Source organism: Glutamicibacter sp. AOP5-A2-18 (genome assembly GCF_052446055.1).
In the GTDB taxonomy this organism is placed as follows: Bacteria; Actinomycetota; Actinomycetes; order Actinomycetales; family Micrococcaceae; genus Glutamicibacter.
In genome coordinates, this window is the sequence record NZ_JBQSVW010000001.1 from 798,854 (window position 1) to 856,524 (window position 57,671).

General features: G+C 55.7%; 51 protein-coding genes and 1 tRNA gene (2 of these 52 running past the window's edge). 26 read left to right on the forward strand and 26 right to left on the reverse strand.

The genetic code is table 11. The annotated features are described in order from the left end of the window. Positions 1–449, forward strand: partial view of an NAD-dependent succinate-semialdehyde dehydrogenase gene (locus ACT3RW_RS03805; protein WP_262198204.1) — the end only. The gene continues 1,039 nt to the left of window position 1, outside the view; 449 of the gene's 1,488 nt are visible here — the last part of the coding sequence; its start codon lies off the left edge, out of view; its stop codon occupies positions 447–449. A gap of 86 nt (positions 450–535) precedes the next feature. Here ACT3RW_RS03805 and ACT3RW_RS03810 read toward each other — a convergent pair whose 3' ends face one another. The 3 genes from ACT3RW_RS03810 to ACT3RW_RS03820 form a co-directional block, all read right to left on the reverse strand. Continuing rightward, positions 536–2,923 (reverse strand): transglutaminase TgpA family protein, encoded by a 2,388-nt coding sequence (locus tag ACT3RW_RS03810; protein WP_444612864.1) that lies wholly within the window; start codon positions 2,921–2,923, stop codon positions 536–538. Between the two features lie 26 nt (positions 2,924–2,949). Further along, on the reverse strand, positions 2,950–4,131 hold the full coding sequence (locus ACT3RW_RS03815; RefSeq protein ID WP_444612865.1) for a DUF58 domain-containing protein: 1,182 nt from the start codon (positions 4,129–4,131) through the stop codon (positions 2,950–2,952). A gap of 151 nt (positions 4,132–4,282) precedes the next feature. Continuing rightward, entirely contained in the window at positions 4,283–5,245 is a 963-nt protein-coding gene (locus ACT3RW_RS03820; protein ID WP_444612866.1) for an AAA family ATPase, read from the reverse strand. Positions 5,246–5,453: 208 nt separating this feature from the next. Here ACT3RW_RS03820 and ACT3RW_RS03825 point away from each other — a divergent pair, with 208 nt between their 5' ends. The 5 genes from ACT3RW_RS03825 to ACT3RW_RS03845 all read left to right on the forward strand — a co-directional run bounded on the left by ACT3RW_RS03825 (position 5,454) and on the right by ACT3RW_RS03845 (position 11,396). Then, on the forward strand, positions 5,454–6,410 hold the full coding sequence (locus ACT3RW_RS03825) for a TatD family hydrolase (RefSeq protein ID WP_444612867.1): 957 nt from the start codon (positions 5,454–5,456) through the stop codon (positions 6,408–6,410). A gap of 257 nt (positions 6,411–6,667) precedes the next feature. Continuing rightward, positions 6,668–7,957 (forward strand): transglycosylase family protein, encoded by a 1,290-nt coding sequence (locus ACT3RW_RS03830; protein ID WP_444612868.1) that lies wholly within the window; start codon positions 6,668–6,670, stop codon positions 7,955–7,957. A 99-nt stretch (positions 7,958–8,056) separates the two neighbouring features. After that, a complete protein-coding gene (gene rsmA / locus ACT3RW_RS03835; RefSeq protein ID WP_262198200.1) occupies positions 8,057–8,941 on the forward strand; it encodes a 16S rRNA (adenine(1518)-N(6)/adenine(1519)-N(6))-dimethyltransferase RsmA in 885 nt (294 codons plus the stop codon). A gap of 2 nt (positions 8,942–8,943) precedes the next feature. Continuing rightward, complete coding sequence (locus tag ACT3RW_RS03840; RefSeq protein WP_131090152.1) at positions 8,944–9,876, forward strand: 4-(cytidine 5'-diphospho)-2-C-methyl-D-erythritol kinase; 933 nt, start codon at positions 8,944–8,946, stop codon at positions 9,874–9,876. A 149-nt stretch (positions 9,877–10,025) separates the two neighbouring features. Beyond that, positions 10,026–11,396, forward strand: a complete 1,371-nt coding sequence (locus tag ACT3RW_RS03845; protein ID WP_262198199.1) for an NAD(P)/FAD-dependent oxidoreductase — start codon at positions 10,026–10,028, stop codon at positions 11,394–11,396. Positions 11,397–11,423: 27 nt separating this feature from the next. On the opposite strand, the gene ACT3RW_RS03850 is transcribed toward ACT3RW_RS03845, so the two are convergent. Both ACT3RW_RS03850 and ACT3RW_RS03855 read right to left on the reverse strand, forming a co-directional pair. Then, entirely contained in the window at positions 11,424–11,702 is a 279-nt protein-coding gene (locus tag ACT3RW_RS03850) for a putative quinol monooxygenase (RefSeq protein WP_131090150.1), read from the reverse strand. 119 nt (positions 11,703–11,821) lie between these two features. After that, positions 11,822–13,615: an ABC-F family ATP-binding cassette domain-containing protein gene (locus tag ACT3RW_RS03855; RefSeq protein ID WP_444614613.1), complete on the reverse strand. Its 1,794-nt coding sequence runs from the start codon at positions 13,613–13,615 to the stop codon at positions 11,822–11,824. Between the two features lie 163 nt (positions 13,616–13,778). Between ACT3RW_RS03855 and ACT3RW_RS03860 the strand changes: the two genes are divergently transcribed. The 3 genes from ACT3RW_RS03860 to ACT3RW_RS03870 all read left to right on the forward strand — a co-directional run bounded on the left by ACT3RW_RS03860 (position 13,779) and on the right by ACT3RW_RS03870 (position 16,490). Next, positions 13,779–13,853 (forward strand) — tRNA-Gln (locus ACT3RW_RS03860). Positions 13,854–13,985: 132 nt separating this feature from the next. Next, positions 13,986–15,437, forward strand: coding sequence for a bifunctional UDP-N-acetylglucosamine diphosphorylase/glucosamine-1-phosphate N-acetyltransferase GlmU (gene glmU / locus ACT3RW_RS03865; RefSeq protein ID WP_444612869.1), 1,452 nt, complete (start codon positions 13,986–13,988; stop codon positions 15,435–15,437). Between the two features lie 72 nt (positions 15,438–15,509). Then, positions 15,510–16,490 (forward strand): ribose-phosphate diphosphokinase, encoded by a 981-nt coding sequence (locus ACT3RW_RS03870; protein ID WP_131090147.1) that lies wholly within the window; start codon positions 15,510–15,512, stop codon positions 16,488–16,490. Positions 16,491–16,734: 244 nt separating this feature from the next. On the opposite strand, the gene ACT3RW_RS03875 is transcribed toward ACT3RW_RS03870, so the two are convergent. After that, positions 16,735–17,103 (reverse strand): MerR family transcriptional regulator, encoded by a 369-nt coding sequence (locus ACT3RW_RS03875; protein ID WP_096179046.1) that lies wholly within the window; start codon positions 17,101–17,103, stop codon positions 16,735–16,737. Between the two features lie 58 nt (positions 17,104–17,161). On the opposite strand from ACT3RW_RS03875, the gene ACT3RW_RS03880 reads away from it, so the two are divergent. From ACT3RW_RS03880 to ACT3RW_RS03895, 4 genes are all read left to right on the forward strand, one after another. Further along, the gene (locus ACT3RW_RS03880) at positions 17,162–18,388 is read left to right on the forward strand and encodes an MFS transporter (RefSeq protein ID WP_443439221.1); all 1,227 of its coding nucleotides are present in this window, start codon (positions 17,162–17,164) and stop codon (positions 18,386–18,388) included. Continuing rightward, positions 18,385–18,978: a DsbA family protein gene (locus ACT3RW_RS03885; RefSeq protein ID WP_443439222.1), complete on the forward strand. Its 594-nt coding sequence runs from the start codon at positions 18,385–18,387 to the stop codon at positions 18,976–18,978. The genes ACT3RW_RS03880 and ACT3RW_RS03885 overlap by 4 nt, the downstream gene beginning before the upstream one ends. A gap of 33 nt (positions 18,979–19,011) precedes the next feature. Next, complete coding sequence (locus tag ACT3RW_RS03890; protein WP_096179050.1) at positions 19,012–19,602, forward strand: NADPH-dependent FMN reductase; 591 nt, start codon at positions 19,012–19,014, stop codon at positions 19,600–19,602. Positions 19,603–19,754: 152 nt separating this feature from the next. Further along, positions 19,755–20,336, forward strand: coding sequence for a shikimate kinase (locus ACT3RW_RS03895; RefSeq protein ID WP_444612870.1), 582 nt, complete (start codon positions 19,755–19,757; stop codon positions 20,334–20,336). A 576-nt stretch (positions 20,337–20,912) separates the two neighbouring features. Here ACT3RW_RS03895 and ACT3RW_RS03900 read toward each other — a convergent pair. Then, on the reverse strand, positions 20,913–21,692 hold the full coding sequence (locus tag ACT3RW_RS03900; RefSeq protein WP_444612871.1) for a Bax inhibitor-1/YccA family membrane protein: 780 nt from the start codon (positions 21,690–21,692) through the stop codon (positions 20,913–20,915). 269 nt (positions 21,693–21,961) lie between these two features. Further along, on the reverse strand, positions 21,962–22,594 hold the full coding sequence (locus tag ACT3RW_RS03905) for an NAD(P)-dependent oxidoreductase (protein ID WP_444612872.1): 633 nt from the start codon (positions 22,592–22,594) through the stop codon (positions 21,962–21,964). Between the two features lie 82 nt (positions 22,595–22,676). On the opposite strand from ACT3RW_RS03905, the gene ACT3RW_RS03910 reads away from it, so the two are divergent. Continuing rightward, positions 22,677–23,162, forward strand: coding sequence for a MarR family winged helix-turn-helix transcriptional regulator (locus tag ACT3RW_RS03910; RefSeq protein ID WP_444612873.1), 486 nt, complete (start codon positions 22,677–22,679; stop codon positions 23,160–23,162). Between the two features lie 295 nt (positions 23,163–23,457). Here the strand turns inward: ACT3RW_RS03910 and ACT3RW_RS03915 are convergent, their stop codons facing one another. Together ACT3RW_RS03915 and ACT3RW_RS03920 are read right to left on the reverse strand one after the other, a co-directional pair. Beyond that, a complete protein-coding gene (locus ACT3RW_RS03915; RefSeq protein ID WP_444612874.1) occupies positions 23,458–23,841 on the reverse strand; it encodes a PhzF family phenazine biosynthesis protein in 384 nt (127 codons plus the stop codon). Between the two features lie 76 nt (positions 23,842–23,917). Beyond that, complete coding sequence (locus tag ACT3RW_RS03920) at positions 23,918–24,970, reverse strand: SDR family oxidoreductase (protein ID WP_444612875.1); 1,053 nt, start codon at positions 24,968–24,970, stop codon at positions 23,918–23,920. 96 nt (positions 24,971–25,066) lie between these two features. On the opposite strand from ACT3RW_RS03920, the gene ACT3RW_RS03925 reads away from it, so the two are divergent. The 6 genes from ACT3RW_RS03925 (at position 25,067) to sufU (ending at position 29,329) form a co-directional block, all read left to right on the forward strand. Then, on the forward strand, positions 25,067–25,381 hold the full coding sequence (locus ACT3RW_RS03925; RefSeq protein ID WP_444612876.1) for an ArsR/SmtB family transcription factor: 315 nt from the start codon (positions 25,067–25,069) through the stop codon (positions 25,379–25,381). 473 nt (positions 25,382–25,854) lie between these two features. Further along, positions 25,855–26,214 carry a hypothetical protein gene (locus ACT3RW_RS03930; RefSeq protein WP_444612877.1) on the forward strand — a complete coding sequence of 120 codons (360 nt, stop codon included), beginning with the start codon at positions 25,855–25,857 and terminating at the stop codon, positions 26,212–26,214. 213 nt (positions 26,215–26,427) lie between these two features. Beyond that, positions 26,428–26,712 carry a 50S ribosomal protein L25 gene (locus ACT3RW_RS03935; protein WP_131090145.1) on the forward strand — a complete coding sequence of 95 codons (285 nt, stop codon included), beginning with the start codon at positions 26,428–26,430 and terminating at the stop codon, positions 26,710–26,712. 30 nt (positions 26,713–26,742) lie between these two features. Beyond that, positions 26,743–27,324 carry an aminoacyl-tRNA hydrolase gene (pth, locus tag ACT3RW_RS03940; RefSeq protein ID WP_131090144.1) on the forward strand — a complete coding sequence of 194 codons (582 nt, stop codon included), beginning with the start codon at positions 26,743–26,745 and terminating at the stop codon, positions 27,322–27,324. A 259-nt stretch (positions 27,325–27,583) separates the two neighbouring features. Continuing rightward, the gene (locus ACT3RW_RS03945) at positions 27,584–28,876 is read left to right on the forward strand and encodes a SufS family cysteine desulfurase (RefSeq protein WP_131090372.1); all 1,293 of its coding nucleotides are present in this window, start codon (positions 27,584–27,586) and stop codon (positions 28,874–28,876) included. Continuing rightward, positions 28,877–29,329: a Fe-S cluster assembly sulfur transfer protein SufU gene (gene sufU, locus ACT3RW_RS03950; protein WP_131090143.1), complete on the forward strand. Its 453-nt coding sequence runs from the start codon at positions 28,877–28,879 to the stop codon at positions 29,327–29,329. Between the two features lie 87 nt (positions 29,330–29,416). On the opposite strand, the gene nhaA is transcribed toward sufU, so the two are convergent. Further along, positions 29,417–30,769 (reverse strand): Na+/H+ antiporter NhaA, encoded by a 1,353-nt coding sequence (nhaA, locus tag ACT3RW_RS03955; protein WP_444612878.1) that lies wholly within the window; start codon positions 30,767–30,769, stop codon positions 29,417–29,419. A 168-nt stretch (positions 30,770–30,937) separates the two neighbouring features. After that, complete coding sequence (locus ACT3RW_RS03960) at positions 30,938–31,432, reverse strand: DUF2505 domain-containing protein (RefSeq protein WP_444612879.1); 495 nt, start codon at positions 31,430–31,432, stop codon at positions 30,938–30,940. 245 nt (positions 31,433–31,677) lie between these two features. Between ACT3RW_RS03960 and mfd the strand changes: the two genes are divergently transcribed. Then, complete coding sequence (gene mfd / locus ACT3RW_RS03965) at positions 31,678–35,289, forward strand: transcription-repair coupling factor (RefSeq protein WP_444612880.1); 3,612 nt, start codon at positions 31,678–31,680, stop codon at positions 35,287–35,289. A 23-nt stretch (positions 35,290–35,312) separates the two neighbouring features. On the opposite strand, the gene ACT3RW_RS03970 is transcribed toward mfd, so the two are convergent. The 5 genes from ACT3RW_RS03970 to ACT3RW_RS03990 form a co-directional block, all read right to left on the reverse strand. After that, positions 35,313–35,807, reverse strand: a complete 495-nt coding sequence (locus ACT3RW_RS03970) for a tetratricopeptide repeat protein (protein ID WP_444612881.1) — start codon at positions 35,805–35,807, stop codon at positions 35,313–35,315. 91 nt (positions 35,808–35,898) lie between these two features. Continuing rightward, positions 35,899–36,156 (reverse strand): hypothetical protein, encoded by a 258-nt coding sequence (locus ACT3RW_RS03975; RefSeq protein ID WP_444612882.1) that lies wholly within the window; start codon positions 36,154–36,156, stop codon positions 35,899–35,901. Positions 36,157–36,191: 35 nt separating this feature from the next. Beyond that, on the reverse strand, positions 36,192–36,878 hold the full coding sequence (deoC, locus tag ACT3RW_RS03980; RefSeq protein WP_131090137.1) for a deoxyribose-phosphate aldolase: 687 nt from the start codon (positions 36,876–36,878) through the stop codon (positions 36,192–36,194). A gap of 59 nt (positions 36,879–36,937) precedes the next feature. Then, positions 36,938–38,668: a phospho-sugar mutase gene (locus ACT3RW_RS03985; protein ID WP_262198195.1), complete on the reverse strand. Its 1,731-nt coding sequence runs from the start codon at positions 38,666–38,668 to the stop codon at positions 36,938–36,940. Positions 38,669–38,720: 52 nt separating this feature from the next. Further along, positions 38,721–39,530, reverse strand: coding sequence for a purine-nucleoside phosphorylase (locus tag ACT3RW_RS03990; RefSeq protein WP_444612883.1), 810 nt, complete (start codon positions 39,528–39,530; stop codon positions 38,721–38,723). Between the two features lie 123 nt (positions 39,531–39,653). Here ACT3RW_RS03990 and ACT3RW_RS03995 point away from each other — a divergent pair, with 123 nt between their 5' ends. The 3 genes from ACT3RW_RS03995 (at position 39,654) to ACT3RW_RS04005 (ending at position 43,665) form a co-directional block, all read left to right on the forward strand. Next, entirely contained in the window at positions 39,654–41,057 is a 1,404-nt protein-coding gene (locus ACT3RW_RS03995; RefSeq protein ID WP_444612884.1) for an NAD(P)H-quinone dehydrogenase, read from the forward strand. 332 nt (positions 41,058–41,389) lie between these two features. Next, positions 41,390–42,778 (forward strand): MFS transporter, encoded by a 1,389-nt coding sequence (locus ACT3RW_RS04000; protein WP_131090133.1) that lies wholly within the window; start codon positions 41,390–41,392, stop codon positions 42,776–42,778. Between the two features lie 146 nt (positions 42,779–42,924). Beyond that, positions 42,925–43,665 carry an SDR family oxidoreductase gene (locus tag ACT3RW_RS04005; RefSeq protein WP_165477361.1) on the forward strand — a complete coding sequence of 247 codons (741 nt, stop codon included), beginning with the start codon at positions 42,925–42,927 and terminating at the stop codon, positions 43,663–43,665. Between the two features lie 82 nt (positions 43,666–43,747). Here the strand turns inward: ACT3RW_RS04005 and ACT3RW_RS04010 are convergent, their stop codons facing one another. From ACT3RW_RS04010 to ACT3RW_RS04035, 6 genes are all read right to left on the reverse strand, one after another. After that, entirely contained in the window at positions 43,748–45,529 is a 1,782-nt protein-coding gene (locus ACT3RW_RS04010; protein ID WP_131090131.1) for an acetyl/propionyl/methylcrotonyl-CoA carboxylase subunit alpha, read from the reverse strand. 268 nt (positions 45,530–45,797) lie between these two features. After that, the gene (locus ACT3RW_RS04015) at positions 45,798–46,316 is read right to left on the reverse strand and encodes a CGNR zinc finger domain-containing protein (RefSeq protein ID WP_444612885.1); all 519 of its coding nucleotides are present in this window, start codon (positions 46,314–46,316) and stop codon (positions 45,798–45,800) included. A 260-nt stretch (positions 46,317–46,576) separates the two neighbouring features. Further along, the gene (locus ACT3RW_RS04020; RefSeq protein WP_444612886.1) at positions 46,577–47,218 is read right to left on the reverse strand and encodes a Maf family protein; all 642 of its coding nucleotides are present in this window, start codon (positions 47,216–47,218) and stop codon (positions 46,577–46,579) included. Beyond that, entirely contained in the window at positions 47,215–50,718 is a 3,504-nt protein-coding gene (locus tag ACT3RW_RS04025) for an MMPL family transporter (RefSeq protein ID WP_131090127.1), read from the reverse strand. Before ACT3RW_RS04025 ends, ACT3RW_RS04020 begins: the two co-directional genes overlap by 4 nt. Before the next feature lie 4 nt (positions 50,719–50,722). After that, entirely contained in the window at positions 50,723–51,394 is a 672-nt protein-coding gene (locus tag ACT3RW_RS04030) for a TetR/AcrR family transcriptional regulator (RefSeq protein ID WP_444612887.1), read from the reverse strand. Positions 51,395–51,516: 122 nt separating this feature from the next. Further along, positions 51,517–52,896, reverse strand: coding sequence for a dicarboxylate/amino acid:cation symporter (locus ACT3RW_RS04035; protein WP_444612888.1), 1,380 nt, complete (start codon positions 52,894–52,896; stop codon positions 51,517–51,519). A gap of 322 nt (positions 52,897–53,218) precedes the next feature. On the opposite strand from ACT3RW_RS04035, the gene ACT3RW_RS04040 reads away from it, so the two are divergent. Beyond that, a complete protein-coding gene (locus tag ACT3RW_RS04040) occupies positions 53,219–53,608 on the forward strand; it encodes a VOC family protein (protein ID WP_131090124.1) in 390 nt (129 codons plus the stop codon). A gap of 49 nt (positions 53,609–53,657) precedes the next feature. On the opposite strand, the gene ACT3RW_RS04045 is transcribed toward ACT3RW_RS04040, so the two are convergent. The 3 genes from ACT3RW_RS04045 to ACT3RW_RS04055 form a co-directional block, all read right to left on the reverse strand. Next, entirely contained in the window at positions 53,658–55,325 is a 1,668-nt protein-coding gene (locus tag ACT3RW_RS04045; protein WP_131090123.1) for a DUF885 domain-containing protein, read from the reverse strand. Between the two features lie 198 nt (positions 55,326–55,523). Beyond that, entirely contained in the window at positions 55,524–55,745 is a 222-nt protein-coding gene (locus ACT3RW_RS04050) for an acyl-CoA carboxylase subunit epsilon (protein ID WP_444612889.1), read from the reverse strand. A 43-nt stretch (positions 55,746–55,788) separates the two neighbouring features. Further along, positions 55,789–57,399 carry an acyl-CoA carboxylase subunit beta gene (locus tag ACT3RW_RS04055; RefSeq protein ID WP_444612890.1) on the reverse strand — a complete coding sequence of 537 codons (1,611 nt, stop codon included), beginning with the start codon at positions 57,397–57,399 and terminating at the stop codon, positions 55,789–55,791. 195 nt (positions 57,400–57,594) lie between these two features. Here ACT3RW_RS04055 and ACT3RW_RS04060 point away from each other — a divergent pair, with 195 nt between their 5' ends. Next, positions 57,595–57,671: the beginning of an SDR family oxidoreductase gene (locus tag ACT3RW_RS04060; RefSeq protein WP_444612891.1), read on the forward strand. The gene runs 781 nt beyond the window's last position; 77 of the gene's 858 nt are visible here — the first part of the coding sequence; its start codon is at positions 57,595–57,597; its stop codon lies off the right edge, out of view.

Here is a 57,671-nt window from a genome sequence, read left to right on the forward strand (position 1 = left end):
TGCATGCACTGGTCGAGGCTGCCATCAGCGCTGGCGCAACCGCCGTGACCGGTGGCGCACCAGTTGAAGGCCCAGGCTACTTCTACCAGCCAACTGTGCTGGCTAACGTTGCCAACGACGCCAAGATCCTTACCCAGGAAATCTTCGGCCCAGTTGCACCTGTCACCACCTTCACCTCGGAAGAAGAAGCCATCAAGCTGGCTAACTCCACCGAGTACGGTCTGGCTTCCTACATCTACTCGCAGGACTTCAACCGCATGTTCCGCGTTTCGGAGCAGATCGAATTCGGTCTGGTTGGCTTCAACGCTGGCGTCATCTCCAACGCTGCAGCACCATTCGGTGGCGTGAAGCAGTCGGGTCTGGGTCGCGAAGGCGGCGCTGAAGGCTTGGCCGAGTACACCACCGTGCAGTACATCGGCATCGCCGATCCATACGCTGCAAAGAAGTAATCTGTGCATCCATAGATGCCAATCATGAAATGAGGCCCAGCCATTTGGCTGGGCCTCATTTCTTTAAGAAACTAGTGTGGTCGTCCCTATCTGGAACGTTGTTTGCCGCCGATGCCTGACCGTAACGACGGCGGGACAAGGAATGTAGTTAGTCGTTGCCAGACCGACAGCTGAGCACGCAGTTGCTCTTGAATTCTGTGCAGGGCATTGAGCACAGGTGCGTCATCGGTTTCACCAGGGTGGCGATCGGCGTAGAAGCTCTGCTCAACGATTTGCTGAATCTGTTGGAGCTCTGGGGCCAAAGCCGGGTAGTCAACAGATAATCTAACCGTGTAGTCTCCAACGGACTCGTGAGTACCAGCCGGGAGCTTCGCGTCGGCTCCGACACTGAGCAGTTCCGCCCACAAGGCTTGGGCAGCCTCTGGTGTGCCAGCACGGATTTGTTTCAGACGTTCCTGCCGGATGCGATTACGACGCCAAGGGCCGATGCACAACACAGCGCCAATCAACACCAGCGCCACAGGAAGCAACCATAGGTTCGTTGCACCCTGTTCACTGGTTTGTGGCGTTGCCGCCTGAGCCGAGGGAGTTGCCGATGGTGTACGAGTCGGAGTACTGCGGGTTGTAGGTACTTCAGGTGCGGTGCTTTCCGAAGGGGCCGCGCTCCGGGTTGCTTCTGGCGCATAACTTGGGGTGTAGCCTCGACCTGGTGTTGGCTCAAAGGGAACCCAGCCTAGGCCGGTGATAAATAGCTCAGGCCATGCGTGCGCCTGTTGTCCGCTGACGGTATAGCCTTCAAGTTTGGTGCCAGGCTTGGCGGTTCTTTCAAACCTCTGCGGACTTCCAATTTCTTCAGCATTAATGGATTCACCCGTAGCAACGCCTGGGGCGTAGCCCACGGCAATGCGCGAAGGGATTCCTGCTTCACGCGCCAACAGCGCCATTGCCGAAGCAAAGTGAACGCAGTATCCCTGCCTGCGGTCTAGGAACGCCTCGACCACTTGTGCGTTGGCTCCGTCGTAACCTTCACGCAATGGGGTGCGCTCTGAGTAAGCGAACTTTCCAGAACGGAAGAAATCTTGGATGGCTGCGGCCTTAGCCAATTCGGTGTCCGGGCTCGCCCCATCCGCATAGGCTTCGTCGAGGGTCTCTCGCAACAAGGGCTGCAGCGAGTTTTCTTCATCTGTCGGAAGCCGAGAATATTCGCTGGACACGCTAGGCCCGCTCATCGCACCCCACCCGGCAAGTTCTTCAACTAGTTCAGGCGTGAATTGAAGTTGTTCATAAGCTACGGAGATATCTTTGGTTGCGCTTAACGCGTCGCCACTGAGTCTGGCCACAGAGGTTTCATGAGTCCAACGCCAATCGCCTTGGATGCCTTGGACAAAATAACTTTGAGTCGGCAGCGGGAGTAACGGGTTGGTGTTGTTATTGGGCCAGGTCATTCGCAGTACTTGTTCAGAACTACCAAACGAAGAGTAATCACTGGTGACCGCGGTGTCACCGTAGTAATCAGAATAGAAAAGGTTCTCGCTCGGTTCCCAGCGTTGCTGGGTCAAATCTGTGATGACTTGGGTTCGCAGATATGGAGCTTGGTCTGCACTGGTGTAATACGTCAAGAACGGTTTTTTGCCGTTTGATCGTAGATCTCGCCCCAAATTGATGAGTGGGTCTACGTTATTGGCCAGCAATTCTCCCGAGGGGCGTTTACCCTCGGGGAACATGCCTGCACGAAAACCGGGCATCCATAAACTCGCGGCGAACAGCGAACCTATACAGGCCAGTGCAGTAATTCCAAAGACGCCCAATGTCTTGGCTGGCGGGAATTTATGTTGAGCTGCGCCCTGAGAAACGGAAGTGAACGTGTACGGCAACAAAGCTACATAGCCCAGTACACCAACGACCAGAAGGGCGAGAAAACCTATTCCGGCACCTTCCTGCTTAAACAGGGACGCAACTATAGGGGCAAAAGACAGCGGAATAACGGCCAGCAAAGCGGTGCGTCGGAATGTGGCAAGTATTTGCGTCAGCAGACTCACTACGAGGGCAAGAACCAGTATCGAGAGGTCGATATACGCTGAGCTAGCCACCGGCGGAACTTGAGTTGCCAGTTGCAATCCTGCTTCAGAGATCGAAGAGAAAAACCACTGCATTGGTGACAGACCGTAGGCATTTGAGTCCATGGCGTCGTGGCTCATGACCGCAGCCAAAGCTACAAGGGCTGCAGCTGGCAAAGCTAACCAGCGGATCACCCGGATCCCGCGGATCAACCCGTAAACCAGATGAAGTACAACAACGGGGAAGATCAGGTAGGGCAGCCATGAGGTGCCCTCAACCACTCCGGTCAGTGATGCTGTTCCGGCCAGAACCGCTAGTGCTAAACAAAGCGCAGCCAGGCCTCGGGCTAGTAAATGATCTATTGCTGGCGCGCGAGAAGACTCAACGGACGGCTGAGCCTCAGAAGGGTTGGTCACTGGTGAATCTTGCACTTCGACACCCACTAGTTTCCCCAAATCTGTTCGACGCCAGAGGTGCCGGGCAGGAGATGAATTTTCCAACCGGTTGTTGAGAGCTCTTGCTGAACCGCCGCATATCGTTCTGGGTGGGTAACGAGAATAAATAGCTCCACACGTCGTACCGTGCGAGCCAATGTTGCTAGCCAGCTGGCTTGGGCAACGGTGAGTTCTCCCAAGATCATGATCACTGGTTCTTCGCGAGAATCTAGCATGTCCTTTTGCAGACCTGAACCCAATAATTCAGTTGGGTCAGTTGCTTGAGTGCTCGTGTCTAAAGCAAGTCCTGCTGTGGCGGCATGGAAAGTGTCAAAGCTTCGATGCGCTGAATGATCCGAAGCTACCTGGTGCTGTCCGACGATAATCGGTGTTCCCGATAGGTCACGGAACGATAAGTTGTAGCCGCTGCTGGCAAAACGAAGTCCGATACTGCTTGCCAAGGACAGCGCCGTCTCAAAGCGACGGCTACTTGGTAAGTCTTCTTGGGAACCGTTGGGGATCGCTAGACGAAGATCTGAACCATTTTGACACCAGTGTTCATGGTCAGTATCCAAAATCAGCAGAGCATGAGCGGTGGCTACGTGATTCTCTTGACGAACCATTAGCTTGCCTTGACGCGCGCTAGCCTTCCAATGAACCTGTCGGATGGAGTCACCCTGTTGATAGTCACGGATGGCCACGTCATAGTAATCAGCTGTGGTGCTATGCGAATGTCGTGCATCGCCCGAGAGCATTTGTTCGCCGAGGTTCGCGAAGCGCTGGAGATCCAAGAGCTTGGAACGGACAGGGACGTTGAGGGTATCTCCTGCGTTGACCATCCCACGGATGAGGCCCAAGGAGTCGGTAATGATTTGCTGTGCCGGACCAACCTGGTGGACGCCACGGGTTCCGAACACCAATTCGTACTCACAGTAGCCGGGTGCATCAAGAACCGGTCCACGGGCGAAAGGCTGAGGTAGCTGCTCCTGAATCATCGATGATTCACTGGCGCTTAGACGGAATCTAGATACGTCCCCGACGCTGGGTTCCACGGAAACAAGTTCTCGGTGTATTTGAGTACGTGCTCGAAGGCTTGATGCCAACGCCCAACTGATGATCGCCAAGACCAGTAAACAGATCCCGAGAGCCATCAACTCGTGGCGACCGAATAGGTAAGCCAAAAAAATCATGAGGGCTCCTGCACCAATGGTGCACCAGCCACGAATCGTAAATAGATCTAATCGGAATCGACGTAGCGCTAAGGGCACAGAACTTTCCGAGCGTACCCACGAAAGAGTATCGCTTGAGTCATAGCGGGGGATCTTGCCCATGGGGTGCCAGCTAGCTAACCGGGGTATTGGACAGCAGGTCTTGAATAATGTTTGACACTTCTGCACCTTCAGCGACAGCTCGTCTGGTCAAAATCAATCGGTGGTTCAAGACCATGTGTGCCACACTGCGAATGTCTTCTGGCAAGACATGGTCCCGGGCGTTGATGGCCGCATGCGCTTTGGCCGCACGGACCCACTGAAGAAGGGCACGCGGTGAGGCGCCTAGCTCTATTTGCGGATGGTTACGCGTCGCGCGACCAAGATCCACCACATAGGTCCCCAGCCGTTCGGTCACGGTGACCGAATTGACCTGTTCGATCATTTGCTGCAAATCGACGAGCTGAAGTACTGACTCCAATGACTCAATCGGTTCATGCTGATGGTGGCCAGCGATCATTGAGATCTCGGCTTCTCGTTCTGGGTACCCAAGTGAAATTCGTGCCATGAAACGGTCACGCTGTGCTTCAGGAAGAGCGAAAGTACCTTCTGAATCCAATGGATTCTGTGTGGCAACAACCATGAAAGGATGCTCAAGAGTATGAGTGATAGAGTCCACCGTCACCTGAGCTTCTTCCATACATTCAAGAAGCGCCGATTGTGTTTTAGCATTGGCACGATTGATCTCGTCAGCAATGACAATGTTGGCGAATACCGGCCCAGGATGAAAAGTGAACTCGTGTGTTTGTGGTGAATACACCGAAACGCCAGTAACGTCGCTTGGCAGAAGATCAGGGGTGAACTGGATGCGATGAACCGTGCCGTTGACGCTCTTTGCCAAGGACTTCGCCAGCATGGTTTTGCCGACGCCCGGGACATCTTCGAGTAATAGATGGCCCTGTGCCAACAAAACGATGAGCGCGTTAGTGATGACCTCTGGTTTACAGGTGATCACCGTTTGCACAGCACCAGATATCCGTTCGCAGTTTGTACGGAATGTTGAATCCAACGACGGCATCGTGGGGTTGGCACTCATTCAAGTTCCTCCTGCGCAGTGGTTCAGTCGCGAGACACTTCGCATCCTGAGGTATTCAGCAAACTCTTAGTGACTATCATATGGGCATGTTTTATCCGTATAAATAGGCTAACTGGCTCAATGACAAAAAATAAATGTGGCTCATTTGCGAGTTGATGACAGACTAAAATTGATAGTGGTCTGTAGTAACAAAGTGCAAAGGAAAATCGTGTCAAAGAAGTTGGATACCGACATCACCCGAATCCCTGAGGCCTACCGACCCACGTTGGGAGAGCTGCCGGCTGGTCACGAGGGCCGGGCTCGTAAGAGCGAAAGTGAAAAGGGTGGCAGTAAACGGAACCTGCAGTATCCCGAAGCGCCCGAAGCCTTGCCGATAGCCGTGGTAGATAACCATACGCATTTGGATTTCTTAGACGGCACCGTCAAAGTCTCACCCGCTGATGCACTGGCCGCAGCCGAATCTGTAGGCGTCCAAGGACTGATCCAAGTCGGTTGCGACGTAGAGTCATCGGAATTTGCCGTGCAACTTGCCAACGAATACCCGAATGTTCTGGCAGCAGTCGCCATCCATCCCAATGATGCTGCACGACTTGCCGAACGCGACGAGCTGACAAGTGCACTGGCGAGAATTAAAGAGCTGGCTGCAGACCCACGGGTACGTGCGCTGGGGGAGACCGGCCTGGACTACTTCCGTACCGGTGAGGAGGGACGAGGCGCTCAAGAGCAATCCTTCCGTGAACACCTTCGGATTGCAGTCGAGCTGGGCAAAGCTGTGCAGATTCATGACCGTGACGCGCACGAAGATGTGGTGCGAATTCTCAAGAGTTCCAAACTCCCTGAGAAAGTGGTCTTTCACTGCTTCTCCGGAGACAAAGACTTGGCGCAGATCTGTAACGACAATGGCTGGTACATGTCATTCTCTGGAACGGTGACTTTTAAGAATTCGTTTGGTCTTCGAGAAGCGCTGCAGATTGCTGACCCAAAGTTGCTGCTGGTTGAAACTGACGCACCATTTTTGACACCGCATCCATTCCGCGGACGCCCCAACGCAAGCTACATGATTCCGTACACCACCCGGTTCATGGCGCAGTCATTGGGTATGGATCTTGAAGAACTCTGTGCACAGATTAATGCAAATACCGGTGAAGTGTACGGAGGATTCTAGACCCGCTTGCGTGCGTCTGGTTACAGAACTGTTGCAATGAATGTAACGATTCGGTTACGGTAGATGTGATGTTCGAGATAATTCCTGTCAACTAAAGTGGCGGCGTTGAGTCGAGGCAGCCTGAAACTCGCTTGTTTATCAAGCGAGAAAATGGCCAAGAATTTGATTACTAACTAAGCAGCGGGTGCTGCTGGGCTCAACTGAAAGCTGAATTACCTTCAGCTCCTGAGCCATTAAACGATGGGGATCTCACTACCGTGACTCACTTGCTCAAGAAAACCTGGGTTAAATACCTGGCTCAGGCGCTCGCCGTGGCTGTGGTTATCGCCGGTGCCGTGTTCTACGTTGCCGGTCAAAAATCCGTAGTCATCTCCGTTGACGGAGAGCAAGAAGAAGTCTCCACTCGTGCAGCAACTGTCAGCGAACTGCTGAATCAGCAAGAAATCACCTTGGCGGAACGCGACGAAATTTCTGCCGCGCCAGAATCCGGACTGTCGGACAACCAGCAGATCGATATCAAGCGCAACAAGTCCGTTGAAGTAACTATCGACGGAACCGAGCGAGTCGTTCACACCACTGGCATGACCGTGGCAGACGTCGTTAACCAACTGAACCTTGATAAGGGCTCAGAAGTTTCCCTCGATGAAGACATGCAGCTCACCGCAGTGAGCGACGAACTTGAAGTGATCACTCCTAAAGACGTAAAGCTGATTGTTAACGACAAAAAGAAGACTGTCGCAAGCACCGCGTCAACCATCAAAGAACTGCTCGCCGAGCAGAAAATCAAGGTTGACGACAACGACGAAATCAACGTCAAGGTTGACGATAAGAAGGACAAAAACGTCAAGGACAGCGTAGCTATCGAAGCTGGCGCTGAAGTTGAGGTTATCGACGTCTCCGTAAAGACTTGGGACGAAACCCGCGACATCGACTTTGATACCAAGGAAGTTAAAGACGACTCCTTGGAAAAGGGTGAAACCGAAGTAGAGACCACCGGCGAAAAGGGCGAGCGCGAGCTGACCCTTCGTCAGGAAACCCGAAACGGCAAAAAGGGTGAGGAAGAAGTTCTCAAGTCCAAGGTCTCCAAGGAACCTGTGGTTGAGGTAGTCAGCGTCGGCACTAAGGACTCTGCCAAGGAAGCTCAGGAAGCCAAGGAAAAGGCCGACAAGGAAGCCGAAGCGAAGGCTGAGGAAGAAGAATCTTCAGCTAAGAAGAGCGAAGCTAAGGAAGAGAAATCTTCCAATAGCAGCGAAGAAAAGGAAGAATCCGCTCCGAAGCCTTCCACCAACACCAGCAACATTTCCTCCACCTGGAAGGCTCTGGCCAAGTGTGAGTCCGGTGGTAACTGGGCGATCAACTCCGGAAACGGTTACTACGGTGGCCTGCAGTTCTCTGCTTCTTCATGGAGGGCAGTCGGCGGTACCAAGTACGCACCACTTCCACACCAGGCTTCGCCTCAAGAACAGATCGCAGCAGCTGAAAAGCTTCGTGCATCGGGCGGCTGGGGGCACTGGCCAGCATGCTCGTCCAAGCTGGGCCTGCGCTAAAAATTAACAAGCCTAACGACGCGACGCGTTCACCATCACGGTGGACGCGTCGCGTTGTTATGTTTGGATCTATCTGACTGAACTAGAATTGGACTTGTGATGTCTAAGGAATCTTTGCCGCTGCTTGGGGCCACCGAAATCCGTCGTCTGGCCGAAGAGCTAGGAATCCGCCCTACCAAGACCTTGGGGCAGAACTTTGTGATTGATGGAAACACCATCCGTCGCATCGTTGCCGCCGCCAACGTTGACCCAGCCGAGACCGTGCTGGAAGTCGGCCCGGGGCTCGGTTCGCTGACCCTTGGCATCATGGATGCTGCAGCCAAAGTTGTCGCGGTGGAAATTGACCCTCCACTAGCCAAGCGCCTGCCACAGACCATGGCTGAGTTCCGTCCAGGGCGTGAAGATGACCTGACGGTGATCCTCAGTGATGCCATGAAGGTCACCGAACTGCCGCATAACCCCACTGCATTGGTGGCCAACCTGCCCTACAACGTTGCGGTACCGGTAGTCCTGCACTTACTGGAGCACTTCCCAAGCATCCGTCATGGACTGGTGATGGTTCAGGACGAAGTTGCTGACCGCATGAGCGCAACTCCGGGCAACAAGATTTACGGCATCCCATCGGTCAAGGGTGCCTGGTATGGCACCATGCGCAAGGCTGGCGTTATTGGCATGAACGTCTTCTGGCCAGCTCCGAAGATCCACTCTGGTCTAGTCTCGTTCACCCGGGACAAGGACCGCAGTGATGCGCCGGATCGCAAGGAAGTTTTTGCCATCATCGACGCCGCTTTTGCCCAGCGCCGCAAGACACTACGCGCAGCTCTGTCCGGTTGGGCAGGCTCCGGTATTCGTGCCGAAAAGATTTTGGTGTTGGCCGGTATCGATCCAAAGGAACGCGGCGAAAAGCTGGATGTCGAGAAGTACATCGATATCGCTCGAGCCGCACAGCAGGTTCCTGCCGACGAACCAGCCAGCGAGGGTTAATCGTGGCCAAGCAACGAGTCATCGCCACTGCGCCGGGAAAGATCAACTGCTATTTCCGTGTTGGTCCGCCTCGCGAAGACGGCTATCACGAAGTGGCAAGCCTGTACGTAGCAGTGTCACTGACCGAGCAAATTGAAGCCAGCGTACGCACCGATGGTGAGCTTCTGCTGAGCTTGGAACCAGATTCGCCGGTAGTCCACGACCCAGAAAACTTCCCCTTGGGTGAAGGCAACCTCGTGTACCAAGCTGCTTCGCTACTGCGTGAGCACACCGGAACCACTCTGGGTGCAAACCTCCACATCACCAAGCGGGTACCCATCGCAGGCGGAATGGGTGGGGGATCAGCGGACGCTGCCGCCACCCTGGTGGCCTGCAACGAATTATGGCAGACACACCTAGACCGCGAGGAACTAGGACGATTAGGTGCACGGCTTGGCGCTGACGTACCTTTTGCCTTGATGGGTGGCGCAGCCATCGGTTTGGGCATTGGAGACAAGTTGGCTCCATTGCTTACCCGCGCCAAAACTCAGTGGGTACTCATCCCCGCCAGCTACGGTCTGTCCACGCCTCGGGTCTACGGCATGTTAGATCGTTTGCGCGCAGGTATGGAAATTGACGTACCTCAGGAAATTGATCCTGCAGTCATTGAAGCGTTGATGGCCTCTGACGCACCGGCTCTTGCCGAAGTTCTGGCCAACGACCTGACCCAAGCGTCCCTAGCCCTAGCACCAGAATTGGGCACCATGCGTGATCTGGCCGAAGGCGCCGGTGCGCTACGCGCGATGGTTTCCGGCTCAGGGCCAACCCTTGCTCTACTGGTGCGCGATCACGAGCATGCTCAGGAAGTCATCGCGCAGTTGGGCGATGAGGTAGGAGTAGCCACGATCCCGGTTACCGCCCCAGCTGCCGGAGCATATGTCACGCTCAGTGAGTAGCTGACCTTACTTTGTAGATCCTTGTAGCTTCGTGTAACCGCAAAGTTAACTCCCACCCATGCCTCTTGTCGTGCAATAAAACTGGTCATAGGCTGATTTCCAAGCGATGAATGAAAGTGGTTCATTTACGGAGTTCGGGGGAGTAGACCATGCTCAATGGACAGGTTTCGCATTGGTGGCAACAAATTGGTGCTCAGGAGCCTCGCCCCAACCTGCGCGGGCACGGCACTTTTGACGTCGCCATTGTTGGCGGTGGTTTTACCGGATTGTGGACGGCCTATTACCTAGCCAAGTCGGCTCCTGAACTGAATATCGCGATCTTTGAAGCTAGACATTTTGGCTACGGCGCTTCAGGACGTAACGGCGGTTGGCTGACAAATACCATCACCGCTGGCCGTGAACGCTACCTGAAAACACATCCGGTTCAGGCCATCAATGATTTCCAATTAGCCATGAATGACTCCGTTGAAGAGGTCATCAAGGTCTGCGAAACGGAAAATATCGATGCTGATATCTTGCGCGGTGGAGAATTTGAAGTCGCTTACACCCCTGCCCAAGAACATCGGCTACGCGCTCAAGCAGAAGCTGATCAGGGCTGGGAGCACACAGATGTTCGATTGCTAGAGGCCGCCGAAGCACAATGCAAGATCAGTGTTGCCGGAACACGAGCAGCCCTATGGCACCCACATGCTGCAAGAATTCAACCAGCAAAGCTTGTCCGAGGTCTGGCCCAAACGGTGGAACGTCTCGGCGTGAAAATTTACGAAGATACTCCGGTGCGCTCTATTCGTCCCCGTCAGGTTGATATCGAAGGCGGGACGGTTAGCGCGGAATACATTGTGCGTGCCACCGAAGGATTCACCGCGCAACTTACCGGTCACAAGCGGCTGTGGTTGCCCATGAACTCGTCGATGATTGTGACCGAGCCACTGCCGTCTTCTGTTTGGGATGAGTTGAATTGGAGCCAGGGAGAAGTGTTAGGCGACTTTGCCCATGTCTACATGTATGCCCAGCGCACCGCCGATAATCGAATCGCTATCGGTGGGCGTGGAGTGCCCTACAAATATGGTTCGCGCACCGACACCGATGGGCAAACCCCGCAAAGCACCATCGATGGATTGCAGGATGTTCTGCACAGGATGTTCCCACAAACTCATCACGCAAAAATTGATCATGCCTGGTCTGGCGTTTTAGGTGTTCCTCGGGACTGGGCTGCCACGGTGGGGTTGGACCCCATGACCGGCATAGGTTGGGCCGGCGGATACGTGGGCACGGGAGTAGCCACAACCAATCTTTCTGGTCGCACGTTGCGAGATTTGATCCTTGGGGAACAAACGGCACTGACAGAACTGCCGTGGGTCAACCATGCTGTACGCAAATGGGAACCTGAACCCCTACGCTGGCTGGCCACCAAGGGACTTTATGCTGCCTACGGCGCAGCGGATCGAAGCGAGCTGCGTGGAAGGGAAACGTCTTCGCCACTAGCCCTGCTTGCCGACAAGATCACCGGCAAACCCTAACCGCAGGGCCGCACATGTGATGTCGGGTTACAGACCCTCAATACGATAGTCGCGCTGGATCCCTGTAGTCCCTTGACCCCATGCACTGGAAGCCATGCGCTGCTGGTGCGCGTGGAAAGCTGAGGGACTGACGAATCGCTCAGCGACCTCCCACACCAGCGGGTCTTCGGTGGGTTGCACTTCAAATGAAATACAACCTTGCTCGGCCCGAGTCAGTTGGATATGGCTCGGCAATAAAGCACGTACGGTATCCGTTTCAGAAGGATTGCGGCAGATAAGGCGCCCGGTCAGGCTAACAATTTCCATATTTAGAGTCTGTCATATTCGCTGTGCAGCGCTGGCAGCAGTGGCTGAATACGACGTTGGCCCGGAATCTCAAAAAGATTCCGGGCCAACGAATGGTTGTCGCTCGCAGCTAGCGGGGACTACTCAAACAGTTCAGTCAGTTCCAGCCAGCGCTCTTCCAGCTCATCAATTTGAGCTTGGTATTCATCGATTTCCGCGGTGAATTTGCCCAGACCTGCATAGTCGCTTTGGTCATGACCAGCCATTTTGGTATGCACCTTGGCGATTTTTTCGTTCAGCTGTGAAACCTTGCGCTCGTTCGTGTTCAGTTCCTTTTGAGCCGCACGTAATTCGGCGCCGGAGGGACCTGCTGGCTTGGCAGCCGAGGAGTCACTCTGAGACTGCGATGGGTTGGAACCACCAGTAGAGCCTTCAGCGGCGCGAAGCTTTAGGTACTCATCTACGCCACCTGGCACATGACGGAATTTTCCGCCCAAAATGGCGTACTGCTGGTCAGTGACTCGTTCAAGTAAGTAACGGTCGTGGGAGACCACGATCAGGGTGCCTGGCCAAGAATCCAAGAGATCTTCTAGAGCCGCCAACATGTCGGTATCAACATCGTTAGTCGGCTCATCGAGGATCATTACGTTGGGCTCATCCATCAGGATCATCAGCAACTGCAGGCGACGACGTTGCCCACCAGAAAGCTCAGCGACCTTGGTGGATAGGTGTGCCGAAGAGAAACCAAGGCGCTCCAGCAGCTGTGCCGGAGTCAGGTCCTTGCCGTCCACATTAAAGGTCGTGCGGTAGCGGGCCAGGATTTCGCGGACCTTGTCCTGTCCGATCTGCTCCAGCTCGCGGAACTGCTGATCCAGTACAGCCAGCTTCACGGTTTGCCCCCGCTTGATCTTGCCACCGGTAGGTTCGACGGTGCCAGCGATCAGACCCAGCAACGTAGACTTGCCCGCTCCGTTGGCGCCAAGCAAGCCGCTGCGCTCGCCCGGACCGATTCGCCAGGTAAAGGGTTTGAGGACTTGTTTGGAACCGAAGGAAACCTCGGTATCCAACAGATCAATGACGTCTTTGCCCAGACGGCTGGTGGCCATCTTTTGCAGTTCCAGCGGGTTACGCGCCGGTGGCACATCAGCAATCAGCTGGTTGGCGGCTTCGATACGGAACTTTGGCTTGGACGTACGGGCTGGGGCGCCACGACGTAGCCAAGCGAGTTCCTTTTTCATCATGTTCTGGCGCTTGTTTTCGGTGACCGCGGCGATGCGGTCGCGTTCTACGCGCTGCAGTACGTAGGCGGCGTAGCCACCTTCAAAAGGTTCCACGATCTGGTTGTGTACTTCCCACGTGGTGGTGCACACTTCGTCAAGGAACCAACGGTCGTGGGTGACAACCATCAGGCCGCCGGAGTTTTTGGACCAGCGGTTGTTAACGTGCTCAGCCAACCAGGAGATGCCTTCAACATCAAGGTGGTTAGTAGGCTCATCGAGGATGACAACGTCCCAGTCTTGAACCAATAGAGCAGCTAGGGCAACACGGCGGCGCTGGCCGCCGGAGAGCGTGCCGACCTTTGCCTCCCAGTCCAAGTCGGCTACGAGACCGGCAATGACGTCACGAATACGAGCTTCGCCAGCCCACTGGTGATCATCCATCTCGCCGACCACACTGAAGTGCACGGTAGCCTCAGGATCTAGGGTGTCAGACTGATCCAACACGCCAACCCGCAGGCCGTTGCGTGAGGTGACACGTCCGGAATTGGGTTCGATTTTGCCCGAAAGCATACCGAGCAGCGAGGACTTGCCTTCGCCGTTGCGTCCCACCAAGCCGATACGGTCTCCATCGGAAATACCGATGGTGATCGATTCGAAGACAGTATGGGTGGGATATTCGAGATGTAGGGCTTCGCCCCCGAGTAAATGAGCCACGATTTCTATTTTACGTTCCGGGTGCAAATCGAAGTCTGAGCGCGGCGCCAGGTGCCACTTCGTGTACTCGTATTTAGCCATGGCGTTTTGCGATTTCACTCACGGGGCCGAACATGGCAGAATAATTAGCGTGCTTGTGGGGGATGACCCACATAAGCCGTTTTCCGCCCTGGTGTAATGGCAACACTCCAGCCTTTGGAGCTGTGTATTCTAGGTTCGAATCCTAGGGGCGGAACCAAAGAAAAAGCGTCACGCATGTGGCGCTTTTATTCTTTAACCAGTTCAGCCAATCTGGCTATGCACGTTAGACTTGTCTAAGGGTTATTCTTCTCTGCCCGAAACCTTGAATCTAATATGCAGGAGAACGCACTTGAGCGATCAGGTCAATGCACCAGTAGCTGTCATCGTCCTCGCCGCCGGCGCTGGTACCCGGATGAAGTCCGCCAAGCCGAAGATCATGCACGAAATCGCAGGTCGATCCATGATTGGGCACGCACTTCACGCAGCTTCTGCATTGGAACCAAAAAATCTTGTGGCCGTGGTTCGCCACCAGCGAGACCTGGTAGCTGAGCACATCCTCAGCCAGTTCCCTTCGATCACCGTCGCTGATCAGGATGAAATTCCGGGCACCGGACGCGCAGTTGCACAGGGCCTTGAAGCCGTGGACCCATCCCTTGAAGGCACCGTCGTGGTGACTTACGGTGATGTGCCATTGCTCACCAGCGAAGTACTGCAGGATCTTGTGGCTACCCACGAGACCAACCGCAACTCGGTGACCGTGCTGACCACCTCGTTGGAAGACCCCAACGGATATGGTCGTATTCTGCGCGACGAGAACGGCGAAGTTGCTGGAATCCGCGAGCAGAAGGATGCTTCGGCAGATGAACTGCTGATCAAGGAAATCAACTCCGGAATCTACGCATTTGATGCACAGATGCTGCGTTCGGCACTGACCGAGGTCACTACCGACAACGCGCAGGGCGAGATGTACCTGACCGACGTTTTGGCTATCGCTCGCGGTCGTGGCGGCCGTGTTGCTTCCTCGCAGATCGCTGACCGTTGGCAGATTGAGGGCGCTAACGACCGCGTCCAGGTCTCCAACTTGGCTCGTATTTACAACCAGCGCAAAACCGAATTCTGGATGCGTCAGGGTGTAACCATCGTTGATCCAGCCACCACGTGGATTGATGCAGACGTGATCATCGGTCAGGACACCACTCTGAAGCCAGGCACTCAGCTGCACGGCGAAACGATTATTGGCGATAACGCCATCGTCGGCCCAGACACCACATTGACCAACGTCGTGGTTGGCCAGCGTGCCACCGTCAAGCGCACCGACGCCACCGACTCGCGCATCGCTGCAGGCGCCTCGGTTGGTCCCTTCGCTTACCTTCGCCCAGGTACCGATTTGGGTGTCGATGGCAAGATTGGCGCTTTCTACGAAACCAAGAACGTCACGATCGGTCGTGGCTCCAAGCTCTCGCATCTCGGCTACGCCGGCGATGCTGAAATCGGTGAATTCACCAATATCGGGTGTGGCAATATCACCGCGAACTACGATGGCGAAAAGAAGCACCGGACCAAGATTGGTTCGCACGTGCGCACCAGCTCTAACACCGTATTTGTTGCCCCAGTGGAAATTGGGGACGGCGCATACACCGGAGCTGGCGCCATCGTCCGCAAAAACGTCCCCGCCGGTGCCTTGGCACTGTCTGTGGCCCCGCAGCGTAACTCTGAGGGGTGGACGCTTGAAAAGCGCCCAGGTACCCCTTCGGCAGACGCTGCATTCAAGTCCTCTCTGAATTCCTCGGGCACCGAGTAATCCGGTCACGGACTTTATTTCCTCGACAACAACCTCATACGTGATAGCGAAGCGAGCGAGAAAGCATACCCAATGAGTGAAATCAGCCATAACGTCGACAAAAAGCTGGTGCTGGCCAGCGGTCGTGCACACCCGGAACTAGCCGCCGAGGTCGCCAAGGAACTAGGCACCGAACTTCTGCCGCTGAATGCCTATGACTTCGCCAACGGCGAGATCTACGTTCGTTCGGACGAGTCGGTCCGCGGTAAGGACGTCTTCCTGCTGCAGTCCTACCCAGCGCCAACAAACAACTGGCTGATGGAACAGCTGATCATGATTGACTCGATGAAGCGCGCTTCGGCTCGTCGTATCACCGTGGTAGCTCCGTTCTACCCTTACGCACGACAGGACAAGAAGGGCCGTGGCCGCGAGCCTATCTCGGCTCGTCTGGTTGCCGACCTATTCAAGACTGCCGGCGCAGACCGTATCATCTCTTGCGACCTGCACACCGCGCAGATCCAGGGCTTCTTCGATGGCCCGGTTGACCACCTCTTTGGTTTCCCAATGCTGGCGGACTACATCAAGACCAAAATTGATGTTAACGAAGCCACCGTGGTTTCCCCAGACACCGGACGTGTTCGCGTAGCAGAGCAGTGGGCTGACCGTTTGGGCGGCGTTCCTCTGGCCTTCGTACACAAGTCCCGCGACTTGACCGTGCCTAACCAGGCAGAGTCCAAGACCGTTGTGGGTCAGGTTGAGGGCCGCACCGCGATCCTGATTGACGACATGATTGATACCGGTGGAACCATCGCAGGTGCTGTGCGCGTGCTGAAGGAAGCCGGCGCCAAGGACGTCATCATCGCAGCTACCCACGCTGTCTTCTCGGATCCTGCTGCTCAGCGTTTGGCTGATTGTGGTGCACGCGAAGTTGTTGTCACCAACACCCTGCCAATCCCTGAAGACAAGCGTTTTGAGAACCTGACGGTGCTGTCCATTGCACCGACTATCGCTCGCGCGATCTCGGAAGTATTCCACGACGGTTCGGTCACGAACCTGTTTGACGGCCGCGCTTAGTAGCCCTCGTTTCGCATAGCTTCTGGCCGGTCCCTTCGGGTGCCGGCCAGGGGCGGTTAAGTCATCATTGACAGCGCCCGTAAGAGGAACGCTCACTGGGAAAGGATTTCTCATCCTGCCGTCAAATCGTGGTGGCCAGGGAACTTTCGTGAACGCTTCCCCGGTATTCCACCCGTGGACCATCAGGAGCTATTGGTCATGGGTGCCAGTTGGAACGGCCTGAAGGGTTAGCCAACTGCCTGGGTCATGACACCGCGCTGCTGACCTCGCACAACTGCACCGGCCCCGTCAGATCGTCGAGTGCATGGTTGAGCTCATCGATCCGTTCCTGTGCGGCGGCTCGAAGCCTGGTGCCGACGACCGCCCAGTCCGTTGGGGACGGCTCCTGTGGCAAGCCGGTCAAGAGCTCCGAAATTTCCACCACCGACATCCCCACCCGTTGGGCCACTCGAATCACCTTGATCCGGCAGGCATCTTCTTCGCCAAAGCGGCGCTGGTTCCCTGAGGTTCGCTCACCGGTGATCAAGCCATGCTTGTCGTAAAACCGCACGGCCGAGGCATTGACCTTGCTGGCGTGGGCCAGGTCCGAAACCGTCATTGATTTTGTGGACATTGCGCCGTGAAACCTCCCGAATTGACTTCAACCTTTGTTCAAGTCTTAGCATTGCAGCATGACCGAACGCAACCAGGTTGAGACCAGCCACGAGCCCCGGAGCCCCCTAATTGGTGGGTCGGTGGCACTCATTGCAGCAAGCATGCTCACCGTCATGGCGGGCGCAACGATCTCCCCGGCGCTGCCCAAAATGGCCGAACACTTCTCAGGGGTCGAGAATGCAGGCTTCCTGGTCAAACTCGTCGTCACCATCACCGCCCTGTCGATAGCAATCTCCGCCCCGGTGCTGGGCTGGCTCAACGACAGGTTCAGCAGGGCCCTCGTGCTCAAGCTCTCCGTCATCCTCTACGCGATCGCCGGATCGGCGGGACTGTGGATTGATGACCTGGCGGTACTCATGGTGTCTCGCTCGATCCTCGGTGTCGCCGTGGCAGGTGCCATGACGGCCTCCACCGCATTGATTTCCGAATGGTTCACCGGTGAGCGGCGATCCAGGATGTTCGGCCTGCAGGCCGCAGCAAGTGGGCTCGGTGGAGCCGTGTTCCTGTCCCTAGGCGGTGCGCTGGCGGACATCAGCTGGAACGCGGCCTTCGCGGTCTACCTCTTATCGCTGCCGGTCGCCGTCCTCGTCGCCTGGAAAGTCACCGACCCGCCTTCCTTACCAACAAGCAAAACCGCCCACCAATCGCTACCGAGCCCCAAGGCCACGGGGCTCATTGCGGGAATTGTGGTCCTCGCGTTCGTGATCCAGATTGTCTTCTACGTCGTACCGACCCAACTGCCCTTCCTCCTCGGGACAATGGATGTCGATGCCTCGACTACGGGGTTGGTGATCGGCTGGATGGTCCTGGTTCAGGCCCTCGCCAGCCTGGGCTACCGCTGGGTGTCCCGGCTGGGATTCCGCAATGTCGCGTTGCTCAGCATGGTGCTGATGTCGGCCGGCATGGCAACGGTTGGCACCTCCGAATCCATCGCCCAGGTGGTGGCAGGCCTGAGCATTTCGGCGCTCGGCGTCGGGCTCGTCATGCCCAACCTCAATTCGTGGATCTCGGTCAGCACCTCGTCCGCGAATCGGGCCCAAGCGATTGGGGCGTTGATCTCTGCCATGTTCCTGGGGCAATTCGCTTCACCCCTCATCGCCGAGATGATCATTCGCGGCGGCGGCACCGCCCAGGCGTTCCTCGCCGCGGCGGTCCTCGCACTGGTGACGGCAGGTGCGGTCTTCGCCATTTCTACCTCCAAAATCCGGCAATCCACCTCACGAAAGAAGGCCAAGGACTCATGACGCCCAAGGTCTCCCTCATCATTGATATCGCCTGCGCCTGGTCCTACATCGCATTCGAGCGCGTGGCCAGCGTGATCACCGACCAGGGCGGGGACCTGGACACCTACCCGCTCGGCTTCTTGCCGCACCAGCTCGACCCCTCCGCGACAACGACCGGTGAGCCGCTGCTGCGCGTGCTCCGTGAACGGTTTGGTCCGGGCGTGGATCAGGAGAACGAGCGTGTGAGGGCCATCGCGGCCATGGATGGGATCACCCTCGACTATGCCAGCGGTATCCACTCCAACACCTTCGATGCCCATCGGGCCATCTACGATGCAAGCCAAGCCGGGCGCGGTGCATCTATGGTCCGGGCACTCTTCCGGGCGCATTTTTCCGAGGGAAAGAACATTGCCGACCCTATATTCCTTGAAGCCACGGCACAGGGACTTGGCGTCGAGCTGACCCGAGACGAGAGCACGCGGCATGTCCGTGAATCGCTCGACTTCGTCCGCGAAAAGAAGATCTCCGCGGTTCCCGTCCTGCTCTGGGAATCCGGGGCAACACTGACGGGCATGCACAGCAAAGGCGACCTGGCAGACCTACTCCACTGACAACCACCACACTTCAACAGCAAGGAAATCCCCATGAAAATTGGAATCATCGTAGGTAGCACCCGCCCGGGACGTCGATCCATCGTGGTCGCCGAATGGATAAAAAACATTGCAGACCAACGCGAGGGCCACGAGTTCATCCTGCTGGATCTGCTTGACTACAACCTCCCCCACCTGGACGAAACAATTCCCGCAGCCATGGGAAAACCGTACGGACACGAGCACACTCGCGCGTGGTCCGAATCGGTCGCCTCCTGTGATGGGTTCATCATCGTCACCCCCGAATACAACCACTCGATTCCGGGGGTCCTGAAGGATGCTTTGGACTACCTGTTTGGCGAGTGGCACAACAAGGCCATTGGCTTCGTCGGCTACGGCCTGTTGGGTGGTGCCAGGGCGGTTGAGCACCTGCGGACCATCTCCGCAGAGTTGATGCTCGCCGATGTGCGGGCGCAAGTCGCATTGTCCCTCTTCGCCGACTTCGTGGACATGGAGATCCTGGATCCCGGCGATCACCATGTGGGCACCGCGAATCAGATGCTGGATCAGCTGTTGGGGTGGAGTGGGGCCTTGGCCCGGCTCCGGGAATCAACGGCGGATGCGTCGTCGTTCATCGAAGCCTAAAGGAGGCGGGGGAAGCCGACGTTGGGGAGGCAGGCGAAAAATCAGAGGCGTCATGTGGCAGATTCCGTATGAGGAACCCTCTGCGGGACACTAATGCCTCTCCTGTTCAAATCGAGGATTTACATCAGTCCTACCAATGGCAAAATTGCCTCATGAGCCTCGATACGCCATTAATTCTGATTGGTCCGGCCGCCACCGGGAAAACTACCCTAGGCCAAATAGTTGTGGCCAGTTTGTCCGTTCCGTTTGTCGATATAGATGAAATCGCCGAACCCTACTACGAGGAATCCGGCTGGAACCTCGAAAAACTCTCTCATAGAAGTTCAACAGTCGGGCGCGTTGCCGCCGAACGAGAATGGGAAGCTGCTCGAGCGCACGCTGTATGTCGCGTACTGGATGACCACCCTGATGCGGTTATCGCTTTAGGCGCGGGCCACACCTCGTACAAAAATGAGCATCATCTCCAACGCGTTAGGACCGCTTTGAAGGATGCGCCCTGCATCTTGCTCGTCTTGCCTTCGGCAGACCGGGCCGAAGCACTGAGCACGCTGCGCAACAGGTCCTTGGTTTCAAAAGCAACGGACTGGATCAGCTCAGGACATGATTTTCTTGCTGAATGGCTAGATGACCAAGGAACACGGAGCCTGGCCACTGAAACTATGATTACAGGTAGCGAATCACCCGAGACAACTGCCAAGAGAATCGTGACGATGCTTCAACGCACTAACTCATAAGTACTGGCCAGTGCTTGAATACCAACGAAGCCAGTTTTTGTAGCTACGACCTGGAGGTGCAGTCTTGGGTGCGAAGACGACGTTCAGCAAATATCGGGCTTTGGAAAGCAGGTGTGTGCGATGCGGTCATATATGGCAAGATCATATGCCTGAAAATGACGGTTACTGTTGCGGAGAGTGCGAGTACGAAATCGAACACAGCGACCCGAACGCTCCACTGGAATCATGCACTCTCACTCCAGCATCTGGCGCTCTTCGATACCTCTAACGGCTGCCCGTCCACGGGACCTCTACCGGACAGGCCAAGAGCTGCTTGAGGTTCCTTGATAGTGCTACGTTTTCGTTGCCACCCCGAGGGGCAATCCACAGCTTTACTTGATCCATTGCTGTATGGTTCCAAGTGTAAAAACGGCAAAGAAGAATGCACAAATCCAGAAGGCGACGAGAACCTAATTTCTGAAGAACTTGCTTTCCTGTGCGCAGGTTCGATTTCGGTCTCGACGTTCCCACGCGAAAATTCCGAGAAACAACAAGGCCAAGAGCAACGTGATGACGGCTGCGGGTAGCAAGGCGACCCTACTTTCGGCTAACGAGTACTCGCGGTGTTTCGATGCAGTGAGAGAAAAAGGTGGCCATGACTTTGAATGCGGCGCGCCATTCGTGCTGACTCGGCTTTAAAGGTCGAGGCGTGTCCTCAATTCGCTCGAATGCAAGAACGAGTGAGTAAGCCATCGAAGCCACTACATGCAGTGCAAAAATGAGGCCAAGAGGTACACTCAGCACTGTCACTGAACCCCTACCCCACGCGATGTGATCCGGCAGGAATTCCAAGCCGCTCACCGCAACATTGTGAAGTGCGAACACAAAATAAGCACCAAGCGCAACAAATATGAATTGAGCCGATCGACCGGCAATTCGGATCCGAGGGACAGCGAATAGCGCCAATGCCGCGATGACAGCCGAAAGGGTCGCGAATGCAGTTTGAATCGCGAACCCTGGAAATACGACCTCGAAGTAAGCCGAAAACCCTCCGAGAAATAACCCCTCCGAGGCTGCGAAGCACACAATCAATAAGACGCTGGCGGTCCTCTTGGCGACGATGGCTAGCCAGCCCCCGGCAACGAAACTGCCCAGTAGGCCAACTATCCAGGGTGATGCGATTGGATCGTACGTATGGCCGCTCTTCAATGCGGGTTCAACTGCCCAGAAAATTCCAGCAAGGGCGGCGAAATGCAGAATCGCAAACAGTCCGAGCGTCTTCCATAGCACTCCAGAGATCCCCATGCTGCGGCGCGATATCGTCGCGCGTGAACGATCGGAGCGGGATTTCGGATTATTCTGTGTGAATTTCTCCATGAGATTAGTTCTTCCGAATTTCTGATAGCTCGTAGAGAAGATCTGCACAGCTGCCAGCTCTGAGACCATTGGATCTACAAGAGTTTCCAGGAAGTTGCGAGTACCACCTGTTCAGGCAAACGCTGCCCCCAGCAGATACGACACAATGACAGTCTGCGAGCAAGCGCCAGCTACTAGCGCGACCCCCGCTGTGAGCTGCAGATGATTGCGGGACCGGTGCCATCGCTCGTAGCGAGCCAAGCGGAGATGCGTGCCAGATTGATTCTTGCTCAATTGCAGACATAGACATGCCGTCTGGCCAGGTCATCATTGTCAATGACGTCGAGCATTGCACTGGCCAAGTCTGATGCGGTGATCATCCAACCTCGCGGGAGCGGCTCAGTGTCGAGCCGGTACCGCTTTTTGGCGGGGGCGTTCCTGATTCGCGGCGCGCGAATCGCGGTCCACTTTGCGTGGCTCTCCCAGAGAGCGATATCCATCCGCCGCATGTCATCGTAAGTTGCTCCAAGGAACTTCTGCAGCAGTGGCAGAACAATCCAGAGCTTGAGCGGCCCCTGATGCGCCCAGTGCTCGGCAACTTCCGAGGATATGACGACCATCCTTTCGACACCATGCTTGTTCATGCCTGCAAGAAGGTTTCTCGTTCCTGCTGAATAGAGCGTAGTCGGAGTTTTTGAGGCACCGATCCCCACGGTGCTCACGACGGCATCGATGCCGTCCAGTAGCGGTTCCACGACTTTCGCATCGAGGATGTCGGCTGACACTTTAGTGAGTCGAGAATGTTCAATGACGAGATTTGCAGGGTTGCGAGCAATTGCTACTACCTGGTGACCGCGTTCTAGCGCTTGCCTTACGACCTCGCTTCCGACCGTTCCCGTTGCGCCTGGCACCAGAATTCTCATGCAGCTTCTTCTCTCATCGGGTAAAATGTTACTAAATCAGGATATTCCCGATTCGGAACTAACGTTAGCAGGGAGTACAGCAATGAGCAGCAACGATCTCGTGGGGCAGGTTCGCGCCGCCTTGCAGCGACAGCTAGTAGATGCTGTCCTTGGCAATGAAAGGGTTGCTCGTCAGCATGGATTGCTCGTCACTGACTTGCAAACGCTTCATCTGCTGGTGTTGCGCAAGGGCGTGCGAACGCCACGCCAGATCAGCGAGACCACGGGCATGCCGACGAGCACGGTAACCAAGCTTGTCGACCGCTTGGAAGCTTCAGGCTACGTTCGCCGGACAGCTGATGCCAACGATCGCCGCAAGACCTTGATAGAGCTGGTGCCAGAAAAAATCGCGCCGCTTCAAGTTCTTTATGGTCGCACCGATGAAGAATTTGACGCGTTCACTGGAACTTTTGATCGCAGGGAACTAGCAATAATCATTCGATACTTGGAAGGCGTTAGCGACTTCTACCAGCTTGGGGATTCTGGGGAATCGCAGGCCAACGTCGTCAACCGGGAGCGTCGTCAATAAACCAAAATGCGCGAAATGTACCGTTCAGCAAGATTATGCTGTGCTCACCGTTACGGTTAGGGACCAATGAGAGCGCTTCGTGACCTTCGGTACAGGCACATCGTCCCGGTAGGGGTTTGTCCAGCTTGGCAATTCGGACCGTTCCGCTAGGGGGTCCCCGAGAGGAACGCCCGTAAGAGGAACCCTCACCGGGACAACTGCTGGGAGAACCCTGCCATCGAATCCTGGCTCGGCACCCAAACTCGATGGCAGGGAATTCGACCCATCGTTAGGAAGCTCGGCCGGGCGAGTTGCCTCAGCGGGGAAGGGTCGCGGTTCCTTCCATGAAGCGGACGCAACGCCCGGTCAATATTGTGCGTTCGCCCGCGAAGTTGATGTGCACGGTTCCGCCGCGGGCCGATGCCTGGCGTGCCAGCATTTCCTGCTTGCCGAGGCGTTCGGCCCAGAGCGGGGCGAGCTGGCAGTGGGCGGACCCGGTGACGGGGTCCTCGGACACGCCTGCCTCGGCCCCGAACCAGCGGGAGACGAAATCGTAGTCGGTTCCGGTGCCCGGGGCCGTGACAATGGTCCCGCGCACCGGCAAGGAAGCCAGGAATGCGAGGTCCGGTGCCAGGTCGATGACGGTTTGGGCGTCTTCGACCATGTAGATGTGGTCAGTGGCCTTCAATGCTTCGCGCACCGGGACCCCGAGGGCCTTGGCTATGTCTGGGTCGATGGCAGGTATGAGGTTTTGCGTGCGCGTTAGTTCCTCTTGCTTACGGGATCAGCCGCTGGTCTCGGAGGCTCTGGAAGATTTTCATGAACATCGCTTCGCTGTCCACATATGCGTGGAAGCCAGCACGCCTCGACTTCGACGTGTCGGCGATGACGTCGTAATCCCATGCAAAGACGAAGTCGCCAAACTGCCAGGAAGACACATCAGAATATGGTGTCTTCGCCAACGCATGCTTCGTGACCATTGAATCCCAGATGTCAGATTTGTCCGCCATGACCTCACTCAAGCTCATCTGCAAAGGCGGCGCTACATCGAGGTCGAAGAACGCCGCAATTTTGGGCCACATCGAGGACCACCGGAACATGTCCCCGTTGGTGATGTTGAACGCTTGGTTCCTGCTGCCGGGATTCGTCGCAGCCCAGACGGTCGCTTCAGCCAGCAGCCCAGAGTCCGTCATTTCGATCAGGCTTGTATAGGCTCCGGGTTTGCCGGGGAGCCGGAATGGAACGCCGAGTTCTTTGCTAATTGAGGCGTACACGGAAATTACCATGGCCAGGTTCATGGGATTTCCGAGTCCGATACCGGCCACTACCGAGGGTCGGAGTGCGGACCACGACCACGTTGCGTTGGCCTGTCGGAGTTCAAGGAACTGTTGCTGGTCGACGTTGAACTCCGGCGGCATATGCGGGGGATCATCCTCACGAGCGGGCGTCGAGAAAGCACCCAGGTGGGCGCCGTAAACCTTGTACCCCTGCATCAAGCTGATGTGCTCAAGATTCGGGGCCACCGGTTCAATCGCGTCGACAACATTGGTCAGCATCGCCAGATTCGGCGGTACCAGCTCAGCCCAACTGGCCCGATCCTGGTAGGCAGCGTAAAAAACATGCGTGACCTCGGTCAGGCCGGAGAGTTTCAAGATCGTGTCTTCTTTGTCCAGGAGATCAACAGCGATATGCCGAACCGAACCCTGATTGATGCCTCCCCGCCGCGACAGTCCTATGATCTCCCAGCCGCCATCACGGTCGAGGTGCTCGATCAGATTGCCGCCGATCACACCCCGTGCTCCGACGACTAATGCAGTTCTCGTTGCCATGAAATTCCCTTCATCGTAAAAACGTAATTTGACGATCTAAGTAATATCACATAATCGTTAAATCGCGATATAGCGATTTGAGGGTATGCTGGAGGTATGGGAAAACTGAGTGACGATCAACTGGTGAGTGCGTTCAAAGCCCTCGGCCACCCAACTCGCTTGGCGATTCTGGGTTGGCTCAAGGACGGCGATTCATTTCCTCCGCAGGAACGCCCAGCGGAAGAAGTTGGGGTGTGTTTGAAGCACATTCAGGCCCGTGCGGAGGTATCCCAGTCCACCGCTTCTCAGTTCATGGCGACGTTGCAACGCGCGGACCTTGTGATCTGCACTCGCATCGGCCAGTTCTCCCACTACCGACGCAACGAGCAGACCATCGCCAAACTCAGCAGGGCCATCGGCGCCGACATCTAGGTACCCGGATCGCCGTGAGATCCCCCTGCAACCGCAGACAAGATGGTGCTCTGACGGACGCCAGCAGGCGGAGCCAGTAAGAGCACTTCGTGACCTTCCGAACCGTCGCCTCGTCCCGAAAGGGGTTTGTCCGGTTTGGCACTTCGGAACGTTCCGTAAGGGGGTCCTCATACGGGGCACCTGCCTCGGTGACTGGGTCGTTTCTTGAAACTCTGAGGTTTCAAATATTTGAAATTCTCATATACCCCGCCCGATAAAATGCCCGGTGAAGGTGCCTTATACGGACACGGAAAACTATTATTTATGGTGGATCAAGAACCAAGAGGGGCAGCATGGATTTTGGAACCAGGCAGGTCACTATCGGTGGGCTCGATCGTGCTCAGCTGCAGCAACGATTGGTGCGTACCGGGGTCCAGCTTAACGACTAGGCCAAAATGCTGCAGGCCCACCGGGTTTTCGATGAGGTTGTGCCAGTGCAGAAGCTGACCGTGGTAAGTCGTAACCTGCAACAGCTTGATCTGGTCGCCGGTACAAAGTTGCCGCAAATTTTTGAGCGTGCGATCAGCGAGGGATTTCAGTTGTGCCCTGCCATTACCGGTCCGTATCTACGGCTGGATTTCTTGGACCAAGCCGTGTCCGGCGATTCGGTGCTTAGTGGTGGAAGGAAACCGGCTGACTCGTTGAGCGTCGCGTCCGCAGTACTCGGCGATCAAGAATTCCCGCGCGGATTCTATTTGCGGGTGGTCGATGATGTGCCGTGGTTACGCGGATATCGCTGCGACCACACCCATGGCTTTGCACCGACCGATACGTTTGTATTCCAGCGCAGTTGAGCAGGAGCAAAGTTTAGTGGTCTTCGCTACAAGTTTTCACCTTGGCGCGTGCAACTGGTAGAATTATTGACTGTGCCCAGGCGAGGGAATCACCAGAAATGGTGGGACCGTTATCGACAAGGCCGGAAAAGCTCTAGATCTCTTAGATGTTAGTTGCTTCCCGAGTCCACGCAAGGGCCTTAACGAAGCATCTATTTCCTAAGGAGAATCATCATGGCATCTGTAAACCTTGACGCCGTAGTACGCACCGATTTCGGTAAGGGCGCTGCCCGCCAGGCTCGTCGCGACGGCCAGATCCCAGCAGTAATCTACGGTGCAGGATCGGAGCCACAGCACGTATTGCTGCCAATCCACGAAACCACCCTTGCTGTTCGTGACCGTAGCGTTGAGCTCGTTCTGAACGTTGAAGGCAAGACCGTAAAGACCAGCATCAAGGACATCCAGATCCACGCGCTTAACCGCACCGTTGATCACCTGGACCTCTTGATCGCTGCCTAATTCCAGCGAACTAGGTTTTAGCTAAGCATCATGAGTGATGGCACTTGGCTCGTAGCCGGACTCGGGAATCCCGGGTCCGGCTACGCTGGCAATAGACACAATATTGGGCAAATGGTGCTCGATGAACTGGCCAACCGTGTGGGATCGAAATTCAAATCTCACTCCTCACGGTCACAAATCGTTGAAGGCCGCATGGGTGTCGGCGGTCCGCGCATCGTGCTGGCCAAGCCGACGGTATTTATGAATCTCTCCGGAGGGCCGGTGGCCAACGCCGCTAAGTTCTTTGGAATCGACGTTGATCACCTGATCGTCGTTCACGATGAGATCGATATTCCTTTTGACACCGTCAAACTCAAACGTGGCGGGGGAGAAGGTGGACATAACGGTCTGCGCGATATCTCCAAAGCAATGGGTTCCAAAGACTATCTGCGCGTTCGCGCAGGAGTTGGTCGTCCACCAGGACGCATGGACACGGCTAAATGGGTCCTGCAAGATTTCTCGAAGACGGAAAAGCAAGATCTTCCGTTTTTGATTGATAACTGCGCAGACGCTGTTGAGCTACTAATGAGCTCGGGTCTCGAAGCAGCCCAAACAAAATTCCATACCAGCTAATCTGTATCACGTTGCCTTGCATTGTGCTCACACTTAGTTTTCGAGGATCGCGGGATGGCTCAGCCAACTCACCGCGGTCCTTGATCCGTTAAATAGGTCCCGTTTGAGGTGTTACTTACTAAGGCCAAACTTAGATGTACTTCTTGAGCCGGAGTGGAATAATTACCCAATGTACACCTTGCCTAATCCTTCAACGGTTTCTGACAACCGGCGAAACATGGCATCCCATGACAATTATTCGGAGGACCACGTGCAGACGATGACCGGTCAGCCAGAAGCCAATGTATCGCTCAGCGCCGTCGAGGTTCAGCGAATCAAGGCAGACTTTGAAATTCTGGAGCATCAAGTCAACAGCACCGACGTCGTGTACTTAGACTCTGGTGCAACCAGCCAAAAGCCACGTTGCGTGTATGAAGCGGAGCAGCACTACTACGAAAACGCTAACGCGGCCGTACACCGTGGCGCTCACACGCTAGCCGTTGAGGCCACCGAAATCTATGAAGAGGCGCGCGAGACCGTCGCGAAATTCATCGGCGCACGCACCAATGAACTGGTGTGGACCTCCAACGCAACAGAAGCACTGAACTTAATCAGCTACTCAATCTCCAATGCCTCATTGGGCCGCGGAGGAGAAGCCGCGGCACGCTTCCGCATTGGTCCTGGCGATGAAATTCTCACCACCGAAATTGAGCACCACGCCAACCTGATTCCGTGGCAGGAACTTGCGTTCCGCACTGGTGCTACCTTGCGTTACGTTCCTGTCAGCGAAGACGGATCATTGCGTTATGACTTGATCGATGAGTTGGTGACCGAGAAGACCAAGCTTGTAGCCTTCACCCACGTCTCCAACGTCTTGGGAACTATCACCGATACTCAGCGTTTTGTCGATGCTGCCCGCAAGGTTGGTGCACTGACTGTGCTTGATGGTTGCCAGTCAGTACCGCACCTTCCGGTAGACGTGAAGGCCCTTGACGTGGATTTCATGGCTTTCTCAGGACATAAGATGCTCGGGCCAACCGGCATCGGGGCGCTCTATGGTCGTGAAGAACTACTGAACGCCATGCCTCCGTTCCTCACCGGCGGATCAATGATCACCGTGGTTGATATGGAGCACGCAGAATTTCTTCCGGCTCCGCAGCGCTTTGAAGCCGGGACCCAGCGCATTGCCCAGACCCATGGTTTGGCTACCGCGGTAAGTTACCTGCAAGAAATTGGCATGGACCGCATCGCTCAGTGGGAAGAACACCTGGGTACTTTGCTCTTTGAAGGATTATCCAAGATTGAAGGCGTGCGCGTCTTTGGACCAAGCGACGTCCGTCGAATCGGTACCGTGCCATTTGAGGTCGTAGGAGTGCACCCACACGACGTAGGGCAATACCTAGACTCGCGTGGCATTGCCGTACGAGTAGGACATCACTGCGCACAACCACTGCACCGAGCCCTGGGCGTCACTGCGACCACTCGTGCAAGCACTTATCTGTACAACACGGAAGACGATATCAAGGCTCTACTAGTCGCCTTGAGCTCCGTGCGCGAATACTTTGGAGTCTAAGTGAACGAATTAGATCAGCTATACCAACAGGTCATCCTGGATCACTCCAAGCGACGCTTCGGCTCGCCACTGGTGGAGACCACCGAAGGGCTTCTGCACGGTGAATCACACCAGCACAACCCCATTTGTGGTGACCAGATCCGCGTGCGCGTGGAATTGAACGATGAAGACCATTTTGAAGCCATGAGCTGGGAAGGCGATGGCTGTTCTATCTCCATGGCCTCGGCCTCAGTACTCAGCGAGATGCTCCCGGAGATGACCAAGGAAGAGTTCTTGGACAAGCTGGAGATCTTCCGCGAGATGATGCGCTCCAAGGGAACCTTTGAACCAGATGAAGAGGTCCTAGAGGACGCTGCCGCCTTCGTGGGCGTCTCCAAGTTCCCTGCTCGCGTCAAGTGCGCGATGCTCGCTTGGGTCGCTGCTGAAGCGGCCATGTTTGGCGCTAATAAGTAGCCAGCACGCAAAGAACTGTGGCGCTTGCTCTCCATCCCGGAGGGCAAGCGCCACAGTCGTTTAACTACTAGCTACGAATTCTGCACGCTAGTTATTTTCGCCATCTTGCTGATACACATCAGGCACACCATCAGCATTAGCGTCCCGAGTCTCACGCTCATTGATCACCTTGTAGCGACGATTGCGCGGGACAAGCCACAGGGCGCCGAGGATAGCTGCGATAAACGAACCGCTGAGGATGGCAACCTTCGCATGCTCATAGTGAGCAGATTCCAGACCAAAGGACAGCTCGGAAACCAGCAGCGAGACGGTGAAGCCAATTCCTGCCAACAGGGTTACCCCGAGCAAGTCACCCCACTGAGCATCCTTGTCCAAGGAAGCCTTGGTGAATTTGGTCAGCAACCAGGTTGATCCCATGATGCCAATCGGCTTGCCCAACACAAGACCCAGAACAATGCCCCAGAAGACAGGGTCAGTAAATACGTTGCCACTGGCTGGATCGGATGAAACTACGCTCACGCCGGCCGCAAAGAACGCAAAAATTGGGATGCAGATACCGGATGACAACGGGCGGAAGCGATGCTCAAACTGTTCAGCAAGCCCGATTCCTTCGCGACCGTCCGTGCGCTTGACTGGGACACAGAAGCCCAAGACTACGCCCGCGATGGTGGCGTGAATGCCGGAGCCAAAGACGAAGATCCAGGTGATGATGCCCAATGGCAACAAGATCACCCAGGCAGCCCAAGCACGCTTGGCAAAGAACTTGCCCAAGTAGCGTGCCAAGAGAGTGAAAAGAATGATCGGGATCAGCGATAGCCCAAGATAGGCCAGCTTAAGTTCATCAGTGAAAACAAAGGCAATGATGACGATGGCGATTAGGTCATCCACCACTGCCAAGGTGAGCAGGAAGATTCTTAGTGCGGCTGGAAGTGCCGAACCGATGACGGCCAGCACGGCGACAGCAAAGGCAATGTCAGTGGCTGTTGGAATGGCCCAACCGCGTAGTAGTTCTTGGCCACCGCCAGAGCCCGAAGCAATGGCCACAAAGATGAGCGCCGGTACGAGGACACCGCCGAATGCTGCAGCCACAGGGACAGCTGCAGTCTTCACGTTACGCAGGTCACCGATGACAAATTCTTTTTTCAGTTCCAAACCGGTGAGGAAGAAGAACACCGCAAGCAGCGCGTCCGCAGCCCAGTGGCCGATGGAGAGATTTAGATCTACACCTAACAGCGTTGGGCCAAAGTGGAAATCACGCAGTGCAAAGTAGGACTCGCGTAGGGGAGTGTTGGCCCAGATTAGTGCCAGCAACGCTCCGGCGATAAGCACCATGCCACCGACGGTTTCTTTGCGCAGGATATCTCCGATGCGCACGGACTCTTTGTAGCTTGGGCGGGAAAACAGGCTCTTGTCGGAACCCGAAGACGGAGTTTGGTTCATGCGTTAACTCGCTTACCTCGTTAAATGAATATTTCTCGCCGACCAGACTTCCCGGCACACCTTATTCCAGCTTATCGCGATCGATGATCAAGAGCACAAATCCCCGGATGTATTGCGAAATTCGCAGATCCGGGGAATGCGCTCAGAGCGATCTTTTGAGTCGTTGGCCTACTTGGAGAGCCAAGCGTTAACCTGTTCTGCCTGCAAGTTCAGGGCCTTGCCAATGTAGGGTTCGGCGGCGGAAGCAAGCTTGCCGCCGATGAATGGAATCGAGGAAGAGACTTTGGCATCAACGGCTAGCTGCGAGGTTTCGCCTTGTCCGGTGAGCTGCTCGGTGCCAGTGACAGTCACCGGAACGCCGCCGATGGTGATTCGCACTGTTGCAGAACGGCTTCCGCCGGCATCCGGTGCGGCCCACTGTTCTACCTGAGTGATTTCAATGGAGGCTCCAACAAACTTGCGAGCGAAGTCAGGAACCCGGTCAGTAGGCACGGAACGGACTGTCGTTAGCGTAAAGGCCCCTGCGACATCGCCATCTACGGTGAATTCGTTCAGGGTGCCGTTGGCGACCTTGGTCAGATGCTCGGCGAAGCCGCGATCGCTTAAAGTAGCGATGACCTGCTGTGCAGGATGGCCGATCTGAGTACTTGCGTTCAATGCCATGAAAGCTAATCCCAATCTGGAAATTTGGCTGGGCGGGCAACAAAAAGTGCACGCCCGGGGACGGACAGTATTAACACTATCCGCTGGGATGTATTAGGTAGGCTAGGACTGCACCTAAAACAACATATTGGCGTTGAGTCGACCGCGGAATATCATTTGCGGTCGGTGTTCGTGGTGTCGAATTGGTTCAGGAATACAACTGAGCACACGGCTTCAAGCGCCTGCACGAGAGGATACGAACCCCCATGAGCCTGAGCGGACTTCATGACTTCCTGCGCGAGGAACCATCCTTCCGTCGCATCCACCAAAGTGCAGCGAACAGCTTTTCGACGCGGAGTGAAGAGCTGGAGATCGCGGCCCCGCAAGGCATGCGTGCGATCCTCTCTGCCCAGATTTCTCAGGCGCTGAGCGAGAGCAAACATTCTGGAGTGACCCTGATTGTCACTGCCACCGGTCGTGAAGCCGAAGAAGTATCAAGCTCGCTAAACGCCTTCCTTCCGGTAGAGCAGATTGCTGAATTCCCATCGTGGGAGACCTTGCCGCATGAACGCCTTTCGCCTCGAAGCGACACGGTGGGACGTCGCCTCGAAGTACTGCGCCGGCTACACAACCGGGACGAAAATCTCAACGTGGTGATCGCACCCATCCGAGCAGTGCTGCAACCACTCGTTGCTGGCCTAGGTGAACTGCGCCCGGTGACCTTGGAACTAGACGCCGAACCTGGATTTGATCAGGTCATCAAAGATCTGGCATCAGCTGCCTACGCTCGGGTGGACATGGTCACGCACCGAGGCGAGTTTGCCGTACGTGGCGGCATCATCGATGTCTTCCCACCAACGCTGGACCATCCAGTACGTATCGATTTTTTCGGTGACCAAATTGATTCGATGCGTTTCTTCGCCATCGCCGATCAGCGCTCCACCGATGACCAGGGCCCACAAAAGATTATTGCCACGCCGTGCCGAGAAATGTTGATCACACCACAGGTCATGAGCCGGGCTGCCAACCTGAAAAACCATTTCCCAGCCGCTGAAGAAATGCTCACCAAAATTGCTGGTGGCATCGCCGTGGAGGGTATGGAATCTCTGGCACCCCTTCTGGTGGACCACATGGTTCCGTTGCTTTCCCTCCTGCCGGAATCCTCGATTGCACTGGTCATGGAACCAGAACGAGTGCGCGCCCGTGCACAGGATCTGAATGCCACTAACGCGGAGTTCCTTGCTGCCGCGTGGGCTTCGGCCTCAGATGGCGCCACAGCCCCACTGGATTTGAACACCGCCAGCTCGGAGCGCAAGCTCGCTAGCGGCGATTTTGCCTCGCTTTCCGAAACCCTTGAGCACGCCAAGGCCGCGAAGGTGTCCTGGTGGGCGCTGACCGCCATGGGCGAGGATGAAGAGCTGGAAGTCGGCGCGTCAACCATTCGCATCCCTGCGCGGGAACCACACGGCTATCAAGGCGACATTGAGGCGATGATGGAATTCATCGCTTCACGAGTTAAAGATCAGTGGCGTTTTGTTGTGGCCACCGACGGACCTGGTCCAGCGCAACGGCTATCTGAGCTGTTCGCTGAATTCAGCATTCCAGCCCACCGAGTTGAAACCCTTGACCAGGCGCCAACCGCGGGACTTATCGAAATCACCCAAGCGACCGCTGGGCGTGGATTTGTCTTTGAAGAGCTCAAGCTTGGGCTACTCACCGAAGCCGACCTTTTGGGTCGTTCAAGCGCGTACCCAAATCGTAAGGGACGCAAGCTCACCGCAAAGCGCAAGCGCAATGCCGTAGATCCACTCAGCCTGCAGGCAGGGGACTTCATCGTCCATGAGCAGCACGGCATCGGTAAATTTGTTGAATTGATGGCTCGCAAAGTTGCAGGTTCAGGCAAAGACGCCAAACGAGAATACTTGGTCGTTGAATACGCCTCCTCCAAACGTGGCGCACCGGGGGACCGACTATTCGTTCCCACAGACCAGCTGCACATGGTTACCCGATATGTCGGCGGCGAAGCACCCACCCTGTCCAAGATGGGTGGCTCAGACTGGGCCAGCACCAAGTCCAAAGCGCGCAAAGCGGTCAAGGAGATCGCTGGCGATTTGATCAAGCTGTATTCGGCACGCATGGCCAGCCGTGGGCACGCCTTCGGCCAAGACACTCCTTGGCAACATGAACTCGAAGAGGCCTTTGCCTTCATCGAAACTCCTGACCAGCTAACCGCAATCAATGAGGTTAAGTCGGATATGGAAAAGGAAATCCCGATGGATCGGTTGATTTCTGGTGACGTGGGCTTCGGCAAAACCGAAATTGCTGTCCGTGCAGCCTTCAAGGCCGTTCAAGACTCAAAGCAGGTTGCGGTACTGGTACCGACCACATTGCTTGCCTCCCAGCATCAGCAGACGTTCACCGAACGCTATTCGGGATTCCCGGTTCGAGTGAAAACACTGTCACGTTTCCAGACGGCCAAGGAATCCAAGGAGATCATGGCCGGACTGCAAGATGGCAGTGTTGATATCGTCATCGGTACCCACCGTTTGCTCTCCAAAAACGTTCAGTTCAAAAATCTTGGCCTTGTCATCATCGATGAGGAACAGCGTTTTGGTGTTGAGCACAAGGAAGAACTTAAGAAGCTGCGCACTAACGTGGATGTGCTGGCAATGAGCGCCACGCCAATTCCGCGTACCTTGGAAATGTCGCTCACCGGAATCCGTGAGACCTCCACTTTGGCCACGCCACCGGAAGAACGTCATCCGGTCTTAACCTACGTTGGCCCGCGAAGCGACAAGCAGATTTCGGCAGCCATCAAGCGTGAACTCATGCGCGATGGGCAGGTCTTCTTTGTCCACAACCGAGTTTCATCCATTGAGCGAGTGGCAGCAGAACTTCGCGAGCTGGCCCCTGAAGCGCGCATTGAAGTGGCGCATGGCAAGATGAGTGAGTCACGACTGGAACGGATCATCCAGGACTTCTGGGAAAAGAAATTTGATGTTCTGGTCTCCACCACCATTATTGAAACCGGCTTGGACATTTCCAACGCCAACACTTTGATTGTGGACCGGGCCAACAACTATGGTCTCTCCCAATTGCACCAGCTTCGTGGACGAGTCGGTCGTGGCCGTGAGCGTGCCTACGCTTACTTCCTGTGGGATGTAGAAAAGCCGTTGGGCGAGATTGCTCTTGAACGCCTCAAAGCGGTAGCAGCGCACAATGAGTTGGGTTCCGGCTACCAACTAGCGATGAAGGACTTGGAGCTGCGTGGAGCTGGCAATCTACTTGGTGGAGAGCAGTCCGGACATATTGCTGGGGTTGGCTTTGATTTGTACCTGCGCCTCGTGGGCGAGGCTGTCGCCGACTACAAGGGTGAGGGCGAAGAAGAAGCCGTCGAGATGAAAATCGACCTGCCGGTCAACGCTCACCTGCCACACGACTATGTTCCCGGTGAACGTCTGCGCTTGGAGGCTTACCGCAATATCGCTGCAGCGGAAACCGATGAGGCGCTGACCGAGGTGCGTGAAGAACTGGTGGACCGCTACGGAAAGCTACCGCAACCGGTGGAGAACCTGATGCGGGTAGCAGCACTGCGCATCCGGGCTCGGGCTGTCGGGCTTAATGACATTCAGCAGATTGGCAACAACATCAAGGTGTCACCAGCCAAGATTGAAGACCTGCCAGCTTCGAGACAAGTCCGACTGGAACGCCTGTACCCAGGGGCAGCAAATAAGCCAGCGCTTAACTCGATCTTCATTCCAAAGCCAAGAACTTCACCTATTGGCGGGCGCGACCTAGTGGACGAAGAAATTTTGGAGTGGGCCGAAAAGCTGCTCTACGCGATCTTCGAACCAACCCCGGCACCGGCTACGAAATAACCGCCGGCCAGACGGAGAAGGGCTTAGCTTTGCGCTACGCCCGGGGCGGAAAGGTCCTGGGCGTAGGCGGATAAGGCTCTGGCGTAGAGTTTGCTCGCTGGCGCCAGAGCAGTCACAGCAATTCGCACGGCTTCGGTCTGTCGACCGGCATCCGATAAGGCGAGCGTGAGAAACCCCTGTGCGTCGATGTGTAAGTCGGAGTCGGGGGAAACCTGTTCCAACAGGCTAATTGCTTGGTCAAAATCTCCAAGATTTCGCAATGTGCTCGCTAGTTGGATCCGAGCCTCATCCTGCTTTTGACCCGGTAGACCAGCCTGCAGCGCCGTGCTGTAGGGTTCTACGGCCAGTTGCTCTTCACCGAGAAAATCATGCAGGGAAGCAATTTCAAATAGGACACGTGGATCATTGGGGTCCATGCCGGATAGCAGTTCATCAAGTTCAGCACGAAGCTGCTCGCCGCTCTTTGCCGCCGAAGCGTTCCAATAATCTTCTACCTGCTGATCCCATGACTTATCCATAACCCAAGTTTATGGCCGGCTTTTGGATTCACTACAGCTTAAAGAAAAGTTGGGCGATCCCGTAGGACCGCCCAACTATCGAAAGTCTGAATTACTGCTGCTGGGCAGCGCTTGCAGCGATGCGAGCTTCAGCCTTTTCGGAGTGGCTCATCAGGTGCATTGGAATAGCAAAAGCCAAGAACATCAGGGCGAAGCCCAGAAGAGTTGGCAACCACGCATTGTCCAGTTCCCAGAAGCCCAGGGTGTAAATGCCAGCTGAGAACATCACGAAGAAGATCACAAAACTAACAATGTTGCCGACAAGGCGGCCTTCACCTGAATGGGCAGTGTTCTTGCCGTTCGAGTACACTTTTTCTCCTTGAGGAAACAGATCGGTGCGATGTCCTAGTAGCTGGAACCGCTTTGCTCTCCTTCTAGGATAGCAACTCCTGAGCTAGATCCCAGACGGGTTGCTCCAGCGGTGATCATGGCTCGGGCAGTTTCAACGCTTCGCACCCCGCCGGAGGCCTTAACGCCGAGTTCAGCGCCGACGGTCTGGCGCATCAATGCGACATCTTCAACAGTGGCCCCGCCGGTGGAGAAGCCAGTGGAGGTCTTCACGAAGTCAGCACCTGCTGCCTTAGCGGCCTCGCAAGCCAAAACCTTGGCTTCTTCGGTGAGCAGGCAGGTTTCGATGATGACCTTCAAGATCGCGCCACCCTCGTGAGCGGCCTGAGCGATAGCAAAGATCTCGTTGACCAACGCGTCGCGATCTCCGCGCAGTGCAGCAGCAATATCAATGACCATGTCGATCTCGTTGGCACCGTCAGCTACTGCGTGCTTGGTTTCAAAAACCTTGGTGTCGGTGGCCGAAGCACCGAGTGGGAAGCCGATCACCGAGCAGGTCAAGACGTCGGAGCCTTCAAGCTCGCGAGCCACGGTGGAAACCCACAGTGGGTTGACGCATACCGACTTGAATTCATACTTCTTGGCTTCTTCGCAGATCTGCACAATCTGTTCCCGGGAGGCGTTGGGAGCCAACAGGGTGTGATCAATGTAGCCAGCAATGTCGCGGGCGGTAAGTTCAGTCATCTTTTCCTCTAACAAATACGGGTTCAAGCCATTCAGCTGAAAGTCTTGAAGGGGTAAGCCTAGTTGGCATTTAGGTATGCTGCCAATTCCTGCTTGATGGTTTGGACCTGTGCGGTGGCGCGTTCACGTGCAGCAGGAACCTGTTCCAGCTGGTCAACCGGTTCAATGGTTTCCAAGTAGCACTTGAGTTTTGGTTCGGTGCCCGAAGGACGAACGATGACGCGTGCGCCGGAGAAGGTGTGCAAAACAATGGCGTTGGTTGCCGGCAGCTTATCTGTGCCCTTGGACAGATCCGTGACCTCAGAAACTTCCGAACCACCTAGGGACTCAGGAGCGTTCTGACGGAAGCGATCCATCAACACAGGGATCTGCGCCAGGTCCGTGAAACGCAAAGACAATTGGTCGGTGACGTGCACACCATGACGGGCAGCTAGCTCATCAAGGCGGGCCGAAATTGTGCTGCCCTCATCCTTGAGCTGGGCAGCTAGGTCGGCCAATGCGATACCGGCAGAGATTCCATCTTTGTCGCGGACAAGATCTGGAGCGACGCAGTAGCCCAGTGCTTCTTCATAACCAAAACCAAGATCTTCAACTCGTGAGATCCACTTAAAACCGGTCAAGGTTTCCTCATGCTCACGCCCCGCGTCCTTGGCAATAGCTGCCAGCATCCGGGAGGAAACGATGGAATTAGCCAGCTTTTTGCCCTCGGGCAAAGTCTTTGAAATTTGGTCACCCAAAAGCCAACCGACTTCATCACCGCGCAGCATACGCCACGTATCCCCATCGATGATCGCTGCTGCGCAGCGGTCAGCGTCCGGGTCATTGGCGATTACTAGATCCGCGTTCACCTCACGAGCCAAGGCCAAAGACAAATCAATGGCTCCTGGTTCTTCAGGGTTTGGGAACTTTACAGTGGGGAAGAGTGGATCTGGACGCTCTTGTTCGACAACCATGTGAACGTCGCTAAAACCGGCATTGAGCAATGCCTGTTTCATGGTGTGCCCACCAACCCCATGCATGGCAGAAACAACAACGTGCAGGTTCTTGCGGGACGATCCTTCGGGCTGATCTTCTGGGATCACCGGATGAATCGCAGCCAAGTAAGCTGCCTCAATATCACCTTCAGTGCCCAGCGCGGGAAGTACTTCCCACCCAGAGTCCGCCAGCTCAATCTGTGCAACAGGCTGTTGGTGATCAATCAAGGCAGCAATCTGAGCATCAATAGGGGAGACGATCTGTGCGCCACGGCCCGAGTCATCGGTAATCCGCCCGCCCACGTAGACCTTGTAACCGTTATCGCGTGGTGGGTTATGGCTTGCCGTGACCATGACCCCTGCTTCAGCAGAAAATTCACGCACTGCCCACGCCAAGACGGGTGTTGGCAGTGGGGAAGGCATCAGCAATACCTCGAAGCCGGCGGCGGCGAACACGCCGGCCGAGTCCTTGGCAAAAACGTCAGAGTTAAACCGAGCGTCAAAGCCGATCACAACTTTGGGGGTATAGGCAGATGCTGCCTTCTCTTTGAGGAATCGAGCGATACCTGCGGCGGTACGCAAAACAACAACGCGGTTCATGCGCATTGGACCGGCACCCAGTTCAGCGCGCAGCCCGGCCGTGCCAAATTCGAGCACACCAGAAAAACGGTCAGAGATGTCCTCGAAGGCCAACGCGTCACCTTCGGTGACCCGCTCGATGAGCAAGTTCAACTCTTCTTGAGTCTCGGCGTCCGGATCTTGGGCAGCCCATTTGCCGGCCACATCGAGCAGCTCGATCTTATCTGTATGATTCACTGATTTCCCTTTGAGAAAAACACCATTATTTGCCTATACCGCCCGGATAACCTTAGAGCTTGGCGATGATCTGGGCTAGAAGTTTGGAGATGCGCGGGCCAGCAGCCTGGCCAGCTTCGATGACTTCTTCATGGCTCAGTGGAACTGGGCTAATACCAGCGGCCAGGTTCGTCACCAATGACATGCCAAAGATCTCCATGCCAGCGTGGCGTGCGGCAATCGCTTCCAGCGCGGTGGACATGCCAACCAAATCTGCACCAATAGTTTTGGCGTATTGCACCTCGGCTGGGGTTTCGTAGTGTGGGCCGGTGAACTGCGCGTACACGCCTTCATCCAGGCTTGAATCTACTTCGCGAGCGATTTCACGAATGCGTGAAGAGTAAAGATCGGTCAGATCAACAAAGGTGGCGCCTTCCAATGGGGAAGTGGCCGTGAGGTTGATGTGATCGGAGATCATCACTGGGGTGCCGGGGGTCCAGTTCTCATTCAGGCCACCGCAACCGTTGGTCAGTACCAGGGTTTCGCATCCTGCGGCTGCAGCGGTGCGGATTGGGTGGACGACCGAGCGAACGCCGCGTCCTTCGTAGTAGTGGGTGCGTGCGCCCAGTACGAGCACTCGCTTTCCGGTGGAGGTCAGGATCGAGGAGATGCTGCCCTTGTGGCCTGGGACGGCCGAGGCGTGGAAGCCTGGAATCGTGGTGGCGTCCAAGGTGTGGGTGGTTTCGCCGATCAATTCGGCGGCCTGGCCCCATCCGGAGCCCAGCACTAGCGCGATGTCGTGTTTTTCGACGTTGGTCTGCTCAGCGATTACCTGTGCAGCCTGCGCTGCTAGAGCCTGTGGGTCATTATGCGTATCAGTCACGGGCAATACGCTACCGGTAGCGGGGCTATTTGTCAGGTGAAGCTAGTGCTTCAGAATCAATATCACGTCCAAAATCTGGCTTTCGATGTGCGCATTGAACGCACATGGTGAACAATAGAAATTGTGAGCGCAGACAGTAGTAGTGAAGCAACCCGTTTAGTAATTCTCGGCGGAGGACCTGGTGGCTATGAAGCTGCCATCGGAGCAGCCCAAATGGGCGCCAACGTCACCGTTGTAGAACGTGCCGGCATGGGCGGTTCGGCAGTGCTGACCGATGTCGTCCCATCCAAGACCCTAATTGCTACCGCCGACGCTGTGCGCCGCGTAAAGCAAGCTGAAGCATTCGGAGTCCACGTTGACGGACTCGACTCAGCGGTTACCGACTTCTCGGTAGTCAACCACCGACTCTTGGCCTTGGCCAAAGAGCAGTCCTCGGACATTCGCAACACCCTAGAACGTGGTGGCGTGCGCATTGTGATTGGTGAAGGTCGTCTTCTCGACGCGAACACCGTCGCTGTGGCTCACCCGGATGGAACCGAGCAGAACATCGATGCTGACGCCATTCTTCTGGCCGTCGGTGCCCACCCACGCGAATTGCCTACGGCTAAGCCAGATGGCGAACGCATTTTTAACTGGACCCAGATCTACAACATGAACGAGGTGCCAGAGCACCTGATCGTGATCGGTTCTGGTGTTACCGGCGCTGAGTTCGCTTCCGCCTACAAGCTGCTAGGCGCCAAGGTCACCTTGGTGTCCTCGCGTGACCGAGTCCTTCCGGGCGAGGACGCAGACGCAGCGGCAGTGCTGGAAGATGCCTTCAAGGAAAACGGCGTTAACGTTGTTTCCCAGGCTCGCGCCGAAGGCGTAGAGCGCAAGGGCGACAAGGTCTTTGTCACCTTGGCCGATGGCCGTGTACTTGAAGGAAGCCACTGCCTCGTTGCAGTTGGCGGCATCCCCAACACCGCAAACCTCGGTCTGGAAGAAGCTGGCGTACAGCTCAGCGAATCTGGACACATCAAGGTCGACGGTGTTTCGCGTACTACCGCAACCAACATCTACGCCACCGGTGACTGCACCGGCGTCTTCGCACTAGCATCGGTAGCTGCGATGCAGGGCCGTATTGCCGTAGCTCACCTTCTTGGCGACACGGTGAAGCCGCTGAACTTGGATTTGGTTGCCTCGAACGTTTTCACTTCCCCAGAAATCGCTACCGTTGGTGTCACCCAGCGCGCAGTAGCTGAGGGCAAGTACCAGGCGAACATCATCAAAGTGGACTTGAACACCAACGCTCGCGCCAAGATGATGAACGTGGAACACGGCTTTGTGAAGATCGTTTCGCGCAAGGGCTCAGGCACCGTCATTGGCGGTGTGGTGGTAGCACCGCGAGCTAGTGAACTGATTTACTCGCTGGCCTTGGCAGTTCAGAACGGCCTGCACGTTGATGACGTGGCAGAGACCTTCACGGTCTACCCATCCTTGTCCGGTTCGTTGGGCGAGGCGGCACGGCGCCTTCACCGACACCTCTAAACACCGGTTAGCATCCAAGAACGGCAGCTGAGTTTTCACAACTCAGCTGCCGTTCTTGTGTTGTTTAAGGGGAGTCGCAAGTAATAGTGATTGCTTTCACCTTGACCCTGCCTTCAGCGGAAGAAAACTCATCTTTTTGCTAGTCATATCTCATTATGTGAACGGCGAAATTCGGCTATTTTCCCGGGAAGTAAGAGGGTAGTGAACGTCAGGTGGGGATTTGGTGTCCAAATAATGGACATCAATATCCGAATACTGGGCAGCGAGGCTTAAGATTGTGACATTCGTAAATGAACGACCAACTCGTACTTTCACTCTAAGGAGCAGCCTCAATGTCGCAGGCTAACCAGACAGTGGTGCCCAAGGGGAACTCACGCGGACGCGTGCTATTCGCCAGCATGATTGGCACTACAGTCGAATTCTTCGATTTCTACGCCTACGCCACCGCGTCGGTGCTCGTGTTCCCAGCACTGTTCTTCCCGAACGCCACCGCAATCAACGCGATCCTTTCTTCGTTCGCGATTTTCGGTGTTGCCTTCCTGGCCCGTCCATTGGGATCGATTGTCTTCGGTCACTACGGCGACAAGCTGGGACGTAAAGGCACCTTAGTTGCCTCGCTGCTGCTCATGGGTATTGCGACATTCCTGATTGGCTTCCTGCCGCCAGCTGCCGGTCACTGGACCATCTTGGCGCCGCTAGCTTTGGTCATCCTGCGCTTTGCACAGGGCTTGGCCTTGGGTGGTGAGTGGTCCGGTGCAGCACTGCTGGCCACAGAAAATGCTCCAAAGAACAAGCGTGCCATCTACGGCACCTTCCCACAGCTGGGCGCACCAATCGGTTTCATCATTGCCAACCTAATCTTTGTGGCTCTGCAGACCTGGAGCACCCCAGAGCAGTTCCAAGCATGGGGCTGGCGTATTCCGTTCTTCTTCTCGGCTGTTATGGTTCTCATCGGTTTGTGGGTTCGCCTCAAGCTGGTTGAGTCCGCTTCCTTCCAGAAGGTTCTGGATCAGAAGAAGGTTGTAAAGTCGCCATTCGCGGTGACCATGAAGAAGCACTGGCGTCCAACCTTGGCTGGTACCTTCATCATGCTGGCAACCTACGTGCTGTTCTACCTGATGACTTCCTTCACCCTGACCTATGGCACCCAGCCCGCTACCGTTGAGACGGCTTCTGCGGCTGCTGCAGCCAAGGGCAAGGCCTTTGACGCAGCCGGATTTGTTCCAGGCTTGGGCATTGAACGTCCAACCTTCCTGACCATGCTGATCATCGGTGTTGTCTTCTTCGGTATCTTCACCGTTGTCTCCGGCCCACTGGCTGAGAAGTTCGGCCGTCGTAAGTTCCTGATGTGGGTTTCTACCGGCATCTTGGTCTTCGGCCTTGCCTGGACCTTGTTCTTCGGTCCAGGTCAGGCAGCCGCTATGGCAGGCTTGATTGTTGGTTTCGCGCTGATGGGCATGACCTTTGGCCCAATGGCTTCCTACCTGCCTGAGCTCTTCCCTTCCAACGTTCGCTACACCGGCTCTGCGGTTGCCTACAACATGTCCTCGGTGATCGGCGCTGCTCCTGCATCATTTGTTGCAGTAGCCCTGTGGAAGGCCGGAGACGGCAACACCGTTGGTGTTGGTATCTACCTCTCAATTGCCGCAGTACTGACCTTGATTGCCCTGTTCCTCACCCGAGACACTTCGGATGTTGACATGGAAGAATTCATTGAATAATTGAACTGCGCTTCACGCCTAAGGCCTGCCCAAACACCACATGATGGTGTTTGGGCAGGCCTTAGTTCGTTGTTTCCGTTCGTTGCATCCGTACATAGATGTGCGAGCATGGGAACACAGTCACTGTGGATCAAAAAGGAGCAGTCATGCGCGTTGCAGTTGCCGGAGGCACCGGAATGTTAGGACGCCAAGTCGTTGAAGTACTCAGAACTCTTGGTCATGAGCCGCTGGTTCTTTCACGTTCCTCAGGATGCGACCTGACTAACCAGAACTCCGTACGGCAGTGGCTGACCGACTGCGAATCGGTCATTGACGTCTCTGGCTCCGCGACCACCAGCGCATCAGCTTCGATGCGTTATTTCACCCAGTCCACCGCGAACCTGGTCAGCGCCGGACGCGAGGCCGGGGTGCAGAACCATGTGGCTCTGTCCATCATCGGTGCTGCAGCTATCGACTCCGGCTACTATGCCGGCAAAGCTGCCCAAGAACGTATGCTGCAAATGCTGGACGGCGGATACACGTTGTTGCGCACCACTCAGTTCCATGAATTTGTGGGTCAAAACATCACTCGCCTTGGCGCAGGCCCCGTGCAAATGGCCCCAAAAATGCGTCTCCAGCCGATTGCCGGCAGTGAAGTAGCGATCGCGCTAGCCGAGCTGGCGTTGGCTCCTGCTCAGGGTGTGGTCCAGGATCTGGCCGGACCGCAAGAAGAGAGCATGCCGGATCTTTTTGCCCAGTACCTTGCACACCAAGGCAAATCACCAAAGATCGTTGAAGTCCCGGTTCCCGGTGCCATGGGTAAAGCGATGCGTACTGGCGGAATCCTGCCTGGTAGCTCTGCCCGGCTAGGACAAGTGAACTTCACCGATTGGCTTGCTGCCCAGTAGCCATACAGGAAAGTTAAACACCGGTGGGGGTTCTTTCAAGGAAAATACCTTAAAAGAACCCCCACCAGTTTTGCGAAAGAAACTAGCTTGCGTCACCAATCGAAGCGATCACAGCACCGGAAGACAAGGTCTCGCCGGGAGCTACCTCTAGGCCACTAACCACACCATCGCGGTGCGCGGTGATCGGCTGTTCCATCTTCATGGCTTCAAGCACCACGATCAGATCGCCCTGAGCTACCTCTGCGCCATTTTCAACGGCGACCTTCACGATCGTTCCCTGCATAGGGGAGCGCAGCTCAGCGCTGTTGGCACTGGAGCCAGCAGCTGCCTTACGGCTGGACTTACGCTTCTTCTTAGCTCCGCCCTGATCGGCGCTGCCGGCAGAGATTGAGCCCAGCGAGGAAGGAAGGGTCACTTCTAGGCGCTTTCCGTTAACCTCAACGGTGACGCTGGTGCGCTGCGAATCTTCAGCGTCCTCTGACGCTCCTGGCATTGGGTGCGGTTCAATGGCGGTGGCAAATTCGGTCTCGATCCAGCGGGTGTGGACCGTGAAAGCACCTTGTGTAGGAACAAATGCTGGGTCGCTCATCACTGCACGGTGGAATGGAAGAACGGTAGCCATGCCATCAATCTGGAATTCCTCCAGTGCTCGACGGGCACGTGCTGCAGCAATTTCACGGGTGCCGCCGGTGACGATGAGCTTAGCGATCATCGAGTCGAAGTTACCGGAGACGCTTTCGCCCTGCTCGATACCCGAGTCAACACGCACGCCAGGACCCGAAGGCAGGTTCATCTTGGAGATGGTGCCCGGGGTTGGCATGAAGTTGCGGCCAGCGTCTTCACCGTTGATGCGGAATTCGAAGGAGTGACCACGAACTTCTGGATCGGTGTAGCCCAGCTCTTCGCCACGGGCGATGCGGAACTGTTCGCGAACCAAGTCCAGTCCGGTCACTTCCTCGGAGACTGGGTGCTCTACCTGCAGGCGGGTGTTGACCTCCAGGAAGGAGATCACGCCGTCCTGGCCCACCAAGAACTCGCAGGTGCCAGCGCCGGTGTACTTAGCTTCACGCAAGATCGCCTTGGACGCTTCGTAGAGTCGGGTGATCTGATCTTCGCTCAAGTATGGTGCCGGAGCTTCTTCAACCAGTTTCTGGTTGCGGCGCTGTAGTGAGCAGTCGCGGGTGGAGACAACAACAACGTTGCCGTGCACGTCGGCCAAGCACTGAGTTTCTACGTGGCGCGGTGCGTCCAGGAAGCGTTCGATGAAGCATTCGCCGCGGCCGAAGGCTGCGACGGCTTCGCGAACTGCAGAGTCATAAAGCTCGCCAATTTCCTCGCGGTTGCGAACCACCTTGATACCGCGTCCGCCGCCACCGTAGGCAGCCTTGATGGCTAGTGGCAGACCGTGCTCATCGGCGAAGGCGTAGACCTCGTCAGCTGAAGCGACAGGATCTTTGGTACCTGGTACCAGCGGAGCGCCAACCTTCTCAGCGATGTGGCGGGCCTTGACCTTGTCACCGAGCTGATCGATGGAATCTGGCGAAGGGCCGATCCAGGTCAGGCCGGCGTCGATGACTGCCTGAGCGAATTCCGCGTTCTCCGACAAGAAGCCGTAACCCGGGTGGATAGCGTCCGCGCCGGAGCGTTCGGCAGCGTCCAAGATCTTCTCAATGCGAAGGTATGACTCGGCAGCGGTGATGCCGCCCAGCGCGTAGGCTTCATCAGCCAAACGCACATGCAGTGCATCGCGGTCGGAGTCGGCGTAGACCGCTACGGACTCGATTCCTTCATCGCGTGCGGCACGGATAATGCGCACTGCAATCTCGCCGCGGTTGGCGATTAGCACCTTCGTCAATTGATTCATCGTGAACCTGTCTTCAAAAAATAGGGTTTCTCATCTAGGAGCCTATCGTTTTTGTGGGAACTATATGTAGTTAACCCGCCAAACCCGGGTGTTTGAGATGAAACTTTGGAGGAATCCTACAAATATTAGGTCTCTGAAAGGCTGTTCAGCGGAGCTGAGCAGAGCCAGCGGGGTAGGCGCGGCTGAACGTGAGGGGACGTAGGAGGAACTACAAGTGAAAGCTTGATTGCTGTCCGGGATGTCCGCGTGGGATTTTGCCGATGAACCTTTAGGCCTGACGCACGCGGTGGCGACGGACCGCAGCTCGATTGGCGCAGCGCACCGAGCAGTAACGCTGTCGTCCATTGCGCGTTACATCCACAACCACCTGGGTGCAGGGTTCGGCTTCGCATCGACGCAATCGGTGCATGCCGCGGGTGCTCAGATGCAGGGCCGTTCCCACCGCAATGACCGACCGCAGTACCAGTGGCATATTCTGCCCGTTATCGCGATAGTGCAGATGCCACCCTTCTCCATCGTGATTGACCATGCGTGGATACGCGGAAGCTTGGGCCATCTGCAGATTTAATAGCTCAGCACGTTCTTCATCCGAAGTCGCATCAACGATGCGCAACCAGTCATCAATCATGGCGCGCGTTTGACTATGGTCGGCACTGCGCCGCGGAAAAGGCATGGTCATGCCGACCTCGCGAGTGCGCGCTTCGATCTCATCGCGGTTTTCCGGCCAGTTATTTGCCAAGGAAGCAGCGAGTAAAACCGCATACTCTCCGTAAGGGTTGAGTTGCATAAGGACATTACATCATGCTGATTCTATGACCACAACGAACTACAGCCCCAGCATTGATCAACGATCCTCAACGACCAGCCATGAGCACTTCTGGGAAGCGCAATCTAGTCACCAGACCTCCCAGGGGATTGTGCAATACCTACAGTGCCACGACTGCCGCACGCACCAGGTGCGCCAACTTGGTTTGAGCGCGCAGACAACTTTGGCCAGCAAAGAACTACGCGCCTAGGAGCAGTGCTCCTAGGCGCGTGATTCAGTGATTATTTCCAAAGATCTATGATGCTGATTCCGGCTTGAGTCAAAAGCTTGCGTAGAACAAATACGTCCACACCGACAACGTTCTGGAAGTTGCCCTCGATGGATTCGATAAAGGCTGCGGCCAGTCCGTCGATGGTGAAGGCTCCGGCGCAAGGTAGTGGCTCACCACTGGCCACGTAAGCCTGGATCTCCGCCTCACTGACCGTGGAAAAATGCACGACCGTCGAGGAGACTTCTCCAGCAGATTTGCTTGGATCATTTGGATCAATCAGCCAATGACCAGAATGCAGAATTCCGGTGGAACCACTTAGTTGCTGCCACCGTTCACGCGCAACCTGTTTAGTGTGCGGTTTGCCGTAGGCTACACCGTTCAGTTCAAAGACCGAGTCGCAGCCAAGCACCACGGTGCCTTGAGGATGCTGTCCAGCTGCGACATCTTCAGCTTTGGCCTTAGCCAGTAGCTGCGCTGTTTGCGCTGGACTCTGTTGACCGAACTGAGCGACTGCATTGGCTAAAACCGCATCTTCATCCACCTTCGAAACCTGAGTTTCAAATTGCAGACCAGCATCGCTAAGCACTTTCTTGCGTCCCCATGAAGCCGAGGCCAAAACCAGTTGCGCTATTGATTTATTCAAATCGCTCATACCGAGACATTTTCCTTGGTGTAGTCCTGATCTCGCTCATCATCGTTGCCAGAGTCCTCGGACTCAAGCATCTGATTTAACTTAGATCCTTCCACATCAACATCGGGCAGGATCTTGTCCAGCCACTTTGGCAGGTACCAAGCCTTGTCGCCCAGCAAGTGCATCACTGCAGGAATCAAGGTCATGCGGATGATGAAGGCGTCGAAGAGCACTCCGAATGCCAAGGCAAAGCCCAACGGGCGGAGCATGGCCAGATGCGAGAACATAAATCCGGCAAAGACGGAGATCATGATCAACGCTGCCGCGGTAACCACCGGAGCCGCCATCGAGAAGCCGGAACGAACTGCATCCTTGGCTGGCTCACCGTGCGCGTAGCGTTCACGCATGGCCGATACCAAGAACACTTGGTAGTCCATGGCCAAACCAAAGAGGATACCGGTGAGCAGAATCGGCAGGAAGCTGAGCAAGGGACCGGGGACATTGACGTCGAAGATCTTGGAGAACCAACCGAACTGGTAGACCAAGGTGCTCGCGCCAAAGGCCGCTGCCAAAGACAACAGGAAGCCGCCGGTTGCCAAGAGCGGAACCACCACGGAGCGGAAAACCAAGAGCAAGAGAATCAGCGACAGACCAACCACAATGCTCAGGTAAGGAACCAGTGCCGCGGTGACTTTTTCAGACACATCGATCTGAGCGGCCACCTGACCGGTCACCGCGATGCTTGCGCCGGTAGCGTCCGCAATCTTGGTGTGGTCAGCACGTAACTGGTGAACCAGCGCCTCGGTCTGTTCGGAGGAGGGGCCGCCGGTCGGAATGACCTGGATGGCTGCCAAACGGTGGTTATCGGTCATTGTGACCGGAATGGCTGCGACCACTCCGTCGTATTCACGGATCTTGTCAGCCACGTCCAACGACTTGGTCTGCGCATCCCGCTCGTTCAGGTTCTCCGGCAGATCAGCCAGGACCAGCAGGGGACCGTTGTAGCCGGCACCAAATTTATCGCTGGTCTGCTCGAAGGCTTGGAATGCCTGTGAGTCAGCCGGTTCAGCACTGCCATCTGGCAACGCGGTGCGCATCTGGGACGCAGGCAGGGCGATTGCCCCAAGGAGCACCACAACCAACAGCGTGACTGGAACGGCAAACTTGGTGACGGTGCGAACCCAACGTGCGGACAGTGGCTCCTTGATTTCTGGGTTCTTTACCATCGTCGCGGCCTTGTTGCGGGCACGCTTGGAAACCAGGCGGTGTCCGACCAAGGAGAGCAATGCGGGCAGCAAGGTGATGTTCAACAGTACCGAGCAGAACACGGTGAACGCCGCCGATAGACCCAGCACGGTCAAGAATGGCAAGCCCGGCACTGCCAACGCGGCCAGCGCGATGATCACGGTCAAACCGGCGAACACCACGGCGTTGCCACTGGTGCCAACCGAACGCGCGATGGATTCACCCACCTCCATGCCACCAAGTAACTGCGTGCGGTGACGGTGAATGATGAACAGTGCGTAGTCGATACCCACCGCGAGGCCCAGCATCAAAGCGAGGGCGGGAGTAATCGAGGCCATGTCAATCAGTGAGGAGAAGGCCATGGTGGTACCAACGCCGGCACCCACACCCAGTATTGCTAGTACCAGCGGGAGACCAGCGGCAACAAAGGTGCCCAGCATGACCAGCAGAACGATGGCCGCAATGACCACACCAATGATTTCCGAGGAGCCGAAGACCTCAGACATATCCTGCATGATGTCCTTGGAGAACAGCACCTCAACACCATTGGCCTGCGGGCCAGCGGCGATGGCTTTGATCTGTTCGCGGTCTGCCGGCGTTAATGCATCGGTCTGCACTTTGAAGCTGACCTGGGAGACGGCAGTGCTCTGATCTTCAGAGACAAAACGCATATCCGAATTGGCGCCAACCTGACGTGAAGCGAACTGCAGTTCGGCCTGGCCAGAGGCTAACTCTTTCTCGCCCTTTTCTACGTCTTTTTCGCCTTGTTCAAGCTCGGCAGTTTTTTCCTTAATGGTTTTTTCGCCGGTCTCAAGCTTTGCTTTGGCCGCGGCAAGCTGCGCCTTACCTTCGAGGAACTCGGCCTTCTTCTGGTCGAATTCTTGCTGACCAGCATTCAGCTTGGCCCAACCAGAATCTAGCTGTGCCTGCCCCTGATTCAGCTTGGCTTTGTTAGCTGCAATTTCAGACTTTGCCTTATCCAGCTCGGCCTTTGCGTCAGCCAGCTGAGACTTGGCTGCGGCGAGTTGGGGCTTATTGGCGTCCAATTCTTTACGGCCCGAGGTGATCTGCGCTTGGCCATCATCAAGTTTTTTCTTTGCCGCATCAAGCTTGACTAAACCAGCTTCGCCCTGAGCAATCTGGTCCAACGCGGCATTGGCTTCTTCCTTGCCGGCTTGGGCTTGCTTGACCCCTGCTTGCGCGGTGGCCTTGCCCTCTTCAGCTTGCGCCAATCCGGCTTGGAGCTGAGTTAGTGTTTCGGTGTATTGAGCAACGGCTTGTTCATCCTCATCGCTCTTTGCTTGTTCTAGTGCCTTTTCGGTGGCCGAGATCTGCTCGTTGAGCTGTTTGATGGAGGCATCTGCCTGTTCAACACCGGCAGTGGCCTTGGCCAGTCCATCCTCCGCCTGCGAAAGGCCCGCCTGTGCTTTCTTCTTTCCTGTAGCTAATGAGGCTTCGAATTCGCTTCGTGAAGAGTTGCCTAGAAGCTTCTTTTCTCCGGCTTCATACTGCTGTTCACCGGTAGCCAGCTGCTTTTGTGCGGCGGCAAGTTTGTTTTCTCCCGCGGTGTACTGAGCCTGGCCAGCATCATAAGACTGCTTGCCCGCTTGGTACTTCGCTAGACCGTCGTTGTACTTGGCTTCACCGGCCGCAAGCTTGGACGCTCCGGAGTCGAGTTCGGCTTGTCCGGCATTCAGCTGCGCGCGACTGTCCGCCAGCTTTGTTTCGGCAGCGGTGATCTGAGGTTCGCCATCTTTGATCTTCTTTTCGCCGTCGAAGTACTGTGCCCATCCGGTTTTTAGTTCTTCGCGACCGTCTTCGAGCTGTACCTTGCCGTCAGCAATTTTCTTTTTGGCGTCTTCTAGCTTCTTCTGACCATCAACGAGCTTCTTATTGTTTTTATCAAGTTCAGGCTGGGCATCATCAAGCTTCTTTTGAAGCTCAAAAGGGCTCATCGCGTCAGCAACCTGTGGGTGCAGTGAAAGCTGCTCCAAGGACTCGCCAATGGATTTCTGCTGAGAGGGGCTTAGCTGTTTGCCGGTGCTTTCGCGGAAGACGATCGAGCCAGAGCCGCCGGCCAGATCAGGAAGTTCTTCCTTCATCCGGTCCAGGGTTCGCTGGGTTTCAGTGCCGGGCAAGGTGAACGTGTTGGAGAGCTGTCCCATGAACAGACTGGCGCAGATTCCGATGAAAATGAACGTTGCTAACCACATGGAAATGACCCGGAAACGGTGCAGATGTGCCCACCGTGCCAGGCGGTAGAGGAATGATGCCATGAGCTTAGATGTCCTTCGAAGTGCTGATGCTGTTCATCGCAGGTGGTGCGAATCCTTGATCCAGTGTGTTCATTGCCTTGGTTACCAATGCGTGGAACTTAGCAATGAGCTCAGGAGTGATCTCCATGCTTGCGTTCACATTGGACGGGACGTGTTCCATCCATTCATCAAAGGCGGCTTGGCCAGCGCCCAAAACTGAATGGGTGAGAACACGCAGTGAAAAACTGTCTGCTTGCGGGTAGCGGGCGATGACTTTTGCAAAGAGATCATTGGTTGCCTTTTGCCATTCGCTGACATTGGCCGGCAGGCAACGGCTGTCTTCATCGGCCATGACAAAAGCGCCAAAGTAGGCCACCTGACCCAGAAGCTGAGCAACCTTGTCAGATTTTAGAGCCTGCATAATCGAGTCAAGCAGGGTGAAAGTCTCGGTCGGCTCACTCATGGTTTCCACCGTGACATCTAGCAGCTGATGCAGGGGATAGGAATAGACGGCGTCCACTGTTGGGAAGTAGTTGAACAGCGTGCGCCTGGAAATCCCGGCAGCGTCGGCGATGTCGTTCGCGGTCGGTGCAGTTGAAGATCCTTGATGGAGAAGCTGCGCAACAGCATCCACGATGGCTTGTTTAGTGGCACGTTTGTTTTGTTCTCGGCGAGTGCCGACGCTCAGGGTAGTCACATAATTACACTACGTGCAAACTTGCACGCTGTGCAACTTCTTTTGGTTTAAAGAGATAGGTGATTAACGACAATGGCGTCCGAGCTCAATTGCTCGGACGCCTTCGCGCTAGTACTCAGAAGCTATTTGGCAGCTACTGGCTCTGCGTTTGTGTTGTTATCCGAAAAGGAATCCTCAGCAAATGGGTTGCCGTTACGCGCAGCGTTGTACATCTCAAGATCCAAGATGCCCCCACGTTTAGCCACAATCGTTGGGACCAAGGCTTGGCCAGCAACGTTCAGCGCGGTACGGCCCATGTCAATGATTGGGTCTACGGCCATAAGCAGGCCCACACCGGCAAGTGGCAATCCCAAAGTCGACAGGGTCAGGGTCAACATGACCACAGCGCCGGTAGTACCAGCGGTAGCAGCTGAGCCCAGCACCGAAACAATGGCAATCAAGATGTAGTCCGTGAAGCTCAGATCAATATTGAAGAACTGGGCGACAAATACCGATGCCACAGCTGGGTAAATCGAAGCGCAACCATCCATCTTGGTGGTTGCACCCAGTGGCACGGCGAAGGATGCGTAGCCCGAAGGTACACCGAGGTTTCGTTCGGTGACACGCTGGGTCAAAGGCAAGGTGCCGATTGACGAGCGGGAGACAAAGCCTAACTGCACGGCTGGCCACACACCAGAGAAGTACTGCTTGACGGATAGGCCATGGCTGCGAACCAAAATTGGGTAGAACGCAAAGAGCACTAGGGCGAGGCCAACATAGATAGCTACGGTGAACTTACCCAGGGCACCAATGGTGTCCCAGCCGTAGGTAGCGACGGCGTTACCGATCAAGCCGACGGTGCCAATCGGGGCAACGCGGATGATCCACCATAAAACCTTCTGGATGATAGCCAGTGCCGAAGCGGAGAAAGTCAGGAATGGTTCGGCAGCTTTGCCAACCTTGAGTGCGGCAACACCCACGGCGATGGCAACAACGAGAATCTGCAGCACGTTGAAGCTGACCGAGGTGGTGGCTGCACCATCTGCAATAGTGGTGCTCGCTCCCAAGCCGAGGAAGTTCGATGGCACTAGACCGGTAAGGAAGCCGAGCCAATCGCCGGTTTTGCCTTCGTAGTCTGCTGGTGCGCTCTGGCCGGTGTTGGCGCCTGGCTGGAATACTACGCCCAGGAGCATGCCGATGGTTACAGAGACCAGTGCGGTAATTGCGAACCACAGTAGGGTCTGCCATGCCAAACGTGCGGCGTTGGTGACCTTGGAAAGGTTGGCGATAGACGCCACTACTGCGAAGAAGATCAGGGGGATTACTGCGGTGCGAAGCAAAGAAACGTAGCTTGAGCCAATGATCGACAGGAATCGACCTAGCCCGTTTGGTTCCTCGGCGGTGCTACCGGTGTACTTTGCAATAAGACCCAGAACGAGACCGACAATCAGTGCTGCAATGATTTGCGGCCCGAAGCTGGTCATCCATTTAGGGAGTTTGGATGATGGTGCGGAGTTAGACATGTCTTTAAGGCTAGGGTGATCGCTAATCTCCGCCGCACTCAATATTACGAGGTGTTACAAATAAGTGCTCATTGTGGGTATTGACATACTTTTCGCGGTCTCCAAGCGCTGAAATAAGGGAATTTTCGCCAATATTCCCTCGACTCTCTCACCGACAATTTCTGCGTGTTTGAGGCCGCGGGCACCTCAGCGCTTAGGTGTGAGTTGGATTAGTCAGTCAGTGTGTGGCATACGTCAGGCCTGCGCTCAGGCCTTGAGAAATGCTCACAGTATGGAAAGCTGAGAGTCACTGATATATGGAGCAAAGCTAAGGACTAAGGGAATGCGCGTATACATCACTAGCGTCTTTGTTGATGATCAAGAAAAAGCCAAAGAGTTCTACACAAACATTTTGGGTTTTAAGGTTAAGCATGATGTGCCAGTCGGCCCCTACAGTTGGCTGACCCTAGTCGCACCTGATCAGGAAAATGGGCCCGAGCTTCTGCTGGAGCCTGCGGCCCACAGGGCTGTTGGACCATATCGAGAAGCGCTCAAAGCTGATGGTGTCCCCATCACCTCGTTTGCCGTCGATGATGTTCAAGCCGAATATGAGCGCTTGAGCGACTTGGGTGTGCACTTCACGCAAGGCCCAACGGACGCAGGCACTGTCTTTGTCGCAACTTTCGATGATACTTGCGGAAATCTGATTCAGATATCCAGCTATCAGCCATAAAAAGCTGGGCTCCGAATAATCATTCGGAGCCCTGGCTTTTTGGCAATACTTACTTAAGTAGCGCGCGCTTCAAGGTGTCCAGACCGACTGAGCCCAGCTGTAGAGCTGAGGTGTGGAAGGCCTTGAGAGAGAAGGAATCACCCTCGGTAGCGGCATATTCATCTCGGATCTGTTCCCACAGACGCTGGCCGATCTTGTATGACGGTGCTTGCCCGGGCCATCCGAGGTAGCGGTTGTATTCAAAGTCGAGTTGGCCTTGAGACAGATCCAGATTCTTCTTCAAGAATTCGTAGCCGTTCTCTGCGTTCCAGATGCCTTGGCCCCACTGTGCTGGCACCGGCAAGCCAAGGTGAACTCCGATATCAAAAACAACGCGAGCTGCGCGCAAACGTTGCGCATCAAGCATGCCCATGTAATCGCCCGGATCGTCGAGGTAACCCAATTGATGCATCAGGCGCTCTGAGTAAAGAGCCCAACCTTCACCTTGGCCAGATACCCAGCACATCAACCGGCGCCAGCTATTAAGTGTGGCTGCCTGCATTTGTGCTGTTCCGATTTGCAGGTGATGTCCGGGGACACCTTCGTGGTACACGGTGGTTAGCTCGGCCCACGTGGTGAACTGGTCTTCGCCTGGCGGCACCGACCACCACATGCGACCGGGACGGCTGAAGTCTTCAGACGGTCCGGTGTAGTACACGCCGCCATCTTCAGTAGGCGCAATCATGCACTCAATACGGTCCATGGGAGCCGGAATGTCAAAGTGCTCTTTCGACAAGTCCGCAATAGCCTGGTCTGCTTTGCCCTGCATCCATTCACGCAGTGCGTCGGTACCACTGAGCTTTCGAGCTGGATCCTCATTGAGTACGCGCTTGGCTTCTTCAATGGTGGAACCTGGCTTGATCTGCTGCGCCACACGCTGCTGCTCGGCGATGATGGCGTCGAGTTCGGCCACGCCCCATGCGTAGGTCTCATCCAAGTCAACAGTGGCCCCAAGGAAACGACGCGACATCAGCGAGTAGTATTCACGACCCACCGCATCTTGTTCAGGGGCCTGAGCAAGTAATTCGCTCTCTAGGTATTCTGCCAACCGGCGATAGGCGTCCTTGGCAAGGCTGGCACCATTTGCCAGACGTTCCTCAAGACCAGCGTCAACTTTTTTTCCTGAGGCGGCTAGCTGATCAAAGAAGCCGCCATCCTTGGCGTAGTCGATGCACTGGGTGTTGACGATACGAACCTGCCGCTTGGCAGGAACCAGCGAGTTGGATGCTGAGTCCCGCAGTGAAGCAATGTAACCGTCAATTGCAGCCGGAAGATTTTCCAAACGCTGAGCGATGAAAGCAAAATCCTCAGCTGTTTCTTGAGGCATCAAGTCAAAGATGGAGCGGATCTCTTGTGCGGGGCTGGCGATATTGTTCAGTTCCGTGCGCCCGGAGAACAAGATTTCTAATTCCAAACTCAACCGCTCGGTCATCGCGTCGAGGGTGACCTCGTCGATGGCATCAGCGGCAGTTGAATTAGCCAGTGCACTTAAAGTGTCACGTAAAAGTCGAATTTGCCCAGTGGTGCCCAAGGGGGAGTAGTCACCATAGTCGGACTCGTGACCGGCTATACCTAGTGAAACGCCCCATTCAGGGGTGAGCTCAAGGCTCTGGGTGAAGAAGTCTTCAGCAATCTTGTCGATTGCTGAAGGCTCGCGGTGCGAGGAGGATGATGTCATGACGCTAACACTAGTTGATATGAAAGATTTGTTGAAGAGTTTTACATCTGCTTTTTGACTAAAATCATTGATTTCATCGGGGCAACGAAGACTGCGAACATGACTTCAATGTCCTCGAGACGCAAAAAACTCAAGGCTTGATGCTCTGAGTAACAGAGCATCAAGCCTTGAGTGATGTTTAGTGCGTGCTGCCAGAAATTACCGGCGCCCGATGGTCCAACCCAAACGAGGAGTCAGCGCACGACGCTTGCGCATCCGTGTTACCCGCTTTTTCTCAGGAGCTGCCGTCTCACCCTGCTGAGCAGGAGCATTCCCTAGCGCGCACAGCAGTGCAGTGACCGCTGCTAGTTCTTCAGCGGTGGGATTGCCCTTGGCCACACGGATCTGCGGAACTGCAGTATTCGCGGTGTCCTGTTCCATTGGCTTGCTCCTTGGTAGTGCTCGAATGTTTGACCGGTGACGCTTACAGCGGGATGTTGCCGTGCTTCTTTGGAGGCAAGACTGCATGCTTCTCGCGGAGTGCTCGCAGTCCTCGAACCAGCTGCACACGAGTATCACTTGGCGCGATAACAGCGTCAACGTAACCGAGCTCGGCAGCCTGGTAAGGGTTGAGCAACTCAGCCTCGTAGTCATCAATGATGGCCTTGCGACGAGCTTCGACGTCGCCGCCTTCAGCTTCTACCGCTGCCAAATCGCGACGGTAAAGGATGTTTACCGCACCCTGGGCACCCATGACGCCAATCTGTGCGGTTGGCCAAGCCAAGTTGAGGTCAGCTCCGAGCTTCTTGGAGCCCATCACGATGTACGCTCCGCCGTAGGCTTTGCGGGTAATGACAGTCAGCTTTGGCACCGTGGCTTCGGCGTAAGCGTAAAGCAACTTGGCGCCGCGGCGAATGATGCCCTGGAATTCTTGATCCTTGCCCGGGAGGAAGCCTGGCACATCCACGAAGGTGAGGATTGGGATATTGAAGGCGTCGCAGTTGCGTACAAAGCGGGCGGCCTTTTCGGAGGCCGCAATATCCAAGGTGCCGGCAAACTGCATTGGCTGGTTAGCCACAATGCCTACGGTGCGACCTTCAATGCGGGCGTAACCGATCATCACGTTTGGTGCGTAGAGAGACTGCATCTCAAAGAAGTGTGCGTCATCCACGATGGACTCGATGATCTTACGCATGTCATAAGGCTGGTTTGCGGAGTCTGGGATCAAGGTATCAAGTCCGAGATCTTCCTCGGAGATTTCCAGATCTTCATCAAATTCTGCGATCAGTGCATCGGCAAGGTTTGAGGAAGGTAGGAAGTCCAGCAGTTCCTTGCAGAATTCCACAGCGTCTTCTTCATCGCTAGCCAAGTAGGTAGCGGTACCGGTGTTGGCGTTGTGCTGACGCGCGCCACCGAGAGTTTCCATGTCGATCTCTTCACCGGTGACGGTCTTGATCACGTCTGGACCGGTGATGAACATGTGGCTGGTCTTGTCGACCATGATCACGTAATCAGTCAAGGCAGGGGAGTAGGCCGCACCGCCAGCTGAAGGGCCCATGATCAAGGAGATCTGAGGTACTACGCCGGAGGCGTGAACGTTATTGCGGAAGATATCAGCGAACATCGCCAACGAGGCAACGCCCTCCTGAATACGAGCGCCACCACCGTCGAGGATGCCCACAACTGGGCAACCGTTGTGCAGCGCAAATTCCTGAACCTTGACGATCTTCTCACCGTTGACCTGCGAGAGCGATCCGCCGTAAACGCTGAAGTCTTGGGAGTAGACGGCAACCAAACGACCGTCAACCGTGCCGTAGCCAGAAACCAGGCCGTCGCCTAGGGGCTTCTTCTTTTCCATTCCGAAGGCGGTGGAACGGTGAACGGCTAGAGCATCAAATTCGACAAAAGAGTCCTCGTCCATGAGCATCTCGATGCGTTCGCGGGCGGTATTCTTGCCACGGGAATGCTGCTTTTTGATAGCTGCCTGGCCGCTAGGTGCCTCGGAGAGTTTCTGGCGGCGGCGGAATTCAGCGAGTTTGCCGGCGGTGGTGGACAGGTCGATCGCTTCGTCTGCCTCGGTTCTGCCCTGCGTCATGCCTTCGACTCCCTCGAGTTGTCTTCAATGTGTAGGAATGACACAAGAAAAATGTCATCTAAGCCAGTCTAACTGGGGAAACGCGAGTTCTGATTGTAGGAATCTTACAAATTGGATAGATATCCAGTGCGTGGCACGCCAGAATAAGTTACTGCCCAGTAGCTTAGCGGAGAATCTTCGCGTAACCTAGATCACATGACTAATGAACCTCGAACTCAGATCGCCCCTGATGCGCAGAGCCTCAAGAATCGCACAATCTTGATGAGCGGCGG

Bases quoted from the DNA above. Each gene is read 5' to 3' on its own strand.
- mfd (WP_444612880.1), top strand. From the start codon at position 31,678: ATGAGCCTGAGCGGACTTCATGACTTCCTGCGCGAGGAACCATCCTTC.
- ACT3RW_RS04050 (WP_444612889.1), bottom strand. From the start codon at position 55,745: ATGGAACAGGACACCGCGAATACTGCAGTTCCGCAGATCCGTGTGGCC.
- ACT3RW_RS03875 (WP_096179046.1), bottom strand. From the start codon at position 17,103: ATGTCCACAAAATCAATGACGGTTTCGGACCTGGCCCACGCCAGCAAG.
- ACT3RW_RS04015 (WP_444612885.1), bottom strand. From the start codon at position 46,316: ATGCAACTCAACCCTTACGGAGAGTATGCGGTTTTACTCGCTGCTTCC.
- ACT3RW_RS03870 (WP_131090147.1), top strand. From the start codon at position 15,510: ATGAGTGAAATCAGCCATAACGTCGACAAAAAGCTGGTGCTGGCCAGC.
- ACT3RW_RS04035 (WP_444612888.1), bottom strand. From the start codon at position 52,896: ATGTCTAACTCCGCACCATCATCCAAACTCCCTAAATGGATGACCAGC.
- ACT3RW_RS04025 (WP_131090127.1), bottom strand. From the start codon at position 50,718: ATGGCATCATTCCTCTACCGCCTGGCACGGTGGGCACATCTGCACCGT.
- ACT3RW_RS04020 (WP_444612886.1), bottom strand. From the start codon at position 47,218: ATGAGCGATTTGAATAAATCAATAGCGCAACTGGTTTTGGCCTCGGCT.
- ACT3RW_RS03910 (WP_444612873.1), top strand. From the start codon at position 22,677: ATGAGCAGCAACGATCTCGTGGGGCAGGTTCGCGCCGCCTTGCAGCGA.
- ACT3RW_RS03900 (WP_444612871.1), bottom strand. From the start codon at position 21,692: ATGGAGAAATTCACACAGAATAATCCGAAATCCCGCTCCGATCGTTCA.
- ACT3RW_RS03850 (WP_131090150.1), bottom strand. From the start codon at position 11,702: ATGGAAATTGTTAGCCTGACCGGGCGCCTTATCTGCCGCAATCCTTCT.
- ACT3RW_RS04000 (WP_131090133.1), top strand. From the start codon at position 41,390: ATGTCGCAGGCTAACCAGACAGTGGTGCCCAAGGGGAACTCACGCGGA.
- ACT3RW_RS04055 (WP_444612890.1), bottom strand. From the start codon at position 57,399: ATGACGCAGGGCAGAACCGAGGCAGACGAAGCGATCGACCTGTCCACC.
- ACT3RW_RS03945 (WP_131090372.1), top strand. From the start codon at position 27,584: ATGACCGGTCAGCCAGAAGCCAATGTATCGCTCAGCGCCGTCGAGGTT.
- ACT3RW_RS04005 (WP_165477361.1), top strand. From the start codon at position 42,925: ATGCGCGTTGCAGTTGCCGGAGGCACCGGAATGTTAGGACGCCAAGTC.
- ACT3RW_RS03845 (WP_262198199.1), top strand. From the start codon at position 10,026: ATGCTCAATGGACAGGTTTCGCATTGGTGGCAACAAATTGGTGCTCAG.
- ACT3RW_RS03925 (WP_444612876.1), top strand. From the start codon at position 25,067: ATGGGAAAACTGAGTGACGATCAACTGGTGAGTGCGTTCAAAGCCCTC.
- rsmA (WP_262198200.1), top strand. From the start codon at position 8,057: ATGTCTAAGGAATCTTTGCCGCTGCTTGGGGCCACCGAAATCCGTCGT.
- ACT3RW_RS03815 (WP_444612865.1), bottom strand. From the start codon at position 4,131: ATGATTTTTTTGGCTTACCTATTCGGTCGCCACGAGTTGATGGCTCTC.
- ACT3RW_RS03885 (WP_443439222.1), top strand. From the start codon at position 18,385: ATGACGCCCAAGGTCTCCCTCATCATTGATATCGCCTGCGCCTGGTCC.
- nhaA (WP_444612878.1), bottom strand. From the start codon at position 30,769: ATGAACCAAACTCCGTCTTCGGGTTCCGACAAGAGCCTGTTTTCCCGC.
- ACT3RW_RS03935 (WP_131090145.1), top strand. From the start codon at position 26,428: ATGGCATCTGTAAACCTTGACGCCGTAGTACGCACCGATTTCGGTAAG.
- ACT3RW_RS04045 (WP_131090123.1), bottom strand. From the start codon at position 55,325: ATGACATCATCCTCCTCGCACCGCGAGCCTTCAGCAATCGACAAGATT.
- ACT3RW_RS03960 (WP_444612879.1), bottom strand. From the start codon at position 31,432: ATGGCATTGAACGCAAGTACTCAGATCGGCCATCCTGCACAGCAGGTC.
- ACT3RW_RS03895 (WP_444612870.1), top strand. From the start codon at position 19,755: ATGAGCCTCGATACGCCATTAATTCTGATTGGTCCGGCCGCCACCGGG.
- ACT3RW_RS03880 (WP_443439221.1), top strand. From the start codon at position 17,162: ATGACCGAACGCAACCAGGTTGAGACCAGCCACGAGCCCCGGAGCCCC.
- ACT3RW_RS03970 (WP_444612881.1), bottom strand. From the start codon at position 35,807: ATGGATAAGTCATGGGATCAGCAGGTAGAAGATTATTGGAACGCTTCG.
- ACT3RW_RS03820 (WP_444612866.1), bottom strand. From the start codon at position 5,245: ATGAGTGCCAACCCCACGATGCCGTCGTTGGATTCAACATTCCGTACA.
- ACT3RW_RS04040 (WP_131090124.1), top strand. From the start codon at position 53,219: ATGCGCGTATACATCACTAGCGTCTTTGTTGATGATCAAGAAAAAGCC.
- deoC (WP_131090137.1), bottom strand. From the start codon at position 36,878: ATGACTGAACTTACCGCCCGCGACATTGCTGGCTACATTGATCACACC.
- ACT3RW_RS04010 (WP_131090131.1), bottom strand. From the start codon at position 45,529: ATGAATCAATTGACGAAGGTGCTAATCGCCAACCGCGGCGAGATTGCA.
- ACT3RW_RS03905 (WP_444612872.1), bottom strand. From the start codon at position 22,594: ATGAGAATTCTGGTGCCAGGCGCAACGGGAACGGTCGGAAGCGAGGTC.
- ACT3RW_RS03920 (WP_444612875.1), bottom strand. From the start codon at position 24,970: ATGGCAACGAGAACTGCATTAGTCGTCGGAGCACGGGGTGTGATCGGC.
- ACT3RW_RS03890 (WP_096179050.1), top strand. From the start codon at position 19,012: ATGAAAATTGGAATCATCGTAGGTAGCACCCGCCCGGGACGTCGATCC.
- pth (WP_131090144.1), top strand. From the start codon at position 26,743: ATGAGTGATGGCACTTGGCTCGTAGCCGGACTCGGGAATCCCGGGTCC.